Genomic DNA, 56,335 nt, shown 5'->3' with positions numbered 1-56,335 from the left:
GCATCGGCGGGCCAAGCAGGCCGACCGTAAGGCGCAGGGTGCGCAGCAGCGTCGTCGGCAGGCGGAGAAGCAGGCGGACGGGCCCGAGTTGGTGGTGGGTCGTAATCCGGTCGTCGAGTGCCTGCGTGCCGGCGTCCCCGCGACCGCGCTGTTCGTGGCCGTGGGTGCCGAGAACGACGAGCGTCTGACCGAGGCGGTCCGTATCGCCGCGGACAAGGGCATCTCGATCCTCGAGGTCCCCCGCACCGACCTGGACCGGATGACCTCGAACGGCATGCACCAGGGGATCGGTCTGCAGGTCCCGCCGTACGAGTACGCGGACCCGCGTGTCCTGCTCGAGAGCGCGATGAACTCCTCGACTCCGGCGTTGCTGGTCGCGCTGGACAACATCACCGATCCCCGCAATCTCGGCGCCGTGATCCGCTCGGTCGCGGCGTTCGGTGGGCACGGTGTGCTGATCCCGGAGAGGCGCAGCGCCTCGATCACCGCGGTCGCGTGGCGTACCTCGGCGGGTGCCGCGGCGCGTCTGCCTGTCGCCCGTGCCACGAATCTCAACCGGACGCTGTTGGAGTGGGCCAAGTCGGGGGCGCAGCTGGTCGGCCTCGACGCCGGCGGCGACGTCTCGCTCGACGACTACGACGGCACCGGCCCCACCGTCATCGTGGTGGGCTCGGAGGGCAAGGGCCTGTCGCGTCTGGTCCGCGAGAACTGCGATTCGATCCTGTCTATCCCGATCGCCTCGGACGTGGAGAGCCTCAATGCCTCCGTCGCCGCGGGCGTGGTGCTCTCGGAGTTCGCGCGTCAGCGGCGCACGCAGAAGTAGCGCCGACAGCCGCGGCCGATCAAGCAACGCGAGAGGCGCGACTGGTCAAGTACAGTCCATGGCGCACTTGACGATTGAACTCTGATCAAAGGAGATCGGAATGCTCGGTTCGCTGTATAACGGGTCGATGGAGATTGCCAGCGGCATCGCCAACCAGTTCCCCGCGCCGGAGGGCGGCGGCATCAGCCTCGGCTCGCTGATCGTCGGTTCCGCCATGGCGCCGTGGAGCCTCGTCCAGGCTGGTGCGCAGGCGTTGGGGATCCCGATGGAATGGCTGATTCCCGCACCCTGACGCGCCTCTCCGCCGTTCAAGCTCGTGGACGGTGTGGGGAGCGACAGCGGTCGAATGCCGAGCGTGCGTACTCCCAGGTCTCCTCGCCGTAGTACAGGTGACCGGCAAGGACGTATAGGCTAGCCAATCGCTGGTATGTCCAAGCCCGGTCGAGGAACCCGGCGTCCACCCGGCCGACGTAGCGGGCCAGGACGTCCTCGACGAACCGCGGGCCGTACTCGTACAACTCCGCGAAGTCGATCGCCGGGTCGCCGATGCACATATCGGTAAAGTCGATCAGGCCCAGTCGACCGGGGGAGTAGGTGGTCCCGCTCTCCCAGTAGAGGTGCCGCGAGTAGATGTCGTAGTGCAGGAACACCCGCGGCAGCAGCGTGGACTGGAGTGCGGCCACCTCGTCGCAGATCTCGCGGGCGGTACGCATCTCGTCCGGCGCGAGGACGTCGGACATGTTGTTCTCGACGATGCCGCGGACGAAGTCAAGGTTCTCGGGCTGGTACGACGCGGGCACGCGGTCCATCGGCGGTGCGGAGACGTCCTGGATGTGCAGCGCAGACAGCAGAGAACCCAGCTGCGTGGCGATGATCGTCTGCTCGGTGAAGGGCAGGGAGCGCAGTAGCTCCGGGGTGAGACGATCCCCGCGGACCATCGGGTACCCGGCGAACGGGATCGTCCCGTATTCCGCGCGGCTGCCCACTCCGGGCCCGGCATCGACGGGCACGTGCGTATAGCGGGGGAGCGCGGACTCGACCTGCGGCGCCAGGTGCTCGAGTACCGCGATCTCGGTGGGCAGCTGCGCCTCCGCCTGCTCGTCGGTGGGGAAGCGGAACACCAGGTCGCTGTGGCCGAGTGCGTCGTCGCCGGAGCATCCGTGGCAGATCACCACGACGTGGTCCCAGCCCTCCTCGGTGCGGGTGACTGACTCCCACTGCAGCGCCGGGAACGCGGCCCGGATCGCGTCGAGTTCTGTCGGAAGGGCGGGGTCCGTCATCCCGCCAACATTAGACCGGGGACAAGAGCATCCGGCACAGGCGCTCTCGGTCGATACAGGCCCGACACACGTGACGATGGCCCGGCCTTGCCCGTCGGCCCGCCTGTCTCCGTCAGCCGTCACCCCGGTCAGTGTTTCCCCAGGACGCGTTCCGCCAGAACGTACCGGAGTGACGGCTGGTCCGGGCGAGTGGCGGCAGCGGGGGCGTCAGCGACGCAGGGCGGCCACCCCGCGGCAGGCGAGGTAGATCACGAACGAGATCGTGGTGACGAAGACCGAGGCCGGCACGCCGGGCGCGAGCGAGAGCAGCATCCCGCCCACTGCCGCGACCTCGGCGAACAGGATCGTCAGCACGATCGCACGCGCCGGGCTCGCGGTGACGGCGGCCGCGGCGGCGGCCGGGGTGATGAGCAGGGAGAGCACCAGCAGCGCGCCGACGACCTGTACGGCTTGCGCGGCGGCGAGCCCGACGAGCACCGCGAAGATGAGGTTGAGCGCCCGGACCGGCACGCCGCGGGCCTCGGCCACCTCGGGGTCTGCCGAGGAGAAGACCAGCGGCCGGTACAGCGCGATCAGGGCGCCGCAGATGATCGCCGCGACCACCGCCATCTGCACCACGCCGTGCTCGGACACGCCAACGATCTGCCCGGTGAGCAGCGCGAACGAGGTCCCGGATCGCCCGGGGTAGAGGTGGATGAACAGCACTGCCAGGCCGAGGCCGAACGCCATGATCACGCCGATCGACGAGTCGCGCTGGGAGGCCCGCGAACCCATGAGGCCGAACATCAGGGCGGCCACCACCGAGCCGAGGATCGCGCCGAACCCCAGGTTGAGCCCGAACAGCAGCGCGGCGGCCGCACCGGTCAGTGCCAACTCGCTGGCACCGTGCACGGAGAACGACATCTGCCGCATGACGATGAACGGCCCGATCGCCCCGGCGAGCAGCCCGAGCAGCGCGATCGCCGCTAGGCCGAGCAGGACGAAGTCCTGCTGCAGCAGGTAGGCGGTGGTCTCGGTGTCGGCGAGGGACCGGCCGATCTCGAGCAGTCGATCCATCAGTGTGCTCCGTGCTCGGTGTCGTTGTCGTCGTCGTGATGGTGGTGCCCCGCACCGAACGGTTCGGCGACCAGGTGATGAGTGTCGCCCACCACGACGATCTGCCCGCGCACCCGCAGCACCTCGACGGGCGAGGAGTACAGGTCGGACATGACCTCGCTGGTGAACACCTCGTCGGGCGTGCCGATGCGGTGCCGGCCGTCGACGATGTAGAGCACGCGGTCGACCATCGGCAGCACGGGGTTGATCTCGTGGGTGACGAAGACGATCGCGGTGGCGTCCTCGCGGCGCCGACGGTCGAGCACGGAGGCGACAGTGCGTTGACCGGTGAGGTCGAGGCTGAGCAGCGGCTCGTCGCAGAGCATCACGCACGGGTCGCACGCGATCGCCTGGGCCACGCGCACGCGCTGCTGTTCGCCGCCGGACATTCGGCCGAGCGGCTTGTCTGCGAGCTTTCCGGCCTCGAGCCGGGCCAGCGAGTCCTCGACGATCCGGCGCTTCTCGCCACGTCGGCCGGGCCAGCCGGGTCCGAAGCGGGTGCCGTCGATACCCAGGCTGACCAGGTCGCGGCCGCGCAGGGTGATGCCGGGGTCGAACGCGCGCTGCTGCGGCACGTACCCGAGGTGGGTGCCGCGGTCGCCGGGCGCGCGGCCGTCGACGGTCACGGTGCCGGCGTCCGGGGCGATCTCGCCGAGCAGCACCTTGAGGAGGGTGGACTTGCCGGCGCCGTTGGGTCCGAGCACGGCAACGAACTCGCCGGGCTGGATATGCAGGTCGAGATCGCGCACGAGGGTGCGGCCGCCGCGCGAGATGGTCACGCCGTCGAGCGCGATGACGGGGCCGGGCCCGGGGACGCCGCGCGCGTGGTCCCCGGGCATCGGCGTGGGCTCAGTGGTCATCGTCGTCCACCGGGGTGGCGCCGTCGAGGGCGGCGGCGAGGTCCCCCACGATGTCGGTGATCCAGGTGAGATAGTCCGTGTCGTCGGGGAGGGTCTCGGTGAGGTCGACGACGACGACGCCGGCCTCCTCCGCCGCGCCGCGGACACGGGAGGTCACGCCGGTCTCGGTCTGGGAGTTGTACGCGAGGAACGAGACCTCGCGCTCCTGGAGCAGGTCGAGCATCGCGGTGAGGTCGGCGGCCGACGGGTCGGCGTCGTCCTCGACGGAGGACAGGAATCCGCGGGGGGTCTCGTCGACGAGGTGGGCGGCGTCGAAGAGGTGGGCGCCGATGCGTTCGGTCTGGGCGTAGGCGAAGTGCCCGCGGTCGTGGATCTGGTCGACCTGTGCCTCGAGCGGGGTGAGGGCGTCGCCGAAGCTCTCGGCGTTGGCGCGGTACTCGTCGGCGTTCTCGGGATCGAGCTCGGCGAGCTGGTTGGCGACCTGCTCGGCCACGGCGGCGGTGGTGGGCAGGTGGAACCAGACATGCTCGTTGATGCCGGACGCGTGCGCGTGGTCGTCATGCTCCGCGTGGGCGTCTTTGCTCGCGTGATTGCCCTGTCCCGCGTGGTCGTCGTCGCCCGCGTGGTCGTCGTGGCCCGAGTCGTCGTCCTGACCAGCGTGCGCGCCGTGGTCGTGGGTGTGGGCGGGCACAGCCTCGCCGGTGACCCGCGCGAACTCGTCGACCGCACGGACGACGGGTACCTCCCCGGCGTTCTCGAGCGCGAGATCGACGAAGGAGTCGTAGCCGCCGCCGTTGTAGACCACCAGATCGGCGGTGGCGACCCGGGCGGCGTCGGCCGGGCTGGCCTCATACGAGTGCGGGTCGGCGGCGGGGTCGGAGATCACGGACTCGACGGTCGCGTTCTCGCCGGCGACCTGACGCGCGATGTCGGCGTACACGCTGGTGGAGGCCACCACGCTCGGGCCGTCGCCGTCCTGGCCTGCTGACCCCGCACCGGTCGCGCCGTCGGAGCTCCCGCAGGCCGCCAGGACGCCTGCGCCCAGCAGCGCGGTCGCCGCGGCGGCGAGTGCGCGGGTGGCCGAGCGGTGCGCGTCAGCGTGGCGGGACCGTGGCGTGCGCGGGGGAGGAGTGGTCGTCACGTCTGAGCTCCTGGGGTGCGACAGGTCGGTAATGGGAACCGTTGTCGGTAAGTGTACGACTGCGGCCGCCGGAGAGGGCGAACCAGGGGGTGGTGTCGGAGTGCGTTCGCGGGGGCGTCAGGAGCGGAGGTCGGCCAGGGTTCCCAGGAGTCGCACGACGGCCGGGATGTCGGCGACGCGGTGGCCGGCGACGGTCTCGCCCTCGCCGACCTTGATCCCCACGTCCTGTGTGCGGAGGCGGGCGAAGCCGCGCTCATCGGTCACGTCGTCGCCGATGAAGACCGCCACACCGGCGTCGGCCTGCTCGGTCAGTCGCTCGATCGCGGCACCCTTGCTCGCCTCGCGGACGGCGATCTCCACGACGTTCTTGCCCTGGGTGACGAACACTCCGTCGAGCGCGGCGGGCCCGGCCATCGCCTGGGCCGTGGCGCGCTCGCGCGCGGCCGGGTCCTCGACGGGCCGTACATGCAGCACGGCCGCGGTCGGCTTGGATTCCACGTGTGCCCCGGGTGTGCGGGAGGCGATCTCCTCGAGTTCGGTGTGCAGCCGGGACAGCAGCGCGGTGTCGTCGTCGTCGAGCGGAGCGTCGAATCCACCCTCCCACTCGGACCCGTGGCTGCCGACCAGGACCACCGGGGCGGCCGCGCCGGAGACCTCGGCCAGCGCGGCGCGGTTGCGGCCGGACAACAGGGCGACCGTGGTGTGCGGCAGGTCGGCCAGGCGCGCGAGCGTCGCGATGGCCCCGGGGGCGGGGTGTGCGCCCATGGGATCGTCGGCGAAGGGGGCGAGGGTGCCGTCGTAGTCGCAGGCCACGACCAGGTTCGGGGTGGCGGCGGCGCGGCGCAGGGCCTCGGCGAGTTCGGGGGTGAGATCGGGTTCGGTGGCGGGGGAGGGTGTGGAGTCGGCGGAGGGGTCGGTGTCGGTGGAGGGGGCGGAGTGGTCGGCGGCGCTCATGGGATCAGCCTAGAAGCTCCGGCGGAGGCCGTCCGGCGCTGCGGTCTTGACGGGGCGTGCCGCAACTGTACGATTGTCGACAATCCGACGAAAGGTGGCCTGATGACCGCGTCACTTACCGCACTCCAGCTCGCCGAGAAGTTCCGGTCCCGCGAGGTCTCGCCCGTCGACGCGGCCCGCGATGCGCTCGACGCGATCGAGCGGGTCGACGGCCACCTGAACTCGATCTGCCACACCGATCCGGACGCGACGCTGCGCCTTGCCCGCGAGGCCGAGCAGCGCTACCGCGACGGCGCCCCGATCGGCCCCATCGACGGCGTCCCCACCACCATCAAGGACATCTTCTACACCCGTGGAGTGCCCACGCTGCGCGGCTCCCGACTGCTCGCCGACAAGCCCGACGCCGCCGACCCCGCCGCCTGGCCCGACGACGCCCCCGTCACCGCCGCGACCCGCGAGGCCGGCTGCGTGGTGATCGGCAAGACCACCACGCCCGAGTTCGCGTGGAAGGGCGTCACCGACAACACGCTCACCGGGATCACCCGCAACCCGTACGACCCCGCGCTGACATCCGGCGGTTCGAGTGGCGGCGCGGCGGCGGCGGTGGCGGCGGGGATCGGGCACCTCGCGTTGGGCACCGACGGCGGCGGCTCGGTCCGCATCCCCGCCTCGTTCTGCGGGATCGTCGCGCTCAAACCCACCTACGGCGTCATCCCCATGTTCCCCTCCAGCCCCTTCGGCACCCTCGCCCACGCCGGTCCCATGACGCGCACGGTCGGCGACACCGCCGCGTTCATGGACGCCCTCCTGCGCCCCGACCCGCGCGACTGGTCCGCCGTTCCCGCCCGCGCCACGACGCCCGGCCCCGGCGGATACCTCGCCGCCGCGCGCGACGGCGCCAGCGGGGACCGGCCCCTGGAGGGCCTGCGCGTGGCCTACAGCGCGACGTTGGGATTCGGGAGGAACGACGACGACGTCGAGGCCGCCGTCACCCGCGCCGTGGGCGTCCTCTCCGACCTCGGCGCACACGTCGACACGGTGGATCCCGGCATCTCCGATCCGGTGGACGCCTTCCACGTTCTCTGGTTCGCCGGGCTCGCGGCCGTGCTCGCGCCGCACGGGCCGGGCGCGATCGATCGCGTGGACCCCTCGATGCGCGAGGCGCTCGGCCGCTACCACGACTTCTCCGCCGCCGACTACCTCGACGCGGTGGCCGTACGGATGGCGCTCGGGGCACGGATGGCCGACTTCCACGGGGACTACGACCTGCTGGTCACTCCCACCATGCCGATCCCGGCGTTCACCGCCGGCTCAGACGTGCCGCCGGGCTGGCACAGCCCGGACTGGACCTCGTGGACGCCGTACACCTACCCGTTCAACATGACCCAGCAGCCGGCGCTGTCACTGCCGTGTGGCCTCACCGGGTCCGGGCTGCCGGTCGGGATACAGCTGATCGGGGCACGCTTCGAGGACCTGCTCGTGGTCCGCGCCGGGGCCGCGCTCGAGGCGGCGCTCCGGCAGGCCGTGCCCCCGCCGCCGATCCACGCGGACGCCACCGGCGGAGCGGCCTCGTGAGCGAGCTCGATCACCTCGCCGGGATCGACCCGGTGGTGCAGGAGTCGACCCCCGCGATCATCGCGCGGGCGCTGCGGCGGGCGATCTCGGACGGCACCGTCGGCCCCGGTGACCAGTTGGGGGAGGCCGCGCTGGCGCGCTCGCTCGGGGTGAGCCGGGGGCCGCTGCGCGAGGCTATGCAGCGGCTCACCCAGGAGGGGCTGCTGGTCTCGCACCGCAACCGCGGGCTGTTCGTCGCCGAGCTCACGCCCGAGGCGGTCGCCGACATGTATCTGCTCCGGACCACCGTCGAGACGGCCGCGCTGGACCGGGTGCTCGACTCGGGCCGTGGCGCCGAGGCGGCCGCCGCGCTCGACGCCGCGGTGGACGTGATGGCCGGACTGGCCGGAGAGCCCCGGTCCGCGGCGATGGTGGCCGCCGATCTCGACTTCCACCACGCGCTCGTCGAGGCCGCCCGCAGCCCCCGCCTGTCCCGTGTCCACGAGACGGTGTTGGTGGAGACGAGCATGTGTCTGCACGCCATGCGCGGCACGTATACGGATGCGGAGGCCCGGCTTTCCGAGCATCGGGCGATCGCGGACGCCGTCCGCGCGTCGGATTCCGTCACGGCACGGAACCTGCTGGTGGAGCACATGAATGACGGCCACGCGCGGGTCCGGTCCGGCGGCGCGATGTCCTGACCACCCACGGAAATGCCTGGCGGTGCATGCCATTCGGCCACGGGACGGTGACGGGGGTCATACGGTGAACGAGACGTTAACTTCGACGCGACGGAGGGCCCGATGACTACCGACATCTCACGCCGACAACTGTTCCGAGGCGCGCTGGCGCTGGGCGGCGTGGTGGCCGTGGGTGGCTCACTGGCCGCCTGCTCCACCACCGAGCCCGGCGGCCCCGAGGCCGGGGGCGGCGGCGGACTCCTCGACCGCGCCCGCGCACAGGGCCTCCGGATCGCCATCGGCAACGAGCCGCCGTACACCGAACTCGCCGCCGACGGCACCGTGACCGGCGCCGAGCCGGACGTGGTCAAGGCCGTCTGTGCGCGCCTGGGCATCGACAAGGTCGAGGGCATCGTCTCCGGCTACGACGCGATGATCCCCGGTCTCAAGGCCAACCGCTGGGACGCGATCGCCGCCGGATTGTTCATGAAGAAATCACGGTGTGCCGAGGTTAACTACGCCGCGCCGGTCATCGTCTCGACGGAGTCGTTCGGCGTGAAGCCGGGCAATCCGAAGAACGTCCTCACGATCGCCGACGTCACCGACCGCGCCGAACTGCGCGTGGGTGTGGTCCCAGGCGGCTTCGAACAGGGCATCCTCGAGGGGGCCGGGGTCCCGGCGCAGCAGATCGTCAACGTCACCGACGCCCGCGGCGGCCAGGACGCCCTGGCGGCGGACCGGATCGACGCGTTCCTGCTGCCGACCCTGTCACTCCGCGAACTGGAGGGCGTAGAGGTCACCGATCCGATCCCCGATGCGCCGAAGACCGGCTCGTCGGCGGCGTTCCGCCCCGATGACGCGGACTTCCTCGAGGCCTACAACACCGAACTCGAGGCGTTCAAGGCCACGCCGGAGTTCGATGAGATTCTCGAGAAATGGGGCTTCGACCCGACGGTCGTCGACGGTGTGACCACCGAGGAACTCTGCAGCGTCGACGGCTGATCCGGCCCCTATGGATGCAATCGTCGAATACCTCCCCCTGATCAGGCAGGGCTTCGTCACGACCGTCCTCGTGACGGTTCTGGGCGCGCTACTCGCGCTGGTCGTGGCCTTCACTCTGGGACTGGCCCGGCTGTCCGAGCATCGCTGGGTGCGCTGGCCGGCGGCGTGCATCGTGGAGTTCTTTCGCGGCACGTCGCTGGTCGTGCAGTTGTTCTGGCTGTTCTTCGCGCTGCCGTTCTTCGGGATCCAACTCACGGCCCTCTTCGCGGGCATCCTGGCGCTGGGGCTCAACGAGGGGGCCTACGCGTCCGAGGTGGTCCGCGGTTCCATCGCGGCCCGGCCCAAGGGGCAGACCGAGGCCGCCATCGCCCTCAACATGACCCCGGCCCAGCGAATGCGCCGGATCCTGCTGCCCCAGTCGATCCCGGCCATGCTCCCGCCCATGGGCAACGTCATGGTGGACCTGCTCAAGAACAGTTCGCTGGTCTCGATGGTCACCGTGGCGGACCTGACCTTCAACGCCGGGCTCATCCGGTCCTCCACGGGTGAGACCGCGCTGATCTACGCGATCATCCTCGTCCTGTACTTCGTCCTCTCGCTCGTGATCTCGGGGATCGTGGCGGTGCTCGAGCGCACGTTCTCGCCCACCGCGACACGGCGGTCACTGTTGACCGCCCTCACCGGCCGGATGCAGGGGGTGAGCTGATGATCTGGGACAACGCGTTCGCGATCAGCATCATCCCCCAGCTCCTCGAGGGACTTCTCACCACGATCCAGCTCACCTTCGCCGGCATGGCCATCGCCGTGGTCCTTGGCCTCGCGGTGGCGGTCCTGCGCTATCTGAGGATCCCGGTCGTGTCGCAGGTGCTCGGGTTCTGCGTCTACTTCATCCGAGGTACCCCGCTGCTCGTGCAGGCCTTTTTCGTGTTCTACGTGCTCCCCGAGTACGGCATCACGATGAGTGCGCTGATCACAGGCATCCTGGTGATCGGCGTCAACTACAGTGCCTACACCGCCGAGGTGTACCGATCCGGGATCGAGGGCGTCCCCACGGGGCAGTGGGAGGCGTCCACGGCGCTCAACCTGCCCAGGGCGCGCACCTGGGTGCGGATCGTCCTGCCGCAGGCCGTCCGCCGGGTGGTCCCGCTCCTGGGCAACTACCTCATCCAGATGTTCAAGGACTCGGCGATCCTGTCCGCCATCACCGTCTTCGAGCTCATGTCGGTGGCCAAGGCGATCGGCCAGTCCGAGTTCCGCTACATCGAACCGTTCACGCTCGCGGCACTGCTCTTCCTCATCGTGAGCGTTCCGTGCACGCTTGTCCTCCGTCGATTGGAGATCCGTTATGGCACCGTCCACTGAACCCGGACACACCGGGGAACCGATGGTCCGGTTCGAGAAGGTGAGCAAGAACTGGGGAGACAACCACGTCCTCCGCGAGCTCGACTTCTCCGTGGACAAGGGCGACAAGATCTCGATCATCGGCCCCTCTGGCTCGGGCAAGACCACGATCCTGCGCGTGATCATGACGCTGGAGTTTCCCACCAGCGGCCGCGTGCTCATCGAGGGACAGGAGCTGTGGAACACCGACGGGGCCCGGAAGCGGCCCCGCGAGACCAAGCAGTTGCGCGAGATCCGCAGCCGGATCGGCATGGTGTTCCAGCAGTTCAACCTGTTCCCGCACATGACGGCGATCGAGAACGTCATGGAGGCGCCGGTCCACGTCCTCGGGAAGGACAAGGCCACCGCACGGAAGGAGGCGGAGGAACTCCTCGGCCTGGTGGGGCTGGCGGATCACTTCACCAAGAAGCCACCCCAGCTCTCGGGCGGTCAGCAGCAGCGCGTGGCGATCGCCCGTGCCATGGCCACCAAGCCGGACATCATGCTCTTCGACGAGCCCACCTCCGCGCTGGACCCCGAGTTGGTGGGGGAGGTGCTCAAAGTGATCCGCGACTTGGCCAACGACTCGTCCATGACGATGCTCATGGTGACCCACGAGATGAACTTCGCCCGGGAGATCTCCGACCGCGTGGTGATGTTCGACGAGGGCGTCGCCGTGGAGGTCGCACCGCCAGATCAGTTCTTCGACTCCCCGGAGCACGAGCGCACCAAGCGTTTCCTCGGAGCGGTACTGGGTCGCTGAGCCGCCCCGCCCCGCCCGCGCCGGCCTCGCCTCGAATCCGCTACTCCGCCTGCGGATCCGCTACCCCTATTCGGGTAGCGAATCCGGCCGCACGGTAGCGGATGTGAGCGGAGACGTCAGGCCGGCAGGACACCCGCGGCGCGCAACCCGTCCGCCTGCTCCTCGGTGATGCCGAGCTCGGCGAGCACCTCTGCGGTGTCGGCGCCGCGGTCGCGGGGCCCAAACCGGACGGCGCCCGGGGTGTGCTCGAGTTTCACCGGGATGCCCACGCTGCGGTAGCCGTCGCGCTCGACCACCATCTCGCGGTGGAGGACCTGGGGCAGCGACATCGCCTCTCCGACGGTGTTGACCGCCCCTGCCGGCACCCCGGCGGAGCGACACAGATCCGACAGCTTGTCGCGGTCCCACTCACCGACGATCGCGCTGAGCAGCTCGCGAAGCTCCGCCGAATGGGCGAGCCGCTCGGCATTGGTCGTGAACCGCGGGTCCTCGATGAGGTGACCGACGCCCAGGGCGGAAACGAGTGAGCGGAACTGCGAGTCATTGCCTACACCGAGGAAGAACGGGCCGTCCGCGCACTGGAAGGTCTCGTACGGGCAGATCGTCGGGTGCGCCACGCCGGTGCGTGGCGGCGTCTCGCCGGTGGCAAACCATTTGCCGACATGCGGGTGGAGAATCGAGACGGCGCTGTCCAGCAGCGCGAGATCGACCAGCTGGCCCCGGCCGGACTTCTCCCGGGCATGCACGGCCATGAGGATGCCCGACATCGCGTTGAGGCTGGTGACGATGTCGACCAGGGGGATGCCGACCCGCATCTCGGGGCCGTCGGCCTCACCGTTGATGCTCATCAGGCCGGACAGCGCCTGGAGGACGGCGTCGTACCCGGGCGCGCCACCGAGAGGGCCGTCGACGCCGTACCCGGTGATCCGGCAGTGGATCAGCCGGGGGAACTCCTTCGCGAGTACCTCGTCGGACAGTCCCCATCGGTCGAGGGTGCCGGCCTTGAAGTTCTCGATCACGACGTCGGCCTCGGCCAGCATTCGGCGCAGGAGCGCCTGTCCGTCGTCGGTGCGCAGGTCCACGCTGATGTTGCGCTTGTTGCGATTGAGTCCGTCGAAGTAGGCGCTGTGGCCCGGTTTGACGAAGGGCGGGCCCCACCACCGGGTGTCGTCGCCGGCGGGGGGTTCGACCTTGATCACGTCCGCGCCGTGGTCGGCGAGCATCTGCCCGCAGAGCGGCCCCGCCAGGACGCGGGAGAGGTCCACTACCCGCAGGTCGGTGAGGGCGCCGGTGCGTTTCGTGATGTCGGTGTGGTCGGTCATCTGTCACTCCTGGTGTGGTTCGGTGTTGTTCGGTGTGGCGTGGCCACGGGGATCGGGTGGGCGTCGGGTCGGCTTAGCGCCGACCCGGCCGAGCTCGTCGAACGGGTGTCGACGGAGGGAGACGCTCGTGCTGACCGCCGAGGCGGCGGTGAGCGCGCCGGAGAGGAGGAAGACGCTGCCCGGTCCGGCGACCCCGGCGATCGCGCCGGCGGCGAGGGGGACGAGTACCTGGGCGGCCCGGTTGCCGGTCAGTCGCAACGACAGCGCCGCGGCGCGTTCTCCGGGCGGCGCGGCCGCGGTCACCCAGTACATGGTGACCGGTTGGTTCATGCCCCAGAAGAACCCGATCACGGCGAGGCAGGCGAACATCGTCGCTGCGGTGTCGGCGAGGCCGAGCACGACCACGGCCGGGGTCGTCACGACGGGGGAGGCGATGAGGATCGCGCGCTGGGACCACCGTCGCAGTGCCCACGGTGTGGCCGCGCGGGAGATCATGGAGAACACCGAGCGCGTCGCCACGAGCAGCGGTACCACGAGCGGTGTCAGTCCGACGGACCCACCCAGCACGGGCATGTACGCCGTGATGAGGTCGAAGCCCGTCACCACGATCAGTGCGGCGTAGATCGACGGTGCCATGCCCTTCCGACGCAGCAGCGCGATCGACGTGGCCCGGGGTCGCTCCGTGGTGGACGCCGTGGGCGTGAACCGCGGGAGGGTGAGCGCGAACGGCAGCGAGATGACGATCGCCGTCGCCATGACCCACAGCGCCGGGCCGGTCTCCGCGTGCTCGCCGGTGCGGCCGGCCTGGAGCAGGACGCCCATGACCGGTGTGCCCACCGCCTGGCCGACCGAGACGGCGAGAGTGAACATCGCGAAGCCGTTGACGTGCCGGTCGCGGGTGGTGAGCTCCATGACGAACCCCTGCGCGGCGATGAGGGTCATGACCTGACCCAGCCCGATCCCCGCGTTGGCGGCGGCCAACACGGGGATGGAGGGCGACACCGCGGTCAGGGCAACAGCCGTCGCGGACACCGTCGTACCGACGGCGAGGACGCCCCAGCTGCCGCGCCGGTCGACGAGCCGCCCGAACTGTAGGGCGACGAGCATCGGAAGCGCCGCGAATGTGGCGGCGACCAGGCCCACCTGGGCGGCGTCGCCGCCGAGTGCGAGCACCCGGTACGAGACCGCCACGCGCACGGCGTCGTACGCGCCGTTGATCAGAACGACGGCGACGAACAGTCGGGTGAGCGGAGCGGTCACGGATCGGCCTAGGCGCCGGTCACAGCGTCGAGCCATGCCGAGCCGGTCCCGTCGACGGGGGCGCCCTCGACGATCATCGGCCAGGCTCCGTCCATCCCACCTGCGACGGCGGCACGGCTGAGGAACCCCTCCCAGAACGCGGCCGAACCGAACTCCGACCGCCACTGGAGCGCGGGGAGGGTGAGCCGGTGCAGGGTGTGTTCGTGCGTCGTGCCGATCGCGCCGTGGACCTGGTGCGCGTTGCGCACGGCGACGCCCAGCGCCTGTGAGACGACGCTCCGGGCCACGGCCACGCGGAATCCGGACTGCTCGCCGGCGAGGTCCTCGGTCAGGGCGTCGACGAGCGCGGTATCCACGGCGGCGCGGGACAGGACGGACTCGGCGGCGATGTCCACGACCATGTTCTGCACGGACTGGAACTTCGCCAGGGCCCGACCGAACTGGTTCCGCTCGGTGGTGTGGGCGATCGACGAGGCGAGCATCCCGTCCATCGCGCCGACGCACTGGAGGGCGCGGGCGAGGGCACCGCGCAGGACGTGGGTCTGGACCGCCGAGGCGGGGATCGGAACCCACTGGTGGTCGCCGTCGGCGGTCACGGTGCCGGTGGGGACTGCGGAGATGCCCTCGGTTGTGACGACGACGAGGTGGTCGGTCGCCACGTCGGCGACCTCGTAGCCGTCAGCTGCCCGCCGGACGCACAGGACGGTCGCGGTGGCGCCGGCCCAGGGCACGCGGTGCGCCGTGCCGTCGGACCCGAGGACGGCGACTGTCGCGGTCTGCCCGGACGAGTCGTCCAGGCCGGCAGCGCGGCGGAGGGGGCCGGCGAGCAGGTCGGTCTCGGCGAATGGGACGGCCACACCGGCGGCCGCGAGCGTCCGCAGGAGGGCCGCGGCCGCGGTCCAGCCCGCGCCGCTGCCTCCGGATTCCTCCGGCGCGGTGAGTCGGGCGAGGCCGACCTCGGTCAGCGTGGCCCACACCGTATCCGGGTCGGGCTCGACGTCGGGGCCGGAGAACCCGGAGACGAGGTCGTCCATGAGGCTCTGCAGGTCGGGGTCGACTCCGAGGTTGATCCCGGTGGTGTTCGACGTGGTCATCAGCGCATCCCCAGTCCCCGCGCGATCACGCCGCGCAGGATCTCGTTGGTTCCGCCCCGGAGCGTGAAGCCCGGGCGTTGGTGTAGTCCTGCACGCAGGAGGGCATCGAATTCTCCGGGCGCCGAGGGCGTCTCGTCGCCGAGCCCGGCGGAGACCGCGTCGACGAGGTCCCCCTCGGTCGCGGTGCCGAGCAGTTTGACCAGGGCCGCCGCGGTGTCGGCCTGCTCGCCCCGCTGCAGGGCTCCCGCGATGTTCTGGCTCAGGGCGTGGAGGCCGGCCATCCGCGCGACGGATCGGCCGAGGTCGGTCCGTTCAGGGACCCTGCCGGTGTTGATCGCACCGATCTCCGCGGCGAGGAGTCGGAACGAGGACAGGAACCGCTCGGGTCCGCTGCGTTCGAAGGCGAGCTCGCCGTTGACCTGCTCCCAGCCGTTGCCCGGGGTCCCGAACACGCGGGAATCGGGGACAAAGACCTCGTCGAGGATGACCTCGTTGAAGTGATGGTCTCCGGACAGCGAGACGATGGGGCGGATGGTGACGCCCTCGGCGCGGAGGTCGACGATGAACTGGCTCAGGCCGGCGTGCCGGTTGCTCGTGTCGAGGGGTTCGGTGCGGGCCAGTGCGATGAACGCCTCCGCGTGCTGGGCGCCGGACGTCCACACCTTGGTCCCGGTGATGGTCCAGCCGCCGTCGACGCGCACGCCCCGGGTGCGCACGCTCGCGAGGTCGGAGCCGGAGTCGGGCTCGCTCATGCCGATCCCGAAGCAGCAGTCTCCGGCCGCGATGCGCGGCAGGAACTCCTGCTTCTGCTCCTCGGTGCCGTACCGCAGGAGAGACGGAGCGATCTGACGGTCGGCCACCCACTGGGCCGCGACCGGGGCGCCCACGGCGAGGAGCTCTTCGGTGATGACGAAGCGCTCGAGGTGTGTGCGGCCACGTCCGCCGTACTCCTCGGGGATCGTCATTCCGACCCACCCGCGATCGGCCAGGCGCCGGGTGAACGCCTCGTCCCATCGGGTGAGCCACGTGTCGATCCACGGGGTGAAAGCGCCCGCGGCGATCTCGCTGGCGAGGAACTCCCGCACCTGACCGCGGAGTTCCCGCGTCTGCGGGGTCTCCACGGTCGTGGGCGGAGCAAAGGTGGTACTCATCGGTTCTCCTGCTGGTGAGGGCTGCTGTGGCCGCGTGATGTCACTATGGCACCATTCACACTATTACGCAATACAGCATGTTATTACGGATTTAAGTAACTACGGGTTCCGGCTTGGTAGGCTCGCACCCATGACCACCACTGCTGGGCTCGATGCCCAGATCCCGGAACGGCCACGACATCGGATGGTCGACAGGGTGGCGTCGATCCTCGAGGCGGTCGCCCGGTCCGGATCCGGAATGACGCTCACGGCGATCGCCAAGGCGCTCGGCGCGCCGGTCAGTTCCACACAGGGACTCGTCAACGGTCTGGTGGCCACCGGGTACCTGGATGAGCGGGACCGGGTCTACACCCTCGGGATGGCGCCGTACCTGCTCAACGTGATCGCGGGTCGCCCTCCCGTAACGCAGGTGCCCCATGAGGCGCTCGAGGCGATCAACAAGGAGACCGGGATGGTCACCGTGCTCTCCGCCGCGGTGGGCGACGACCTCTTCTATGTCGATCACGTCTCGTCCGACCCCGCGTTCGCCTACCTCGCCGAGAACCGCCTGCGGCGCTCGTTGCTCCGGACGTCGGCCGGGTGGGTTCTGCTCGCGGCGCGGGAGAACCGGGACCTCTGGGCCTACCTCAATGCCCGCCCGGAGGGGGATTCCAGCCGTGTCGAGGCTTTTCTCGAGGCGCTCTCGGAGATCCGAGAGACCGGGATCTGCGCCGCACCGCACGCCGCCGAGAAGGGCGCTGACGGCGTGTCGGTCGCGGTGACCGAGCGGGGCTGCACGATCGCCGCGGTGGGCGTCATCGGTTCCCGTGCCGAGATCGATGAGCGACGTGACGACCTGGTGGAGATCCTCGGCCGCCACGTCGCCACCTGGCAGCTCGACTGACCGCGCGCGGTCAGCGCCCCTCGTAGTTCCCCGGTCGCTTTTCGCCGAACGCGGCGAGCGCCTCGCGGTGGTCCGCAGTGTGGTGGGCCAGAGCCTGCATGGCCGCGGAGAGCTCGAGGAGGGACTCCAGGGATTGGTGCTGGGATTCGCGGAGGAGTTTCTTGGCCATCCGGACCGAGTGCGGCGGGTTCTTGGCCACTCGCGCGGCCAGCTCACGGGCCGCGCCCATCAGTTCCTCGGGCTCGACGACCCGGGAGACCAGCCCCCAGTCGAGCGCGGTCGCGGCGTCCACGCGGTCGCCGGTCAGTGCCATCTCGGCCGCGCGGGCAGGGCCCACGGCCTTGGTCAGCAGCCACGCGCCGCCGTCGCCGGGGATGATGCCCAGCTGGACGAAGCTCTCGGCGAACCACGCCCTGCTCGACGCCACCCGGAGGTCACACATGAGGGTGAGATCGCAGCCCGCGCCGACGGCCGGGCCGTTCACTGCGGCGATCACGGGTACCTCACAGTGGTAGAGCGCGCGCGGGATTCGCTGGATGCCGTCGCGGTAGCCGCCGCGCACCTCGTAGGGGCTCCCCCCGAACATTCCGCTGCGGTCGACCATGTGCTTGACGTTGCCGCCCGCGGAGAATGCGGAACCGGCGCCGGTGAGGATGACGGCACGCACGTCGGGGTCGGCGTTGACGACGAACACCCGGTGGACGAGCGCCTCGATCACACGGTCGTCAGAGATGGGATTGCGAGCGTCCGGCAGGTTGATGGTCCAGGTCTCGATGTGATCGGCGCGGTCGATCAGCAGCGCATCATCGGAGGTGTTCTCTGTCATCGTCATTCCTTTGCAGGGGAGGGTTGGAGTGGGTGTCGGAGTGGGTCGGTCGGGTCGGCTCAGGTCACATTGTCTCCGGGATCCAGAGCACGATGCCGGGGAATATGAGGAACAGCAGGGCGACCGCCAGCATGGCGATCACGTACGGGAACGCGCCGCGGAAGACCTGCTCGGCCCGGCGACCGTCGACGCCGCGCGACGGGCTGTGGTCCGCCGGGCTGTACCGCGGATCGGACGAGGGGGCGTCTCATGAGAATCCTTAACTAGGGAACCCACTACGCATATACGTAGCAAACGGGACGTGGAAAGACTATGTCGTGACGCGAGTCACTGTCAATCCCGCTGGGCGGGATTGCTCGATACGACGACGTGGGCACTACGCGCGAGGAGCGCGTTCGCCACCGGAGGAATTTCGACAGGCCAATGCCCCGGCTCGGGGCGTGCGGGCGGGGACTGCCAGCCGGGCTCCTGCCCGGGGTCAGTGCGAGGGCTCGAGCCCGTTCCGCATCCCCCACGCCACGGCCTGTGCCCGCGTGGTGACCCCGATTTTCCGGTAGGCCTCACGGATGTACGACTTTACGGTGTTGGGCGAGAGGTAGCGCGACCGGGCGATCTCCTCGTTGGAGTAGCCCCGCACGATGAGTGAGAGCATCTCGGCCTCGCGGGGGCTCAGGCCCACGCCTTCGGCGGGCCAGTGATCGCCGGCGACGCCACCGTCCCGCGCGCCGAGGTCCACCACGCGATGCCCGCCGGCGATCGCCTCGATCCCCTCGACGAGCGCCTCGGCGGGAAGTGACTTGGCCAGGAAGCCGCCGGCGCCCGCGGCAAGTGAGTCCTCCACGGCCCTCGGGTCGGTCATGAACGAGTAGACGGCCACGGCGCCTACCCGTGAGTCCGCAGCCAGTTCTGTCAGCTGCGCCTGCCAGTCCAGGGGAGCGGCGAACGTGTCGAACAACGCCACGTCAACGGCGAGGTCGGGATTCGTCCGCAGTTGTGTCTCCACGACCAGCACCCGTTCGGCGAACGGGGCCAACAGCGCGCGCACGCCGGCCACCACGATGTCGTAGTCGTCGATAACGCACACGCTGACCGGCATGGGGCAAAGGTAGCAGCGCACGGCATGCGCATTTCCGGGGGCGTGCCGTGGCCTGCCCGGCCGGCCGTCGATCACACCCCTGGGGGTGTGCCGGGGGCCCGCCACTCTGGCAGAAGGTTGATCTCGCAACGGAGGAGATGGCCTGGATGACACCGCCGACGGGGATCCGCCGGATCGACGAACGATGGGAATGGACAGATCACGGGCATTGTCAGGAGTTGCCGGATCTGTTCTACAACTCCGAGGACGAGCCCAAGCGGGTGCGCCGCCGGAAGGAGGCAGTCGCCAAGAAGATCTGTGCCGGCTGCCCTGTCCTGGCCGAGTGTCGCGAGCATGCCGTGGCCAACGGTGAGTTATATGGCGTCTGGGGCGGCCTGACCGAGATCGAACGTCACCGTCTGGCTGGCCGGGTCCGCACCGGCTGACCCCGCGGCCGACGCGGCGGGCGCCGGCCCCGCGTCAGCGCACCGGGATCGCGACGAGCTTGGTCTCGAGGAACTCCTCGATCCCGGTCGTCCCGCCCTCGCGACCCAACCCCGACTGCTTGATGCCGCCGAACGGCGCCGCCGGGTTGGAGACCACGCCGACGTTGACGCCGACCATCCCCGCCTGCAGCCGCTCGGACATCGTCATCGCGCGGTCGAGATTCTCGGTCATGACGTACGAGACCAGCCCGAACTCGGTGTCGTTGGCCAGCTCGACGGCCTCATCGTCGGTGTCGAAGGGGATCAGTGCGGCGACGGGGCCGAAGATCTCGGTCGTCATCAGTTCGGACTCGGGCGAGACCCCGGTGATCACGGTGGGCGGGTAGAAAAACCCCGGCCCGTCTCCGCGATTGCCGCCGGTCAGAACCTCGGCGCCCCGCGAGACGGCGTCGTCGACCAGACCCGCGACCTTGGCGACGGCCTTCTCCTCGACCAGCGGACCGACGTCCACGCCGTCCTCGACACCGTTGCCGACGGTGAGCGCGCCCATCTTCTCGGTGAGGCGCCGCCCGAACTCGTCGATCACCGAGCGGTGCACCAGAATCCGGTTGGCGGACGTGCACGCCTCACCCATGTTGCGCATCTTGGCGGCCATGGCGGCGGCGACAGCGGTGTCCATATCCGCGTCCTCGCACACGACGAACGGAGCGTTGCCGCCCAGCTCCATGGACGTGCGCAGCACCCCGCGTGCGCACTGCTCGAGCAGGGTTCTGCCGACGGGGGTGGAGCCGGTGAAGGAGAGCTTGCGGGCGATGCCGGAGTCGATCCACGGCTCCACCACGTCGCCGGGGGAGGTGGTGCACACGACGTTGAGAACGCCGTCGGGCAGCCCGGCCTCGCGCAGCAGATCGATCACGTACAGCGAGGTCAGTGGTGTGAGGTTGGCGGGCTTGAACACCATGGTGCAGCCGGCGGCGATCGCCGGCCCGATCTTGCGGGTGGCCATGGCCAGCGGGAAGTTCCACGGGGTGATGAGGATGCACGGCCCCACGGGCTCGGAGGTGACCATCAGCCGGGTGCTGCCGTCGGGGGATCGGCGGGCGTCGCCGGAGATGCGGCAGGCCTCCTCGGAGAACCAGCGGAAGAACTCGGCGCCGTAGGTCACCTCGCCGCGCGCCTCGGCCAGGGGCTTGCCCATCTCGGTGGTCATGAGCAGCGCCAGCTCGTCGGCGCGGTCGATGAGCAGCTCGTAGGCCCGCCGCAGGATCTCGGCGCGGTCGCGGGCGGGCACCGCGGCCCACGAGGCCTGGGTCCGGCCGGCGACCCGGATCGCCTCGTCGGCATCGGCGGCGGCGCCGTCGGCGAGGGTGGCCACGCGCTCGCCGGTGGCCGGGTTGAGCACGTCGAAGGTCGCGCCGGAGGCGGCGTCGCGCCACTGGCCGTCGATGTGGATACCGGTGCCGAGCGCGGCGACGAGGTCGGTGACGGAGCGGGTCATGGCTTCCTCCTGGGGGCGGGATCGGGAGCGGGGTCGGGATCGAGCAGTTCGAACAGGTGGCGCCCGGCGCGACGGCCGACGTCCGGGTCGCGCGCGGCGAGGTGGTCGACCTGGGCGGTGCACGAGAACCCGTCGGTGAGCACGGGCGCGTCGGGGTCGGCGCGCAGGGCGGGGGCCAGGGCCTGCTCGGCGACGGCGTCGGCGACGTCCTCGTGCCCGGCGGTGAACCCGAAGTCCCCGGCGACGCCGCAGCAGCCGGTGGCCTCGCGCACCGAGCCCACGCCCAGCGAGGTGAGGGTGGCGCGCTGGATCCGGTTGCCGAAGGTGGCGTACTCGTGGCAGTGGGTCTGGACCGTGACGCGGTCGGGGGCGCCGCCGGGCCAGTCGGGGGCGCGACCCTCGGCGGCGAGGTGGCCCAGGTGCTCGGCGGCGGAGCGCACGCGCGCGGCCACGCGCCGGGCGGCCGCCGCGTCGGGGTCGTCGGGATCGTCGGTGTCGCCGAGGAGTGTCGGGAGGTCGCCACGGAGGGTGGCGGCGCAGGAGGGTTCGACGACGACGACGGGGATCTCCTCCCCGCCCGGTCCGCGGATGCCGTCGAGGTGCTGCACGGTCCGGCGCAGGGTGCGGCGGGCGGCGTCGAGGCGGCCGGTGGTGACGTGGGTCAGTCCGCAGCAGTGGCGGGCGCTGCACGCGACGGAGGTGTGCGATCCGCCGAGGACGCGGGCGGCGGCGCCGGCGACGGCGGGCCGCAGTCCCCGGGTGAAGGAGTCGAGGAACAGCACTACCTCGGCGGAGGTCCGCGTCGAGGGGCCCACGCCGGCGGTGTCGACCGACCAGACGCTGTCCGGGGTGCGGTCGAGTTCGGCGCGCAGGGCGGCGGCGGAGGCGAAGCGGGGCAGCTCGCGGCCGGCGGCGATCCCGCCCAGCCTCGTGGCGGCGGCGCGGCCGGCGCGGGTGGACAGGACGGCGTTGAGCGGCCCGGCGATCCGACCGGTCACGCGCAGCCACACCGGCAGCAGGCCGAGGGAGTAATGCACGCGGGGGCGGAGCCGGCCCCGGTACCGGCGGTGCAGGGCCTCGTACTTGAAGGCGGCCATGTCCACGCCGGTGGGGCAGTCCGTGGAGCAGGCCTTGCAGGCCAGGCAGAGATCGAGCGATTCCTCCACGGCCGGGTGGGTGACGGGCAGGGTGCCGCGCACGACCTCCTGCAGCACGCGGGAGCGTCCGCGGGTGGAGTCCTTCTCGTCGCCGGTGGCGCGGTACGACGGGCACATGACGCCGCCGGTGGAGGTGCGGCAGCGGCCGACCCCGATGCAGGCCTGGACCGGGTGGGCGCCGTCGGCGGAGGTCAGCAGTCCCAGATCGCGGGGCGGCCTCCGGTCAAGCACGCCGTCCAGGGCGAGGTCGGAGTCCATGGGCCGGGTGCCGCTGAGGCCGCCCGGCGCGAGGATGCCGGCGGGGTCCCAGATCCGGGCGAAGCGGTCGAAGGCGCCCAGTATCTCGGGCGAGTACATGAGGGGCAGCAGCTCGGAGCGGGCGCGCCCGTCGCCGTGCTCGCCGGACAGGGACCCGCCGTGACGGACCGCGAGGTGGGCGGCGTCGGTGCAGAAGGCCCGGAAGACGGCCCGGCCGGCCTCGGTGCGCAGGTCGAAAGTGATGCGGATGTGCATGCACCCGGCGCCGAAGTGCCCGTACATCACCCCGGTGAGCCCGTGCCGGTCGAGCAGCTCGCGGAACTCGGCGAGGTAGTCGGCCAGGCGCTCGGGCGGCACGGCGGCGTCCTCCCAGCCGGGCCAGGACTCGATGGTCCGGCCGGTCGCCGGGTCGGCCAGCCGGGAGCTGAGCCCGGCGCCGTCCTCGCGGACGCGCCACAGGTCGGCGCGGGCCACCGGGTCGGTCACCTGCAGCACCCGGGTCGCGTGCCCGGACCGGGTGAGCTGCTCGGCGAGCCGGGCGATGCGGTCCTCGAGGGCCTCCGCGCCCGCGCCTGCACTGGCCGCCCCGGTGTCGTCGTCGAGCTCGACGAACAGCCACGCCCGCCCATCTGGAAGCTCGGCCACCGAGTCGGCGCCGCGCCGCAGGCGCATGGTCTCCACGATCACCTCGTCCACACCCTCTACGGCCGTGGGGCGGTGGGGGAGGATGAGCGGGACGTCGCGCGCGGCATCCACCACGTCGGCGTAGCCCACCACGAGCAGGCCGGTCCGCGCGGCTCGGGGCACGACCCGCAGCGTCGCCGAGGTGACGACCGCGCACGTGCCCTCCGAGCCCACGAGCGCACGGGCCACGTCGAAGCCCTCCTCGGGTAGTAGGTGCCGCAGGTGGTAGCCCGAGACCTGCCGCGGGAAGCGCCCGAGCTCGGTGCGGATCGCGCCCAGGTGGTCGGCGGCGAGGTCGCGCAGCTCGGTGGTCAGGTGATCGGCGCGGGCGGTGGCCGCGGCGTCGCCGGGGTCGGTGGCCTCGACCCCGCGGCGGGTCGCGGTGAGGCGCAGCCCGTCGGCGGTGACCAGGCGTAGGGCCTCCACGTGGTCGGCGGTGCGGCCGTGGCGGACCGAGTGGTTGCCACAGGCGTCGTTGCCGATCGCGCCGCCGACGCAGGCCCGTGACTGGCTGGAGGGGTCGGGGGCGAAGGTCAGGCGTTCATCGGTGGCGGCGTGGACGGCCGCGCGCAGGTCGGTGAGCACGACCCCGGCCTCGGCGGTCACGGTGGGCACGGCCGCGTCGTCGTCGACGGCGAGCACCCTGCGCATGTGCCGAGACAGGTCCAGCACGAGCCCGCCGCCGATCGCGTTCCCGGCCATCGACGTCCCCCCGCCGCGGGCGGTGGCCGGCACGCCGAGCCGGTGGCACACGGCCAGCGCGGCGGCGACCTCGGCCTCGGTGCGCGGGAACAGCACGGCCGCGGGGACGACGCGGTAGTTGGAGGCGTCGTAGGAGTACTCGGCCAGGCGGCGGGCGTCGGACTCGGGCGCAAGGCCCGCGGCGGCGAGGGCGCTGATCAGTTCCTCGCGGGTGGCGCCGGGCGCGGCGGACCCCGCCGGGGACGTGCCCGCCGTGATGGCCCCCGCCGCGCCCGTCACGACCGGCCCACGACCCGGTGGACGGCGCGGGCCAGGCGCTCGACGCCCGTGTCGACCTCGTCGGCGGTCACCACCAGCGCGGGGATGATCCGCACGACCGAGCCGGTGGGGCCGCAGGTCAGGGTGAGCAGGTCCTCGTCGATGCAGGCCTGCTGGACGGCGGCGGCCAAGCGCGCGCCCTCGGCCGAGGCGGGGCTGCCGGCGGGCGCGGTCGCGTCGCCGAACTCGACGCCGAGCATGAGCCCGGTGCCCCGGATGTCGCAGATCTCACCCACGTCGCCGAGACTACGCCGCAGCCCGTCCAGCAGTTGCGCACCGCGCTCGGCCGCGTTGGCGACCAGGCCCTCGCGCTCGATCACCCCGAGTGTGGCGACGGCCGCCGCAGCCGCCACGGCGTTGCCGCCGTAGGTGCCGCCCTGGGACCCCGGCCACGCCTTGGCCATGATCTCCTCGGGCGCGGCGATGGCGGAGATGGGAAAGCCCGAGGCGATGCCCTTGGCGGTGATGAGGACGTCCGGCACCAGCCCCTCGGTGTGCTGATGGCCCCAGAACTTCCCGGTCCGTCCCACGCCCGCCTGCACCTCGTCGAGCACCAGGAGCGCCCCGTGCGCCGTGGCGCGCTCGCGCAGTCCCTGCAGGTAGCGCGGCGGGACGGCCATGTAGCCGCCGTCGCCGAGCACGGGCTCGATCACGATCCCCGCCAGTTCGCGCGGGTCGATGCGGGTGGCGAGCAGGAAGTCGAGCTCGGCGAGGGCGTAGTCCACGGCCTCGTCCTCGCTCATCTTCAGCCGCAGCGCGTCGGGGTAGGGGGTCTGCGCCACCCCGGCCATGAGCGGGCCGAACCCGGCGGAGAACTTGGTGCCGGCGGTGGTCAGGCTCGCGGCGGCGACGGTGCGCCCGTGAAAACCGCGCTGCACGGTGACGATGTACTGCCGGCCGGTGGCCATGCGCGCCAGGCGCACCGCGGCCTCGACCGCCTCCGAACCGGAGTTGGCGTAGAACACCGAGTCGATACCCGCCGGCAGGTGCTCACCCAGCTTCTCGGTGAGCTCGAGCAGCGGCTGGTGCATGACGGTCGTGTACTGCGCGTGGATGATCGTGGCGCACTGTGCCTGGGCGGCGGCCACCACGTCGGGGTGGCAGTGACCGGTCGAGGTCACGCCGATGCCGGTGGTGAAGTCGAGGTAGTCGCGACCGTCGGTGCCGTGGATCCACGAGCCGGAGGCGTGGTCCACCACGACGGGCGTGGCCTGCTTGAGGACGGGGGACAGGTTCGCGGGCATGCGGCTAGTCTGTGACCGCCGGGCAGGATTGTCAACAATCCGACAACATCTGATTCCGGCGGGTTACGGTGGTCCTATGTCCTCCAGGCCGACTCTCGTGATCCTCACCGCCGACCAGGTGCCCGACCCCGCCGATCTCGCCGCGATCCGCGAGCTCGCCGACGTCCGGATCGCTACCGCCGACACGCTCGCCGCGGCGCTCCCAGGCGCCGAGATCCTCCTGATGTGGGACTTCTTCTCCGGCGCGCTGGCCCCTGCCTGGCCCGCCGCCGACTCCCTGCGCTGGATCCACGCGGCCTCGGCGGGCGTCGACAAGCTGCTCTTCGACGAGCTGCGCACCGCCGACGTGCTCCTGACCAACGCGCGCGGGGTGTACGACGGGCCGATCGCCGAGTACGTGCTGGCGTGCGTGCTGGCCCACGACAAGCGCCTCCACGAGAGCGCCGAGCTGCAGCGCGCAGGCATCTGGCGCCACCGCGAGACCACCCGGGTCGCCGGCCGCCGCGCCCTGGTGGTGGGCACCGGGGGGATCGGCCGGGCCACCGCGCGGCTCCTGCGGGCGGTCGGGGTCCAGGTCACCGGTGCGGGGCGACGACCGCGCGACGACGACGAGGACTTCGGCACCGTCGTGGACTCCGCTCGGCTGGCCGACCATCTCGGGGCCGTGGACCACCTGGTAATGGTGGCGCCGCTGACCGAGGCCACCGAGGGGATGCTCGGGCGGGACGAGTTGGCGGCGCTGCAGGAGGGAGCCCACGTGATCAGCGTGGGCCGCGGGAAGCTGATCGACCAGGACGCCCTGACCAAGGAGATCGCGTCCGGGAGACTGAGCGCTCATCTCGACGTCGTCGTCGTCGAACCCCTACCCCAGGGTGACCCGCTGTGGACCCTGGACGGCGCGCACATCAGCGCCCACATGTGCGGCGACGTGGTGGGCTGGCGCGACACCCTCTCCGAGCAGTTCCTCAGCCACCTGCGCACGTGGTGTGACGGCGGCACGCCCGGCCCGGCGGTCGACAAAACCCGGGGATACGTCAGTAACTGAGCGGTTGTCCGGTCTCCCGGTCGCTCCTACAGTCGGGCCCGAGGGCCCGTGTCACGAGACGGGCCACCGACCGAGAGGAGAGACATGACCCTGGCAGTCGATGCCTACAACACCCGCGTCAGCGGGACACCGGAGATCGTCGACCGACCGGATCCGGTGGTGTGGACCGACGCGCAGGACCCGGAGCTGCACGACTTCGCCGAGCGCGGCTACGTCCAGCGCGAGGCCGCCCTCGACGAGGCGCGCGTAAACGCCTGCCTCGAGGAGCTGCGGCGGATCGGCGACGACCCCGCGATGGCCGACGACCCGCGGGTCATCCGTGAGCGCGGCAGCGAGGCGGTGCGGTCGATCTTCGACGTGCACCTGCTCAGTGACGTGGTGGCCGAGGCCGTCGAGCGCTCCGGCGCCGTGGACCTGGCCCGCGAAATCCTCGGCTCCGAGGTATACGTGCACCAGAGCCGCATGAACTACAAGCCCGGGTTCGCCGGTGGCGCCTTCTACTGGCACTCCGATTTCGAGACCTGGCACGCCGAGGACGGCATGCCGCGCCCGCGCGCCTGCAGCGCCTCGATCGCGCTCACGCCCAACCGCACCTACAACGGGCCGCTCATGATCATGCCCGGCACCCAGAAGTACTTCGTGCAGTGCGCGGGCGAGACGCCGGAGGACTACTACAAGGAGTCGCTGGTGAGCACGGCGCCGCGGATCGGGGTGCCCTCGGAGGAGCACATCGCCGAGCTGTACCGCTCGCACGGCCTCGACGTCCTGACCGGCCCGACCGGGTCCATGACGATGTTCGACTGCAACGCGCTGCACGCCTCCGGCGGCAACATCACGCCGATGCCGCGGGCCAACGTGTTCATCGTGTTCAACAGCGTGGACAACGCGCTGGCCGAGCCGTACGCGGGCACCCCACGCCGGCCGGACTTCCTCGCGCGCCGGCCCTGAGTAGCGCGGGCCGGTCTGAACCGCCCGGCTCAGCCGGCGGGGGGCAGTCCCACGTGCCGGGCGCCCTCGCGGAAGGCCTCGACGAACGCCTGCAGTGACCGCCGGCGGGTGTCGCGCTCGCGGAAGGTGACCGACACGGTGCGCGTGGGCGACTCCACCAGCGGCAACGCCTCCACCCCCTCGGGCGCCGTGACCAGGCCCAGGTCCGAGGCCACGGTCACGCCCAGCCCGGCGGCGACCAGCGCCAGCGCGGTGGACTGCTCACCCGCCTCGTGCCGCACCTGCGGGTCGAAGCCGTGCTCGCGGCACGCGATCCGGACCGCGCGGCCGAAGTGCGAGCGCGGGCTGGCGATGATCCACGGCGCGTCCTCGAGGTCGGTCAGCGAGACCTGCGCTGCCCGGATCGTCCCGCGCGGCACCACCGCGTGGAGGGCCTCCACGGCGATCGGCACGCGGACGAGCTCGGGCACCCGGGCCATGGGGTAGCTGGAGTAGTCCAGCACGAACGACAGGTCCAGCGAGCCGTCGCGGACCGCGCCGGTGGTGTCCTCCGGGGCCAGCTCGCGGGTCCGCACGCCGATCTCCGGATGCTCGCGGCCCAGCACCACCAGGCCCGCGGGCAGCAGGGTGGTGGCCACCGACGCCCACACCCCGGCCTTCAGCGTGGTGGTCCCGCCGTCCCGGGCCGAGGCCATGGCGTGGGTGGCATCCTCGACCGCGCCCATAATGGTTCGGGCGTGACCGGCCAGCAGCAGCCCGGCCTCGGTCAGCACCAGGCCCCGCCCGCGGCGCTCGAACAGCGACGTCCCCGCCTCCCGCTCCAGCAGCGCGAGCTGCTGGGAAACCGCCGACACCGTGTAGTTCAGGGCATCCGCCACCGCAGTGACGGTACCCCGGCGCTCCAGTTCGTGGAGCAACCTCAGACGGTGCAGCGACAGCTCCATGACCCGAGGGTAGGAGGAACCGCACGGACCGTGTAGGAAAACTGAACGATGGCCTCCAGCAATCCTCGCTGGACCCCCGCAAATACCCGCCGCATGCTGGAGGAACGACCCCCGGAGAAGCCGCGGGGACGGCAGTCGCCGGGCAGGCGACGACCACCGCGAGGAGGCGAGCACCATGACGTCGATCGAGATACCGTGCACGGCAGGGACCCCGGCCACGAACCCGGGCACCGGCGGGGCGACGGCGGCGCCCGTCGCGTCACCGGCCGCCTCCACGCGGGAGCCGTACCTGCGGCTGCACTGGGAGGACGACCGCACCGACGCGCGCGGCTACCTGGTGGTGGACACCCTCGTCGGCGGCCTGGCCACCGGCGGCACCCGCATGCGCGCCGGCTGCACCCTGCGCGAGGTGGAGGACCTGGCCCGCGGCATGACCCGCAAGACCGCCGCGTTCGACCTGCCTGTGGGCGGCGCCAAGGGCGGCATCGACTTCGACCCCAAGGACTCCCGGGCCGTGGACGTGCTGGCCCGTTTCTGCGAGGCCATGCACCCCTTCCTCGACCGGCACTGGGTGACCGCCGAGGACCTGGGCGTGACGCAGCAGCTCATCGACGAGGTGTTCGCGCGACTCGGGATGCGCCAGTCTTACCACGCGGCCATCGAGCGTTCGGCCGACTGCGCGGCCACCACCGAGCGCATCTACCGCGGCCTGAACGCCGAGGTCCCGGGCGGCCTGCTCGGCGACGTGATCGGCGGGTACGGCGTGGCCCAGGCCTGTCTGGCCGCCGCGAGCGTGCGCGACTGGGACATCGAGCGCACCACCGTGGCGATCCAGGGCGTGGGCACCATGGGCGGCGGCGCCGCCTGGTACCTGCACGAGGCCGGGATGCGGGTCGTGGCACTGGCGGATGCGGCCGGCACCCTCTATGACCCGGCGGGCCTGGACGTGCCCGCCCTGCTGGCGACCCGCGACCGCTACGGCGAGATCGACCGCGCCGCGGTGCCCGCCCGGGTACAGGTCCTGGACCGGGAGCGGATCCTGGAGACGGACGTCGACGTGCTGGTCCCCGCGGCCGTCTCGTACGCGATCACCGCCGAGAACTGCGCCCGGATCACGGCGCCGGTCATCGTAGAGGCCGCCAACGCCGCGACCACCGCCGACGCCGAGCTCGACCTCACGGCCCGCGGGATCGCCGTGGTGCCCGACTTCGTGGCCAACGCCGGCGCCGTGGCGTGGGCCTGGTGGCTCATTCTCGGCGAGGTCGACGAGCGCGCCGAGACCTCGTTCCTTCGGCTCGGACGGGCGATGACCACCAAAGTCTCTGACCTGATGACCGGGTGGAGCCCAGCCGACGGCCCGCTGCGGTGGACCGCCGACGTCTCGGGCGTGGTGCGGGACGTGCCGCCGGTGGTGGTCCCGTAGCGGGTCAGGCCAGCGCGGTGGCCGGCGGCGAGTCCTCGTCGCCGGCCACGTCGCGTTCGGCGCCGTTGCCGTTGCCGTTGCCGTTCCCGAGCGCCGAGTGCAGGCTCGCCCGGCGCGGGGTGTCGTCGGTGCCCAGCAGTAGGTCGATGGTCAGGCCGAGGCGGTAGTTCACGTCGGCGGCGGTCGAGCGGCGGGTGAGCCACGAGACCAGGTTGGACATCCACACGTCCGAGACCACGCGGGCGATCGACAGCTGCATCTCGCCGGGGGTGCCGTCGGCCATGGCGCGGGCGATGATCCGGTCCATGTGGAAGCCCACCTCCTCGACCTCGTTGGCCACGGAGGCGTCGGCGAACATGAAGGCGCGCGTCATGGCCTCGGTGAGTCTGGGGTCGCGCTGCATGGACTTGGTGATCATGTCCACCACGACCTTCATCCGCTCCTGGGCGCTGTCCCCGGGCGGTGCGGAGCGCTCGGTGCGCTGGTCCAGGCGGCGGAACTCGCGGGCGAGTGCCGAGACGAGCAGGTGCACCTTGGACGGGAAATAGCGGTAGAGGGTGCCCACCGCGACTTCGGCCTTCTCGGCGACAGCACGCATCTGGACCGCCTCGTAGCCACCCTTGGAGGCCAGTGCGAGGGTGGCGTCGAGGATGCGGCGCCGGCGTTCCCGCTGTGAGGAGGTGGTGGGCTCTTCGGGGCGTGCGGCGTTCTTGTCGGACGCGCCACCGCCGGATGCGGTGTCGGTCGAGCTCTTGGTCATGGATTGAACACCTTTGTGCGCTGGGCTGATCGGGGCCCGGTTGTGCGTTTCGGGCCGTGCTGATGCATTCTAGAACACGTTTCCTAGAACAGGTTCTATTATGTCGGGCGAGGGCGCGATCCGACGAGCGCGTGCCGCCACCCGAAACCCGCAAACCGCAACCCGTCGTGCCGAGGAGCAATACGTGAGCATCGCCACCACCCCGGATCAGACCGAGATCCAGAGTTCGATCAAGGCCTGGGCGAAGACCGCAGAACCGGTGACCACGGTACGCGCCCAGGAGACCGATCCCGACGCGTGGAAGGCGCTGTGGCCCCAGCTCACCGAGCTCGGGCTGTTCGGAGTGGCGGTCGCCGAGGAGCACGGTGGCGCCGGCGCGGAGATCGTGGACCTGGCCTGCATGCTCGAGACCGCCTCCGCGACCATGGCCCCGGGACCGGTCCTCTCGACAGCCCTGGCGGGCGTCCTCGTCTCCCGTGCCGGTGGTCCGATCGCCTCCGCGCTCGGTGAGCAGATCGCCGAGGGTGCCCTGCCCGTGGGCGTCTGCCTGGGCTTCGGCGTGGACACCCTGGACGCCTCCGGAGCGGTGACCGGCGACCCCGGCATCGCCTATGGCGGGACCGTGGACGGCGGCCTGCTGCTGCCCGTCGAGGTCTCCGGACACACCCGCTGGGCCCTGCTGGAGCCCGGCACCGCGGGAGTGACCATCACCCCGTCGACCCCCTACGACATCTCCGCGTCGATCGCGCGGGTCTCGCTGGAGGACGTGACCGTCCCGGCGGACCGCATCCTCGACGGCATCACGACCGCGCACGTCCACCACCTGTTCGTCACCCTCGCCGCGGCCGAGGCCGCCGGCGTCGCGGACTACACGCTGACCACGGCCGTCGAGTACGCCAAGATCCGCGAGCAGTTCGGCCGCACCATCGGCTCGTTCCAGTCCATCAAGCACATGGCCGCCGACATGCTGTGCCGCACCGAGCAGGTCCGCGCCCTGGCGTGGGACGCCGCCGTGGCCGCCGAGGAGCTCACGAGCGACGACTCCGAGCTCCCCGTGGCCGCCTCGGTCGCCGGTGCGCTCGCGTTCGACAACGCGGTGACCAACTCGCAGGACTGCATCCAGATCCTCGGCGGCATCGGCTTCACCTTCGAGCACGAGGCCCACTTCTACATGCGTCGAGCGGGCGCCCTGCGCCAGGCAATCGGCGGCGCCGCCCGCTGGCGCCGCTCGCTGGCCGACCTCACTCTGGCCGGACAGCGTCGCCACCTGGACATCGACCTGTCGGAGATCGACGGGATCGACGCCAAGCGCGCGGAGATCAAGGCACTCGTGGAGAAGGTCGCGGCCGTCGAGGGCGACGACCGCAAGCAGGCCCTGGCCGACACCGGCCTGTTCATGCCACACCTGCCCGAGCCGTGGGGCCTGGGCGCCACCCCGGCGGTGCAGCTCCTCATCGACGAGGAGCTCGAGGCCGCGGGCGTGACCCGCCACGACATCACCATCGGCGGCTGGGCCGTGCCGACCGTCCTGCAGGCCGCGCCGGAGCACGCCGAGCTGCTGGTGCGCGACACCATGGCCGGCAAAATCAAGTGGTGCCAGCTGTTCTCCGAGCCCGGCGCCGGCTCCGACCTGGCCGCCCTGCGCACGACCGCCGAGAAGGTCGACGGTGGCTGGAAGCTCAACGGTCAGAAGGTGTGGACCTCTCTGGCCCGCGAGGCCGACTGGGCGATGTGCCTGGCCCGCACGGACAAGGACGCGCCCAAGCACAAGGGCATCACCTACTTCCTGGTGGACATGCGCTCCGAGGGCATCCGCACCTCGCCGCTGCGCGAGATCACCGGCGAGGCCCTGTTCAACGAGGTGTTCCTCGAGGACCTGTTCGTGCCCGACGAGTTCCAGATCGGCACCGCGGGCGACGGGTGGAAGATCGCCCGCACCACCCTGGCCAACGAGCGCGTGGCCATGGGCGGTGGTTCCTCACTCGGTGACGCCGCCGAGGAGATCATCGGCCTCATCGAGGCCGCCGGTGTCGCAGGTGACGCCCTGGTCCTGGACGAGCTCGGTAAGCACATCGCCGACGGCGTCGTGGGCAGCCTCCTCGACCTGCGCACCGCGCTGCGGAGCCTGGCGGGATCCGGCCCGGGCGCCGAGTCGAGCGTCCGCAAGATCGTCGGTGTCCGCCACCGCCAGGACATCGCCGAGTTCGGCCTCGAGCTCACCGGCACCGGCGGCGTGGAGTTCACCGAGCAGGGCCGGAAGTTCCTCATGGTCCGCTGCCTGTCGATCGCCGGCGGCACCGAGCAGGTCCTCCTCAACGTCGTGGGCGAGCGCATTCTCGGCCTGCCCCGCGACTGACTCACTTCCCCTCCCACTCCCGAACAGGACTGATCCCCCGTGGACTTCACCCGTACCGAGACCCAGGCCGCCGTCGCCGAGGCGGTGGCCGGCGCCCTGACCACCGCGGCCCCTGCCGAGGAGCTGCTCACCGCGCTGCCCAGTAGAAGCGTGGAGGACGCCGGCTACGACGAGCGCCTGTGGGCCTCCTTCGCCTCCTCCGGTCTGCTGTCCCTCGGCCTGCCCGAGGACCTGGGCGGCGACGGCCTGACGGTCGCCGACGTGGCCGTGGTGCTCGAGGAGGTCGGCCGGGCGGGCGTGGTGATCCCGGCCCTGGAGACCCTGGGCTTCGGCGTGCTGCCGATCGTCGCGCTCGGCACGCCGGCGCAGCAGGAGCGACTGCTGTCCGGGATCGAGGACGGCCGGATCCTCACCGCTGCCGTGGCCGAGCCCGGCAGCCCGCTGCCCGCGGCGCCCACCGTGCGACTGGACGGCGGGACGATCAGCGGCACCGTCACCTGTGTCCGTTACGCGGCCCAGGCGCGGTCCGTCCTGGTGCCGGTGACCACCGCCGAGGGTGCGGCCCTCGTCGTCGTCGCCCCCGACGCCCCGGGGGTCACCCTGACCCCCACCCTCGGCTCCCTGGGGGTGCCGGAGTACGCGATGCGGTTCGAGTCCACGCCGGTTGACGACGACGACGTGCTCCGCGGCGGCGGTGACGAGGGCGCCCTCGAGGTGTTCCACCGACTCGTCATCGCGGCGTGCGTCGCGCACGGCGACGGCCTCATCGCCGGTGCGCTGGACATGACCGCCGACTATCTCAAGGGACGTGAGCAGTTCGGCAAGCCCCTGGGCTCGTTCCAGGCGGTGCAGCAGGAACTCGCCGACGTCTACATCGTCTCGCGCACCCTGCACGTGATCGCGCAGTCCGTGGCGTGGCGGATCACCGAGGGGCTGACCGGTGAGTCCGACCGCTACGAGACCGACCCGACCATCGGCGCGTACTGGCTCGCCGCCGAGGGGCCGCGCGCGGTGCAGGTCCTGCACCACCTGCACGGTGGCGTCGGCGTGGACATCACCTACCCGATGTTCCGGTACTCCTCGGCGGTCAAGGACCTGGCCCGCTTCGTCGGCGGCCCGCGCCTGCAGCTCACCGGACTCGGCGAGGCCGTGGCGGCCGATCCCGTGGACAGCGTCGGTACCGGCGGCGAGTCGGTAGCCGACCACGGCGAGGCGTTCATCGACCTGACCCCCGCCCAGCGCGCGCTCCAGGCGGAGCTGCGCGAGTACTTCTCCACGCTCATCTCGCCCGAGGAGGCCGCCGACATCGGCACCACCCGCCACGGGAAGACGTACGAGGAGATCATCAAGCGGATGGGCCGCGACGGCTGGCTCGGCGTGGGCTGGCCCACCGAGTACGGCGGCAAGGGCTTCGGCCACATCGAGCAGCAGATCTTCACCAACGAGGCCACGCGCGCCGACGTGCCGCTGCCCTCGGTGACCCTGCAGACCGTCGGGCCGACCCTGCAGAAGTACGGCACGGACGTCCAGAAGAAGAAGTTCCTGCCCGGCATCCTCGAGGGCACCGTGCACTTCGCGATCGGCTACTCCGAGCCCGACGCCGGCACCGACCTCGCGTCGCTGCGCACCACCGCAAAGAAGGACGAGGCCACCGGCGACTGGATCATCAACGGTCAGAAGATGTGGACCACCGGCGGCCATCACGCCGACTACATCTGGCTCGCGGCCCGCACCGGCACCCCGGACTCCCGCCACCGCGGTCTGACGATCTTCATCGTCGACACCTCCGACCCGGGCTTCTCGTTCACGCCGATCATCACCTGCGACGGCGCGCACCACGTCAACGCCACCTACTACTCAGACGTGCGCGTGCCCGCCGACATGGTGGTCGGCGAGGTCGACGGCGGTTGGAAGATGCTCACCACGCAGCTCAACCACGAGCGCGTCATGCTCGCCCCCTCCGGGCGGTCCGGTGGCTACTACGACGAGCTGGTTGAGTGGGCCCGCGGCACCGGTCCCGACGGGGTGCGCCACCTGGACCGTCCCGAGGTTCGCGACGGCCTGGCCGAGATCTTCGCGATCGTCCGCCTCAACGAGCTGCTCAACTGGCAGGTCTCCGCGATGGGCGACAACCCGTCGATGGGCGACTCCGCCGCCTCCAAGGTCTTCTCCACCGAGAAGATCCAGCACGTCGGCCGGATCGCCGAGGAACTGCTCGGACGCTTCGGCGATCCGACCGATCCCGCCACCGCGAAGCTGCAGCGCTGGTTCGACATGATGAACAAGCGCAACGTCGTGATCACGTTCGGCGGCGGCGTCAACGAGGTCATGCGAGAGCTGACCTGCATGGGCGGCCTCGGCATGCCCCGCACCGCCCGCTGATCCGACCCCCGTACGAAAGGCACCCATGAGTGACGACACGGCTACCGACGCCCGTGCTTCCGACCCGCAGGCCGGCCGGATCCTCGCCGCGGCCGAAGAGATCCGGGCCGCCGGCGGCAGCGCCCGCCGCGCCGGCCGCGATCCCATCAATACCCCGATGATCCGCAACTGGACTGAGGCGATCGGCGACGAGAACCCGATCTACTCCTCAGAGGAGGCGGCCGTTGCGGCCGGCCACGGCGGACTCGTCGCGCCTCCTGCGATGGCGCAGGTGTGGACCATGCGCGGACTCGGCAAGGCCCGCGAGTCCGACGACCCGCTCGGCAACATGACCGACCTGCTCGACGCCGAGGGCTTCACCTCCGTCGTGGCCACCAACTGCGACTCCACCTATCACCGCTACACCCGTCCCGGCGAGGAGGTGACCATCTCGTCGGTGCTGGTGGACGTGGTGGGTCCCAAGACCACCGGGCTCGGCGAGGGCTGGTTCTTCACCACCCGCAACTACTGGCGGGTCGGCGACGAGGTGGTCGCCGAGATGGACTTCCGGATCCTCAAGTTCCGCCCGCCCGCGAAGAAGGCCGAGGCTGCGCCCGCTGAGCCCGCCGCTGCCGCCGCCGACCGGATCGTCGCGAGCTCCGGCTCGGCCACCGACGACCTGGTCGTGGGCAAGGTGCTGCGCCCCTCGGTCTCCCAGGACACCCGCTTCTTCTGGGACGGCGTCGCCGCCCACGAGCTGCGCATCCAGAAGCGCGAGGACGGCTCACTGCAGCACCCGCCCGTGCCGGCGCTGTGGAAGGACAAGACCGAGCAGACCGACTACGTGGTGGCCTCCGGCCGCGGCACCGTGTTCAGCTTCGTCACCCACCACGCCCCGCGCGTGCCGGGCCGTACCCGCTTCCCGTTCGTGATCGCACTGGTGGAACTGGAAGAGGGCGTGCGCATGCTCGGCGAGCTGCGCGACGTCGACCCGGCCGAGGTCCGGATCGGCATGGACGTCGAGGTGGAGTTCCTCGACATGCCCGGCGACGCGAGCGAGGACGCGGCGTTCGGCACCGAGCCGTGGACGCTGTACGCGTGGCGTCCCGCCGGTGCGGCGCCTGTCGACCGGCAGATGCCTGAAATAACGGAAGGTGGCGTCAAGTGAGCGAGAACAGTGCAGTGACCGACGTGGTCTGTCCCGCCGAGCCGCCCGCCGTCCAGGTGGGGGACACCCTGCCCGAACTGGCCATCGAGGGGACGCCCACGTTCATCGTGGCCTCGGCCCTGGCGACCCGCGACTTCCAGGACGTCCACCACGACCGGGATCTGGCCCATCAGAAGGGCTCGAAGGACATCTTCGTCAACATCCTCACCGACACCGGCCTCGTGCAGCGGTTCATCACCGACTGGGCCGGGCAACGAGCGCGGATCACCTCCATCAAGTTGCGTCTCGGTGTGCCCTGGTACGCCTACGACACGCTCACCCTGACCGGCGAGGTCACGGAGATCGCCGCCGACGGACTGGTGTCGCTGAAGATCGTCGGCACCGATTCGTTGGGCGCGCACGTCACCTCGACCGCGACCCTCTACATGAACGGAGACCCGCAGTGAGTTCCCCCGCGACCGAGTCACTGTCAAGCCGGGCGGCGATCGTCGGGATCGGCGCCACCGACTTCTCCAAGGATTCCGGCCGCTCCGAGCTGCGCCTGGCTGCCGAGGCCGTGCAGGCCGCCGTGGCCGATGCCGGGCTCGAGCCCTCGGATGTGGACGGACTGGTGTCGTTCACCATGGACACCAACACCGAGATCGCCGTCGCCCGCGCCGCCGGTATCGGTCACCTCAACTTCTTCTCCCGTATCCACTACGGCGGCGGCGCGGCGTGTGCCACCGTGCAGCAGGCCGCCATGGCCGTCGCCACCGGCGTCGCCGAGGTCGTGGTCTGCTACCGCGCCTTCAACGAACGCTCCGGGATGCGGTTCGGCCAGGTCAACTCGGCGCTGGTGCAGCAGGTCAACTCCTCGGGCACGGACAACGCCTTCTCCTACCCGCACGGCCTGTCCACGCCCGCCGGGTTCGTGGCGATGGTCGCCCAGCGCTACATGCACGAGTACGGCGCCACGAGTGAGGACCTCGGCCGCATCGCCGTGGTGGACCGCAAGCACGCCGCCGTGAATCCCGCCGCGTTCTTCTACGACAAGCCCATTACGCTCGACGACCACCAGAACTCGCGCTACATCGCCGAGCCGCTACACCTGCTGGACTGCTGTCAGGAGTCCGACGGCGGTCAGGCGATCGTCGTGACCACGCCCGAGCGTGCCAAGGACCTTCCGCACACGCCGGTCTCGATCGCAGCCGCGGCGTCGGGCGCCGGGCCGGATCAGTACATCATGACCTCGTACTACCGTCCCGAGCTGGCGGGCCTGCCCGAGATGGGCATCGTAGGCGACCAGCTGTGGAACCAGTCCGGGCTGCGCCCCGGGGACATGGACATGGCCGTGCTGTACGACCACTTCACCCCGTACGTCCTCATGCAGCTCGAGGAACTGGGCTTCTGCGGTCGCGGCGAGGCCAAGGACTTCGTCCGCGAGCCGGGCGCGCTCGAGGTAGGCGGCACGCTGCCGCTCAACACGCACGGTGGCCAGCTGGGAGAGGCCTACATCCACGGCATGAACGGCATCGCCGAGGGCGTGCGCCAGCTGCGGGGCGACTCAGTGAACCAGGTCGCGGGGGCGGAGAAGCTCGTCGTGACCGCCGGCACCGGCGTTCCCACCTCGGGGCTCGTTCTCACCGTCTGAGCCGGTCGGGCGCCGCCTGCCCGCCCCACGTCGTCAAGAGGGTTCGGCGCACGTCTCTCGAGTGGCGGTGTGCCGAACCCACTTCTCGATGGTGGGTGCGAAGTGGGCGGGCCGGTGGGTGCGAGGTGGGCGGGCCGCCGCACGCGAGGTGAGCGGGCAGCCGCGTGCGAGGTGGGCGGCCCGGGCTATCCGCGCAGGCAGCCCCGCACGAACGAGCCGATGTCGCGGAGGGCGATCTTCGCCTCGGGGACCAGCGGGTGGAACACCTGGAACACGTGGAACTGGTCCGGCCAGCGCTGGAACTCGTGGGTCACCCCGTGCTCGGCGAACTTCTCGGCCAGCTTCGCGACACTGCCGGCGAAGTTCTCCGCGCCGCCGCACTGGATGAGGAAGGGCGGCCAGTCGGGTGACGGCGTGTAGTTGAGGGGTGAGATCCGAGGATCGTCCTCGCTGATGTCGGGGGCGTACTGGACGCGGCACAGTTCGGCCATCCCCAGGGCGAGGAACGGGTCCTTCTTGGCCTTGTCGCGCGCGGACATGTCGGAGAAGTCCAGGTCGACCCAGGGGGACATGAGGACGACTCCCGCGGGCATCGTCTCGCCCGCCTCCTCGAGGTGTGCGATCAGCTGCAGAGCCAGATTGCCGCCCGCCGAGTCGCCGGAGACGACGATGTTCTCGGCGGGGAATCCGCTGTCGAGCAGCCACCGGAACCCGGCGACGGTGTCGTCGATCGCGGCGGGGAACGGATGCTCGGGCGCGAGTCGGTAGTCGGGGAGGAAGACGGGCGTTCCGGTCTCGGACGCCATCCGTGAGGCCAGGGCCTTGTGCGACCAGGGCGAACCGAACGTGAACCCGCCGCCGTGGACGTGGTAGATCACCTTGTCCGAGTCGAAGAACCGTTTGCGTCCGACCCACAGGCCGGGCACGGGGCCGTCCGAGGACCAGTCGTTGGTGGTCTCCAGTGCGGCGGCCCGTCCGGCGCCGGAGGTCAGCGCCCGGAGTCTGCTGAGCGAGGACTCGGTGGGCGGCATCCGGTCCAGCGCGGGCCGGACGAACAGTCGCAGGCTGCTGGCGAGGCCGCGGGCACGCAGGGTGCCCTGGACTCCGGGGCCGGCGAGTTCCGGTGCGCGCTGGGACGGGCGCTCCGCCTCGATGTCCGCGGAGCGGTGGCCGTCCTCCGGGACGTCCCCGGTGCCCGTCGTCTGGGGGAGCCTGGGTCCGCCGTCAGGCGTGCTGGTCCGTGGGGAACGTGATCCGTTCATGTTCGCAATGTATGTGTTGAAGTGACATGACGGGTGTCGAATCGCCGCTGCTACGATGAAGCGCAGCTAGAACTTGTTCCTGTTATCGGAAGATGGTGCAGGCCAGAGTCGGCTCTGGACATTGGAACAAGTTCAGGCCACACTGTGACAGTAGCCACATCTACCCTCAGTTCGAAGGATTTCTTCACGCGATGAGCGACGCAGTAGCCGATCCCACGACCGACCCTCTCGCCGGGACCAATCCCGATATGAACGAGGCTGCGGTGTTCGAGGCGGTGGTCGACAAGACGCCGGACAACCTGCTTCTCACCATGGACGGCGAGGACCACACGTACCGCCAGATCGACGAGCTCGCCAACCAGCTGGGTCACCTGCTGCAGGCGAACGGCGTCGCTCCTCGTGATCACGTCGCGCTCTACATGAAGAACGGCACGATCCACATGGCCACCATCATGGCCGCCATGAAGATCCGGATCGCCGGGATCAACGTCAACTACCGCTACACGCCGGCCGAGCTGGTCTACCTGTTCAACGACTCGCAGTCCGTGGCCGTGATGGTGGACTCGGAGTTCGCCGAGACGATGGCCGAGGTGGTGCCCCAGCTGGAGACGGTCCGCACCGTTCTCGTGTCCGGGGGCGTGGCGCCGGTGTTGGCGGCGGCGTGCGAGGAGAAGGGCATCGCCGTCGTCGACATCGACGCGGAGCTGCCCGCCCAGTCCACGGCGCGCGATTTCGAGCCCGCCCGTGGTGACGACCGCTGGATCGTCTACACCGGCGGTACCACCGGCTTCCCCAAGGGCGTCGAGTGGGAGATGTCGGACTACTACTACGCCTGTCTGTCCGGCGGTAACCCGTACGGCGACAAGCGCCACAGCCCGGCCGAGGTCGCCGAGCACGTCAACCCGGACGGCGGGTTCAAGGTCGTGGTCTCGGCGCCGCTCATGCACGGCGCCGGCCTGTTCACCCTGCTGACCTTCGTCAACATGGGTGGCCACCTGATCATGTTCCGCGATTTCGACCCGGAGACGGTCGTGCGCACGACCGCCGAGCGCCAGGCCCACATGCTCGTGTTCGTGGGAGACGGCATGGGCGTGCCGATCACCGACCAGATCGTCGCGCTCAAGGAGGAGATCGACCTCAGTACCCTGTTCATGGTCTCCTCGGGCGGCGGCATCTGGTCCAAGGCCTCGCGCGACCGCCTGGTCGAGGCGCTGCCGAACATCATGACGCGCGACAACTTCGGAGCGTCGGAGTCGGGCAACGACGGCGAGCTGGCCATCACCGAGAAGGCCGAGCTGACGATCCCGTCCGGCCCCAAGATCGGCCTGATCGACGAGTCCAACAACCCGATCAAGCCGGGCTCGGACGAGATCGGCTACATCGTGCGCCGCGGGCACATCCCGCTGGGCTACTGGAACGATCCGGAGAAGACCGCCAAGACCTTCCCCGTGGTCGAGGGTCGTCGCGTCTCGATCCTGGGTGACATGGGCCAGATCCGTGAGGACGGCACACTCGTGTTCCTCGGCCGCGGTTCCGGCTGCATCAACACCGGTGGCGAGAAGGTCTTCCCGGAGGAGGTCGAGCAGGCGCTCAAGGCGCACCCGACCGTGCACGACGCGCTGGTCGCCGGCGCCCCGGACGAGCGGTACGGCCAAAAGGTCGCCGCAGTGGTGTCGTTCCGCGAGGGGCAGTCGGCCACCACCGAGGAGCTGACCGAGTTCCTGCGCCAGTCGCTGGCCAACTACAAGGTACCCAAAACGATCGTGGACGTGCCCGAGATCCGTCGGTCGCCGGCGGGCAAGGCCGACTACAAGTGGGCCAAGGCCCAGGTGGGTGGCAACTGATCGGTGCCGACGTGTGATCGAGCCGGGTGCCTGATCGATCACGCCGGTAGGGGCCGGATCCGCGCGACGCGGGTCCGGCCCCTCCTCGCGTGCGGGGGACGTACGATCCGAACCATGGGAGAACGTGCGGCGGGGCGACCCGGATCGGTGGAGCGCCTCGGACCGGTGGAGCGCCTCGGGTCGGTGGGGCGCGGCGTCGCCGAGCGGGTCCGCGGCGTGTCGCAGGCGTATCGGGACCGGTACGGCCGTCGCGCCCGGGAGTTGGCGTTGGTGCTCGACGGTGACAACAGTGGTGACGACGGCGAGGTGACCGTCTCCCCGTGGCGGCTGCGACTCCCGCGGACCGTTGTGGTGGCTGCCGCCCGGAGCAGGGGCCTGGAACCGGTGGGTGGCGTCCCGGCGCTCGTGCAGCGGGGTCCGTGGCTCGAGCCGATGCGGTTCGCGCCGGATCGGAACGCGGGTGCGCGATGACCGTGGCCTGGACCATCGTGGCGCTGACCCTGCTGCCGCTCGCCGGGTGGCTCCTGGCGATCGCCGTGGTGGCGGGTCGCAGGGCGTGGCGCCGCCGGGGAGACGAGAGTGCCCGCCGGCTGAGACTCGCCCGCATGCTCGGCCGGCGGGAGCTCGTCATGATCCCCACGGCGGACGTCGACCTCCCCGAGAGCGCGGTGCTGGAGGTCGCGGACGCGGCGGGATTCCGGTTCCTCGGCTACGAGCGCCCGGACACCCTGCTGTCGCGGCGGGTGGGGGTGTTCGTCCGCGCCGGCGGATCGGTCGACGTGGCAATCCGGAGACCTGCACGCCTGTCCAGGTGATCTCGGCCGTCCCGGTAATGTCGCGACCATGCGCATCGGAATGGCACTGAACTACAGCGGCGGTTTCGCCGAGACCGCGGCCGAGGCCGCCGACCTCGAGCGGGCGGGCCTGGACATCGCCTTTGTCCCCGAGGCCTACTCGTTCGACGCCGTAAGCCAGCTCGGCTTTCTCGCGGCCAAGACGTCGACGATGGAACTCGCGTCGGGGATCCTGCAGCTCTACACCCGTACGCCCACGCTCACCGCCATGACCGCCGCCGGCCTCGACTTTGTGTCCGACGGCCGGTTCACCCTCGGCCTGGGCGCCTCCGGTCCGCAGGTCGTCGAGGGTTTCCACGGCGTGAAGTACGACGCGCCGCTGGCCCGCACCCGCGAGATCATCGAGATATGCCGCAAGGTGTGGCGCCGCGAGAAGCTCGTCCACGAGGGCAGGAAGTACCAGATCCCGCTGCCCGCCGACCAGGGCACCGGGCTGGGTAAGCCGCTCAAGCTCATCAACCACCCCGTGCGGGAGAACATCCCGATCATGCTGGCGGCGCTCGGCCCCAAGAACGTGGAGCTGGCCGCCGAGATCGCCGACGGCTGGCAGCCGATCTTCTTCCACCCGGAGAAGGCGCACCTCGCGTGGGGTGAGCCGCTCGCCGCCGGCCGGGCCAAGCGTGATCCGTCGCTCGGTGACCTGGACGTCCTGGCCAGCCCCGCGCTGGCGATCTGCGAGGAGTCCGAGGTGCCCGGCTACCTGGAGTTCGTCAAGCCGCACCTGGCCCTGTACATCGGCGGCATGGGCGCCCGCGGCAAGAACTTCTACAACGAGCTCGCCTGCCGCTACGGCTATGAGGCCGAGGCGAAGATCATCCAGGACCTGTACCTGGACGGGAAGAAGGACGAGGCCACCGCGGCGGTGCCCGACGAACTGGCGCGGTCCATCTCGCTCATCGGCCCGGAATCCTACGTCGCCGAGCGCGTCGAGGCGTTCCGGGAGGCCGGCGCCACCACGCTCACCGTCATCCCCATGGCCATGGACGCGCCGGGCCGCGTCGCGCTCGTGGAGAAGTTCCGCGAGCTCTGCTGAGCGGCCACTCCGCCGAGCTGCCCAGTACTCCCAGAACACATGGCCGCCCATCCGTCTGCCCGTTCGTCCGTCCGTCTGCATCCGACCCTTGGACTCGCGAAAAACCCATCCGACCCCACGACGCCTATCGGAATGTTCTACGCCTACCGAATTCTATGGGCGTAGACGAATCTGATGGGCGGCGTGGGGTCGGATAGGTGTTCGTGCCGCGTCCGGGTTGTCAGCGGTCGCGCGGATGCTCGCTGGCGGACACGCTGGAGTGTTCCGGAGGTGAACGGGTTGTCAGCGGTCGCGCGGATGCTCGCTGGTCCGGAGTTTCGCAGGCGGCGCGCTCGCCGGAGCGGCGGGAGACCGGCGCCCCCAGCAGCAGCATCCGCATCGACCGCTCGGTCGCCTCGACCAGCAGACGCCGGCACGGGCCATCCGCGGTGTAGGCAGGGACAGCGCAGTGAGTCGGGGCAGCGGTGTGCGGGACCACCCGGCGCCGGCGACCTGGCCGGCGCTGGCGACCTGGCCGGGGGTACGGCCGGGGCTCCGGTCGGGCACGGGCGTCCGGTGGTGGACGGGCGCGCTCATGACAGCTTGTAGCCGGCACCCCGGACGGTGACCAGCCGGTCGGCGCCGATCTTGCGGCGCAGGGTGCGCACGTACACGTCCACCACGTTGGAGGCGGGGTCGAAGTCGTATCCCCAGGCGTGGGCCAGGATCTGCTCGCGGGAGAGGACCTGGCCGGGGTGCTTGAGGAAAACCTTGAGCATGGCGAACTCGCGGCTGGTCAGTTCCACCGGCGTCCCGCCCACGTCGGCGATGCGGGTGAGCAGGTCCAGTGAGAGGTCCCCGTGGTGCAGGGCCGGGGCGCCGGCCCCGCCACTCGGGGCGCCGCCGACTCCACCGCCAGAGACCTCGCCGCCCTCGCCGAGCCGCACTCGCACGCGGGCGAGGAGCTCGGCGAAGTGGAACGGTTTGGCCAGGTAGTCGTTGGCGCCGGACTCCAGGCCCAGCACCGTGTCGTCGACCGAGTCCCGCGCGGTGAGTACGACCACGGGCGTGGTGATGCCGGAGCCGCGGGCGGTGGAGAGCACCTCGAAGCCGTCCATCATCGGCAGGCCGATGTCGAGCACCACCAGATCGTGGTCGCCGGCCCGCATGGCCTCGAGCGCGGACCTGCCGTCACTCACGTGCGAGGTGACGAACCCGGCGGCCTTCAGGCCCTTCTCGAGGAAGGACACGATCCGGGGATCGTCCTCGGCGATGAGGATGCGGTTCATGACTGGCTCTCCTGAGGGCTGGCGGACGGGTGGCGCTCGGACTGCTGACGTTCTGCAGCCGGGATGTCCACGGCGAAGGTCGCCCCCTCGCCGGGCGTGGAGTCGAGGGTGACGGTGCCGCCGTGCGCGGCAGCGATGGCGGTGACGATGGACAGTCCGAGCCCGGCCCCGCTGGCGGCGGGGACCCCGTCGGTGCCGCGGTCGAAGCGGCGGAAGATCCGCTGGGCGTCCTCGGCGCGCACGCCCGGGCCGTCGTCGGCGACCGAGACGACCAGGCGGTCCTCGACCCACCGCGACCCGATCCGGATCCGTCCGCCCGGCTCGGTGTGGGTGACGGCGTTGGTTGCCAGCTGGAGGACGGCCTGGGTGATGCGCTGCGGGTCGAGCGTGGCCTCGCCCTCGGCGATCTCCACCAGCTCCCACTGCCGGTCGCCCAGCTGTTGTGCCTGCGACTCGATGTCCAGTAGCAGTTCGGCGGCGTCCACGGCGCGCGGCTTGACGAAGTCGGGGCGCTCGGACTTGGCGATGGTGAGCAGGTCGGTGACGATCCGGCTCATCCGGTCGAGTTCGGAGTCCACGAGCCGCATGGTCTCGGCGCGGGCGGCCGGTTCCTCGTCGGGGCTCATGGTCTCGAGGTGTCCGCGGATCACGGTGATGGGCGTGCGCAGCTCGTGTCCGGCGTCGTCGACGAACCGGCGTTGCGTGTCGTAGGCGGCGCTGATGCGGTCGAGCATGGCGTTGAACGTCTCGGCGAGCTGCGAGATGTCGTCCCGACCGTGGACGGGTACGCGGCCGTCCAGGTCGTTCTCCTGGATCCGCTCGGCCACGGTCCGCACCTCGCGGACGGGCGCGAGGATCTGCCCGGCCACCACGTACCCGAACAGGGCGGTCAGTGCGAGGCCGGCGACCGACCCCCACGCGAACACGCGGATCATGGCGTCGACCTCGGCCCGGTCCGGTCCGGTGAACACGGCGATCACGAACGTCGAGTCGCTGTCGTTGATGCTGACCTTGCCCCACCGCACCGGACCGACGGGGGACTCGGCGATCCCCGACGGCGCAGTGGAGGTGCGGATCTCCTCGATCAGCTGCCCGTCCTCGGCGAGGTTGTAGGGCTCACCGTCGACCGGGCTCGAGGCGTCGGCGGAACGGTCCACGGCGAACACGCGCGCGGAGTCCATGCCGAGGTGCACCTCGTTTGCGGCGGGGATCTGCCGGCCGAGGTAGAGCCTCAGCAGACGCTCGGGGGAGTCGAACGGCTCCGCCGTGGTGGGGTCGACGCCCTCGCTCGCGAACGTCCGGAACTCGTCGAGCTCCTGCACCACGTCGTCGTTGGCCGTGCGGTCGACCTCGGTCATGAGCAGCGCGCGCAGCGTCAACCCCAGCCCGAGTAGGACCAGCGCGGTGGTGAGCACGATCCAGCCGACGATCCGCCAGCGCGCCGGGATCGAGGTCGCGGTGGGACGGTCGCCGGGGGAGCGGCTCGCCCCGGCCGCCTCAGTCGTCCCAGTCATCGTCCCAGTCGTCCTCATCGTCGTCGAGGTCATCGTCCCAGTCGTCGTCACCGTAGTAGGGGACGACGGGCTGAACCGGCTGGACCGGGATCGGGTTGGCCGCGGGTGGCGCGGGCGCCGGAGCCGGAGCCGGAGCAGGTCCGTTCGGGGCGGGAGACGGCGACGACGACGGATCGCCCTCGCTCGAATCGGGGTCGTCCTCCCCGGCGGGCGTCTCACGCTCGTCCCGGTCGGCCCCGCCATCGGTGCTCTGGTCGGCGCCGTGTCCGCCCGGGGAGTGCATCTCGACGGTGGCGTCCTCGACGCGAACCGGGGGAGCGCCGGTGTCCGAGCCGATCGCGAGAGCCCCCAGAGCGAGACCGGTCGGGACCAGGACTGCGGCGGCGATGATCGCGAACTTGCGGCTGAACTCGGTCATGGCGGGCCTGCTCAGTCGTCCGTGTCGTCGTGGTCGTCGTCATCCAGGTCGTCATCGCGGTCATCGTCCGCGTCGTCACGGTCGTCGTCATCGTCCCGGTCGTCTCGATCATCGTCTCGATCATCGTCGTCGTCATCGCGGTCATCGTCGTCGTCCCGGTCGTCATCCGCGTCGCCGGCATTCGGAGTCTCGGCGATCTCGGTGGCGGTGACGGTCGGAGCCGGATCGGCCTCGGCGGGGGAGTCGTCCCCACAACCGGTGAGGACCAGCAGGGCGGTGGCGGCAACGGCGATGAGGCCGTTTCGGGTGGCGTTGGTGGTGATCATGTCTTCGATAGTGCGGGGCGTCCGTGACTCCAACATGAAACCCTCATGACGGAGTCTTCATCTTCGCGGTCATCCGCACCGACCGGTTCGCCCCCGCGCACAGAAATGCCCACACCCCGCGGCCGTTCAGACCGCGGGGTGTGGGCAGGACCGGGTGGACTACTCCGGTGAGGTGATCAGGCTTGGTCGTCAGGCCAGGTCAACCACGACGTTCTTGAGGACGGGGGCGTCGTCACGCTCGACGACCGTGGCCGCCACGAGCAGCTGCGTGCCCTCCTCCCACACGCGGATGCGCATGGTCTCGCCGGGGAAGAAGATCCCGCCGAAGGTCACGCCGTAGCCGTGGACGCGGGTGACGTCGCCGCCCAGGACCTCGTCGATCACGGCGCGCAGGACCAGGCCGTACGAGCACAGTCCGTGCAGGATCGGACGCGGGAAGCCCGCCGCCTCGGCGAACGCCGGGTCCGAGTGCAGCGGGTTGCGGTCGCCGCACAGGCGGTAGAACAGCGCCTGCTGCGGCAGGGACGCGAACTCGATCGTGTGGTCGGCCTCCCGCTCCGGGTAGGTGACCTTCTCTGAGGTGCCGCGCTCGCCGCCGAAGCCGCCTTCGTCGCGGGCGAAGATGCCGGACCGGGCGGTCCACAGCTTCTCCCCGTCCGCCGACACGGTCTCCGACTCCTGGATGATCACCGCGGCAGAACCCTTGTCCTGGATCTCGGCGATTCTCGTCGTCGTTGTCGCCGTTCCCGCCGCCGGGATCGGACGGTGCAGGCGCACCGACTGGCTGCCGTGCACGACCTTGGCCAGATCGATCTCCACGCCGGGGAACGACACCTTCGGTGCCTCGGTCACATTCATCGTGGCCGCGACCGTCGCGAACGACGGCAGCACCTTCGGCGCGGAATCGTGGATGTACTCCAGGCCCGAGGTCTCCATCGGGTCGCCCGCCGCACCGACGGACAGCGCGTACAACGCCGCGTCCGAGGCGGTCCAGGAGAAGGTCTGCGACGGAAGCTCTGCCCCGAGGGCGGTATCGAGGTCGATCGGCACTTGTCAGACTCCAGTCTTCTGCGTGATGTCGGTGTTCGCCAGCATATGCTCGACCGCGAGGTAGCCGAAGACCAGCGCGGGGCCGATCGTCGCGCCGGGGCCGGCGTAGGTGTGGCCCATGACCGGCGACGAGGCGTTGCCGGCGGCGTACAGTCCGTCGATCACGGAACCGTCCTCGCGCAGCACCCGACCGTGGACGTCCGTGTTCGCCCCGCCCTTGGTGCCCAGGTCGCCCGGGACCATCTTGACCGCGTAGAACGGGCCCTTCGCGACCGGGCCGAGGCTCGGGTTGGGCTTGTTGGTGGGGTCACCGTAGTAGTGGTCGTAGCCCGACTTGCCGCGGCCGAAGTCCTCGTCCACGCCGCTCGCGGCGAAGCCGTTGAAGCGCGCGGTCGTGTTCTTCAGCGCGTCGGCCGGGACGTCGATGAGGCCGGCGAGCTCGTCGAGGGTCTCCGCCTTGTGGAAGTTCTCGCTCGCGAGCCACTTCTTGGGCAGCGGCTGCTTGGCCTGCAGTCCGGCGAAGAGGTACCGGTTCTTGTACTCCTGGTCGAAGATGATCCAGGCCGGGACGTTCTCGCCCGGGGTGTTCTCGTGGCCCTCGGGCGCCTGGCCGTACTCGCCGCCGTACATCTTGTGACCGGCCTCGACGTAGGGCAGCGACTCGTTCATGAACCGCTCGCCCTTCTGGTTGACCATGAAAGAGCAGGGCAGCGACCGCTCGGCCAGCGCGAACCACGGGCCGCGCGGCAGGAGGATCGTCGGACCCCACCAGGAGTCCTCCATGAAGGACAGCGCGGCGCCGGCCTTCTCCATGTACTCGATGCCCTCACCGGTGTTGGCGGCCGCGCCGACCGTCCACGAGGTGGGGATGGGCTGGCGCTGGTACTTGTCGCGCATCTCCTGGTTGTGCTCGAAGCCGCCCGACCCCATCACCACGCCGCGCCGGGCGCGGAGGGTGAGTTCCTCGCCGCCGCGGGTGACGGTGATGCCGACGACGCGCTCGTCCTGCCCGGAGCCCTCCGTGACGAAGCCCGTCATGGGGGTCTCGAGCCAGACCGGCACGCCCGCGTCGAGCAGGCCCTTGCGCATGGCGGCGATGAGCGCGCGGCCCATGCCCACCGAGTTCTGCTTGCGCGCCTTGGCGATGAACATGCGCGCGGCGACCCGCATCGAGCGGCGGATGCCCTTGGTGTGCGGACGCTGCAGGAGGTTGAGCCAGCGGTAGTCGGACTGCATCACGACCATGTTCGCCGGCGCCTTGGTGTACGGCGGCTCGAGCTTGTCGGCCTCGGAACCGAGCTGGTTGAGGTCGAACGGCTTGGGCTCGACGGACCGCCCGCCGAGACGGCCGCCGGGGGCCTCCGGGTAGTAGTCCGAGTAGTCCTTGACCCACTCGAGCTGCAGCGGGCTGTTGGCGAGGATGAAGTCGAGGACCTCGGGGCCGCGGTCGATGTAGGTGTCGATGCGCTCGGGGGCCACGACGTCGCCGATGATGGACCGCAGGTACGTCCTGGCGGCCTCCGGGGTGTCCAGCACGCCGTCGCGCTTGAGAACGGAATTGCCCGGGATCCACACGCCGCCGCCGGAGCGGGCGGTGGAACCACCGTAGTGCGGGGCCTTCTCGACGAGGACCACGCTGAGGCCCTTCTTTGCTGCCGCGAGGGCGGCGGTCATGCCTGCTCCACCGCTGCCGACGACGACGACGTCAAATTCCTGGTCTGCCATGTAGAACACGTTATAGAACTGATGGCCGTCGCGCCAGACGCCCCAGGTAGCATCCACGTCATGCTCAACGATGAGACCCGCGCCACCCTTGCCCAGCGTCTGTGGACCGCCGAGTCCGACGTCGCGCCCATCGCCCCGTTGACGGCCGACTATCCCGAGATGGACCCGGACGACGCCTTCGAGATCCAGCTCGTCAACATCCGCCGCAAGCTGGATGCCGGCGCCGTGGTGACAGGCCACAAGGTCGGCCTCGCCTCCAAGGCCATGCAGGAGATGATGGGCGTCGACGAGCCTGACTACGGCCACCTCCTCGACACCATGGTGTACTTCGAGGACCAGCCGGTCGAGGCCGCGCGGTTCTGCTTCCCGCGCGTCGAGGTGGAGGTCGGCTTCATCCTGGGCGCCGACATCCCGCCGGAGGGCTGCACCCAGGAAGAGGCCGCCGAGGCGATCGAGTGGGTCGTGCCGTCGATCGAGCTCATCGACTCGCGGATCAAGGACTGGAAGATCTCGCTCCCGGACACCATCGCCGACAACGCCTCGTCGTGCGGCTATGTGGTGGGGCAGGGGCGCGTGCGGCTGTCCGACATCGACGTGGCCGCCATCGACGCCACCCTCTACAAGAACGGCGAGTTCCTCGCCTCAGGCCGCTCCGACGCCGTGCTCGGCAACCCGCTCAACTCCGTGGGGTGGCTCGCCTCGACCGTCGCGAAGTTCGGTGTGCGGCTGCGCAAGGGCGACGTGATCCTGCCGGGCACGGCCATCCGCGCCATGGACGCGACCCCCGGCGACTCCTTCCGCGCTGAGTTCGCCGGCCTCGGGTCGGTCTCGATGGAGTTCAGCTGAGGCGTCCCCTCACTGCGCGGGTCTGGTCGGCGACGATCTCGATCGATTCGCTGATCCGCCTCACCCGGTGGCCGCCCGCGGCTCGTGACGATCCTCTGAGAGCGCGCGACTCGCTGCCACCGCGACCCGTGTGACCAGCGGTTCCAGTCGTGCCAGCGCACCCGGATCCGCCGCGCTGGCCGACAGGGCGGCAACCGCCCTGGTGCCGGGGAGGCCGGAGCCCGTGTCGTCGTCGTCAAACACCGGCGCCGCCACGCAGTACAGACCCGGTGTGAGCTCGGCGTGGTCCAACGCGCGCCGTTTCCGCCGGATCCCGGCGAGCTCCACCGCCAGCGCATCCGGCGAGGTCACCGTGGTGTCGGTCCACGCGACCATCGGTTCCCGGGCGACCCGCTCCGTCGCCTCCTCGTCGAAGGCGAGCATGGCCTTGCCCACCCCGGTGCAGTATGCGGGGAGGCCGCCGCCGATCCGCGACGGCGACGGGATGGGCCGAGGTCCGTGCAATTTGTTGAGATACACCACCTCGTCGCGGTGCATTGTGGCCAGGTGCACCGTTGCGCGCGTCGACTCGAACAGGTGTGCGAGAAATGGCGTGAGCACGCGCCGGATTCGCTCGAATTCCGGCGAGACCGGGATCGGGTCCAGTTCGTTGACGAGCGGCCCGAGTCGGTAGAGCTGCCCGATGCGTGCCACCGCGTCGTTGCGTTCCAATGCGGTGAGAAGTCGCAGCGCTGTGGACTTGGCGAGCCCGGTTCGCCGTGCGATCTCGCTCAGTGTTAGCCCGTTGCTTGCTGAGGTTACGCGGAGTACGTCGAAGGCCCGGTCGATGGGTGAGGCGGGGGGCTCGGTCATGCAGCGAGTGTAGCGCGACGGTATGACATTCGAAGGAATGTTATTCGAACTATTGCGCGAAGGCTGGATGGTGGTTACTGTGGTACGTGAGTTCGAATCTTGTGGGGGTGAGAGGAATGATGACGACGACACCTCGGTTATCGGCTGTTCCCGAAGCTGGTGGAGACGGGGCGCTCAGGGCGGTCAGTGAGGCTGCGCGGTCCGCGACGCTGGCGCAGAATCTCACGGGCGCCAGGCGCCTGGAGGCGGCAGATCGGATCGTGATCGAGTTCGCCGGGCGCGCGGAATGCGACGAGACCCGGCGGCGCGGCTTTGCACGGTTGGCGCCGGAGGCCCGGGCTCGCGATCATCTGGCGGCGGCGTGTCAGTTGACCACGTGGCACGCCGGGCGGCTGGTGACGGCGGGGATGCAGGTACATCGGCGGTTACCGAAGGTGCGGGCGATGGTCGAGGAGGGGCTGCTTCCCGAGCAGCTGGCCATCGATCTCGCGTGCCGGCTGGCAGAAGTGCCGGATGACATCGTCGGTGCCGTGGAGGCGTACATCACCGCGAAGCTCCGGGGCGATCTCGAGGGCGGTGACCGGCCCTCGAGATCGCGGATGGACAAGATGTTCGAGAGTGCGATCGAGGACGCCGATCCCAAGGCGGCGCAGGATGCCGTCGACGCCGCGACCGAGGAGCGCAAGGTGAGCATGCGTCCTGGCAGCAACGGCACGGCGACACTGTGGGCGAAGCTCCCGATCGCGGATGCGGAACTGCTGTGGCGCCGGATCCAGAACGATGCTGAAGTAGCCGCGATCAACGGTTCCCCGCGGCCGATCGACCAGCTTCGGGCTGACGCGCTGTCCGCCCTGGCGGTGTACCGCCCCACCATGACGACCGGTTGCGACTGTGGCGGCGAGAAGTCGGGCACCGACGACAACCATGGCTTCGATATCGCCGAGGTGGGACTCGGGCCGGATCTACCCCGCCCGACGGTGGGCAACGCCGCCGCAGCGGCGGGTCAGCCGATCCGGATCTCCGTGATCGCCTCCGCAGCGCACGGGCGGCCGAACCGGGTCGAGTTCGTCAACGGCGCCTACTCCAGCTTCGACTGGCTGTGCCAGGAACTGCTCGAGGGCGACGACGCGAAGGTGCGGTTCGAGATCATCGACCCGACACCCGGCGCGATGGACGACCCCGCCCAGAGGCTCCGCTACGTGGTCTCGCCGGCGCTGGCCGAGCGGATCCGGCTCCGGGACGGCACATGCCGTCATCCCGGGTGCTCAGTGGAGGCGCGAAACTGCGACATCGATCATGTGATCGCCTTCAATCGGGACGAGCCGGCGCTGGGCGGGCCCACCGTGGAGTGGAATCTCATGTGTCTGTGCCGATCGCATCACCGCGAGAAGACCTTCGGTGGGGCCACCTACCAGCTCGGCGCGCTGGGGGAGCTGGTGATCACGACCGAGACAGGGCACCGACACCGGACCCGGCCGACCGGGCCGTTGGCGATGGCCAGGGACTCGATCCAGGAACGGGACATGATCGAGCGGATCTCCCGATTGATCTCCAGGGACGGCTATATCGCGAGTCCGCCGGGGACGGAGCGAGGGGACTGGTCGGGGGACTGGTCGGCCTGACCGGAATCATCGGCTCAATCGACGCAACGTGACCCGCGTGCCACTGAGCGGCACAGCCGGTTGTCGGTCCGATGCCGTGCGCGCGAGACTGCCGGGTATGACGGAGAAGAAGAAGCTCACCGCCGCAATCGTGGGGTCCGGCAACATCGGCACCGACCTCATGTACAAGCTCGAGCGCAGCGAGTACATCGAACCCAAGTGGATGATCGGCATCGACGCGGAGTCCGAGGGGATGAAGCGGGCCGGCGACCATGGTCTGACCTGCATGTCCGGTGGCGCCGACGAGCTGCTCGCCTCGATCGAGGCCGGCGGCGAGAAGCCCGACCTGCTGTTCGAGGCCACCAGTGCCTACGTGCACAAGGCCTACGCGCCCAAGTACGAGGAGGCCGGCATCGTCGCGATCGACCTCACGCCGGCCGCGGTCGGCCCCATGGTCATCCCGCCGGCCAACCTCCACGAGCACGCTGACGCGCCCAACCACAACATGGTCACGTGTGGCGGCCAGGCCACCATCCCGATGGTCCACGCTGTCTCCTCGGTGGTGCCCGTCGAGTACGCCGAGATCGTCGCGTCCGTCTCCTCCGAGTCGGCCGGTCCCGGCACCCGTGCCAACATCGACGAGTTCACCGAGACCACCAAGATGGCCATCGAGCAGGTCGGCGGCGCCAAGCGCGGCAAGGCCATCATCATCCTCAACCCGGCCGAGCCGCCGATGATCATGCGCGACACGATCTTCTGCGCGATCCCCGAGGACGCGGACCAGGACCTCATCACCACCGCCATCCGCAAGCGGGAGAAGGAGATCCAGGAGTACGTGCCCGGCTATCGGCTACTCCAGGAGCCGCAGTTCGACCCGCCGACCGAGATCACCGGCGGGATGGCCCGTGTCGCAATCTTCGTCGAGGTCGAGGGCGCCGGAGACTTCCTCCCGCCGTACGCGGGCAATCTCGACATCATGACCGCCGCAGCCACCAAGGTCGGCGAGGACATCGCCAAGACCAAGCTCGCCACCACCACCGTCGGAGCGTGAGACAGACATGGACATGACCAACCCGCACAACGCGAACGCGCGCGCGTACAGCTCCGATCTCGACATCCGGATCACCGACTCCTCGCTGCGTGACGGCTCGCACCACAAGCGCCACCAGTTCTCGGTCGAGGACGTGCGCAACGTCGTCGGCGCCCTCGACGGTGCCGGTGTGCCCGTCATCGAGGTCACCCACGGCGACGGTCTCGGCGGCGCTTCCTTCAACTACGGCTTCGCCAAGTCCTACGACCAGGACCTCATCAAGGTGGCGGCCGAGACGGCGAAGCAGGCCAAGATCGCGTTCCTCACCCTCCCCGGCCTGGGGATCAAGGACGACATCCTCGCCGCCCGCGACAACGGTGGCTCCATCTGCCGCGTCGCCACCCACTGCACCGAGGCGGACGTCTCGATCCAGCACTTCGGCTACGCCCGCGAGCTCGGCCTCGAGACGGTCGGCTTCCTCATGATGAGCCACACCCAGCCGCCGGAGGTGCTCGCCAAGCAGGCCCGCATCATGGCCGATGCCGGTTGCCAGTGCGTTTACATCGTCGACTCCGCCGGCGCGCTCGTCATGGACCAGGTCTCCGACCGCGTGTCGGCGCTCGTCGCCGAGCTCGGCAACGACGCGCAGGTCGGCTTCCACGGTCACGAGAACCTCGACGTGGGCGTGGGCAACTCGATCATGGCCATCCGCGCAGGTGCCCAGCAGATCGATGGCTCGACCCGCCGCTTCGGTGCCGGCGCCGGCAATACGCCTGTCGAGGCGCTGGTCGGCGTGTGCGACAAACTCGGCATCTCTACCGGCGTCGATTTCTTCAAGATCGCCGATGCAGCCGAGGACGTCGTGCGCCCGCTCATGCCGACCGAGTGCGTCGTGGACCGCCAGGCCATGATGCTCGGCTACGCCGGCTGCTACTCGTCGTTCATGAAGCACGCGGAGGGCCACGCCGAGCGCTACGACGTCCCCGCCTCGGAGATCCTCATCCGGGCCGGCGAGCGACGGCTCGTGGGCGGCCAGGAGGACCAGCTCATCGACATCGCGCTCGAGATCCAGAAGGAGCGGGCGAACGCCTGATCCGCACCGGTGCTCGACCCGCCCCGGGGCCTTCTGGCCTCGGGGCGTCGTCGTCTCCGCCTTGACTTCTCACTTCACCTCACCCTCGACTTCTCACCCGGCTGCCCAGGCCACGACCGGGTCGAGCGTGGCCACATCGACCTGACTGACCCGCGTGCGCGGCAGGAGGAGCTTCGCCGCGGCCTCGTCGGGCGTCCGGCGGAGGGCCCGCCGCAGTGCGGACATGAGGACGCGGTCGGGCCAGGTGAGCCGCCCGGGATCGAGGTCACCGCGGAGCCCGAACGTGGTGACGACCCGGCCGCTGGCGGCGACGAGCCGTGCGGCGAGGTCGCCGCGTCCGGGATCGTCGGCGGGGGAGAGGGCGACGACGACGAGAGCCGCTCGCCCCGGAGCCGAACGCAGCACCCGGAGGATCCGTCTCCTGCCGCGTATCCGGGTCGCGTAGACGGGAGCCAGCACGATCACCGGGTCGGCCGGGGAGGCGGGCTGATACGAGGAAAGCTCCACCGCCGGCACTCCCAGTCGCTCGGCCAGAGCGTGGGCGTACCGGCGGGTGGAGCCGTACTTGGAGGTGTAGACGACGGCGGGGCTGCTCACACAGATGAGTCTGTCAGAACCCGCTGCTGGGTCAGTCGGAGTAAGAGACCTCGACGTGGTCCGTCTTCGGCAGGAGTTGGCAGCTGAGGACGTAGCCCTCCTCGACCTCCTCGGGGTCGAGGATCCCGTTGTGGATCATCTCGACCTCGCCGGACTTGAGGACGCAGGCGCAGGCCGAGCATTCGCCCTTGCGGCACGAGAAGGGGGCCTTGATGCCCTTGGCGAGCAGCACGTCGAGCAGGGGGGTGCTGCGGGGCCAGTCGACCTCGTGGGTCTCGCCGTCCAGTTCGACGGTGGCCTTGGCCGGGCCCTCGCCGCCCTCGGACGGGCTGTCGTCGATCACGATCTCGGCGAACGGGTCGCCGTCGATCGACGAGAACACCTCGGTGTGGATCTGGTGCATGTCGGCGCCGGAGCGACGGAGCCCGCTCTTGGCGGTCTCCATGAACGGTGTCGGCCCGCAGATGTACGAGTGACGCTTGGCGGCGACCGGCTGGAGGAGGTTGCCGATGATCTCGGCGGTGGGCAGGCCGGAGACGGACTCGAGCCAGTGGATCACCGTGAGGCGGTCCGGGTGCGCCTCCTGCAGTTCGCGCAGCTCGGTCTTGAAGATCACCGAGTCCTCGTCGCGGTTGGCGTAGACCATGACGATGTGGCCGGTGCCCTGCGTGAGCGCCGACCGCAGGATGGACATGACCGGCGTGATGCCCGACCCGGCGGCCAGGAGGATGAAGTCCTGGTCCAGGTTCTTGGGCGTGAAGATCCCGGACGGCGCCAGGACGTGCATCGACATGCCCGGCTCGGCGTTGTCGCAGACCCAGTTCGAGCCGTACCCGCCGACCGTGCGCTTGATCGTCACCTTGAGCTGGGAATCCTCGGTGGGGGAGCTCGACAGTGAGTAGCAGCGGGCGACGGAGCCGGTCTGATCGCTCGGGAT

The 56,335-nt window shown here is 70.5% G+C and carries 52 protein-coding genes and 1 pseudogene (2 of these 53 only partly in view); 27 read left to right on the top strand and 26 right to left on the bottom strand.

What is annotated here, in order from left to right:
- Both rlmB and OPF83_RS07885 read left to right on the top strand, forming a co-directional pair.
- A protein-coding gene (gene rlmB / locus OPF83_RS07890; RefSeq protein ID WP_264886804.1) for a 23S rRNA (guanosine(2251)-2'-O)-methyltransferase RlmB crosses the window boundary here: on the top strand, positions 1-823 show its 3' portion. 146 nt of this gene lie to the left of the window's left edge; the window shows 823 of its 969 coding nt (coding positions 147-969); its start codon lies off the left edge, out of view; it ends in the stop codon at positions 821-823.
- Positions 824-923: 100 nt separating this feature from the next.
- Complete coding sequence (locus OPF83_RS07885; RefSeq protein WP_264886803.1) at positions 924-1,115, top strand: hypothetical protein; 192 nt, start codon at positions 924-926, stop codon at positions 1,113-1,115.
- 16 nt (positions 1,116-1,131) lie between these two features.
- Here OPF83_RS07885 and OPF83_RS07880 read toward each other — a convergent pair whose 3' ends face one another.
- The 5 genes from OPF83_RS07880 to otsB form a co-directional block, all read right to left on the bottom strand.
- Positions 1,132-2,103, bottom strand: a complete 972-nt coding sequence (locus OPF83_RS07880; RefSeq protein ID WP_264886802.1) for an aminoglycoside phosphotransferase family protein — start codon at positions 2,101-2,103, stop codon at positions 1,132-1,134.
- A 207-nt stretch (positions 2,104-2,310) separates the two neighbouring features.
- Entirely contained in the window at positions 2,311-3,159 is an 849-nt protein-coding gene (locus tag OPF83_RS07875; RefSeq protein ID WP_264886801.1) for a metal ABC transporter permease, read from the bottom strand.
- Positions 3,159-4,058 carry a metal ABC transporter ATP-binding protein gene (locus OPF83_RS07870; RefSeq protein ID WP_264886800.1) on the bottom strand — a complete coding sequence of 300 codons (900 nt, stop codon included), beginning with the start codon at positions 4,056-4,058 and terminating at the stop codon, positions 3,159-3,161. Before OPF83_RS07870 ends, OPF83_RS07875 begins: the two co-directional genes overlap by 1 nt.
- The gene (locus OPF83_RS07865) at positions 4,048-5,199 is read right to left on the bottom strand and encodes a metal ABC transporter solute-binding protein, Zn/Mn family (RefSeq protein WP_264886799.1); all 1,152 of its coding nucleotides are present in this window, start codon (positions 5,197-5,199) and stop codon (positions 4,048-4,050) included. Before OPF83_RS07865 ends, OPF83_RS07870 begins: the two co-directional genes overlap by 11 nt.
- Before the next feature lie 117 nt (positions 5,200-5,316).
- The gene (otsB, locus tag OPF83_RS07860; RefSeq protein ID WP_264886798.1) at positions 5,317-6,153 is read right to left on the bottom strand and encodes a trehalose-phosphatase; all 837 of its coding nucleotides are present in this window, start codon (positions 6,151-6,153) and stop codon (positions 5,317-5,319) included.
- Positions 6,154-6,255: 102 nt separating this feature from the next.
- Here otsB and OPF83_RS07855 point away from each other — a divergent pair, with 102 nt between their 5' ends.
- From OPF83_RS07855 to OPF83_RS07830, 6 genes are all read left to right on the top strand, one after another.
- Positions 6,256-7,728 (top strand): amidase, encoded by a 1,473-nt coding sequence (locus tag OPF83_RS07855; protein WP_264886797.1) that lies wholly within the window; start codon positions 6,256-6,258, stop codon positions 7,726-7,728.
- Positions 7,725-8,408, top strand: a complete 684-nt coding sequence (locus OPF83_RS07850; protein WP_264886796.1) for a GntR family transcriptional regulator — start codon at positions 7,725-7,727, stop codon at positions 8,406-8,408. Before OPF83_RS07855 ends, OPF83_RS07850 begins: the two co-directional genes overlap by 4 nt.
- A gap of 102 nt (positions 8,409-8,510) precedes the next feature.
- On the top strand, positions 8,511-9,389 hold the full coding sequence (ehuB, locus tag OPF83_RS07845; RefSeq protein ID WP_264886795.1) for an ectoine/hydroxyectoine ABC transporter substrate-binding protein EhuB: 879 nt from the start codon (positions 8,511-8,513) through the stop codon (positions 9,387-9,389).
- A 10-nt stretch (positions 9,390-9,399) separates the two neighbouring features.
- Positions 9,400-10,095: an ectoine/hydroxyectoine ABC transporter permease subunit EhuC gene (gene ehuC, locus OPF83_RS07840; protein WP_264886793.1), complete on the top strand. Its 696-nt coding sequence runs from the start codon at positions 9,400-9,402 to the stop codon at positions 10,093-10,095.
- On the top strand, positions 10,095-10,751 hold the full coding sequence (gene ehuD / locus OPF83_RS07835; protein WP_264886792.1) for an ectoine/hydroxyectoine ABC transporter permease subunit EhuD: 657 nt from the start codon (positions 10,095-10,097) through the stop codon (positions 10,749-10,751). Before ehuC ends, ehuD begins: the two co-directional genes overlap by 1 nt.
- Before the next feature lie 22 nt (positions 10,752-10,773).
- A complete protein-coding gene (locus OPF83_RS07830) occupies positions 10,774-11,532 on the top strand; it encodes an amino acid ABC transporter ATP-binding protein (protein ID WP_264886866.1) in 759 nt (252 codons plus the stop codon).
- A gap of 116 nt (positions 11,533-11,648) precedes the next feature.
- On the opposite strand, the gene OPF83_RS07825 is transcribed toward OPF83_RS07830, so the two are convergent.
- Genes OPF83_RS07825 through OPF83_RS07810 form a run of 4 tightly spaced genes read right to left on the bottom strand, consistent with a single transcriptional unit; the run spans position 11,649 to position 16,359 of the window.
- On the bottom strand, positions 11,649-12,854 hold the full coding sequence (locus OPF83_RS07825) for a CaiB/BaiF CoA-transferase family protein (protein ID WP_264886791.1): 1,206 nt from the start codon (positions 12,852-12,854) through the stop codon (positions 11,649-11,651).
- Between the two features lie 3 nt (positions 12,855-12,857).
- A complete protein-coding gene (locus tag OPF83_RS07820) occupies positions 12,858-14,114 on the bottom strand; it encodes an MFS transporter (RefSeq protein ID WP_264886789.1) in 1,257 nt (418 codons plus the stop codon).
- 8 nt (positions 14,115-14,122) lie between these two features.
- Complete coding sequence (locus OPF83_RS07815; protein WP_264886788.1) at positions 14,123-15,208, bottom strand: acyl-CoA dehydrogenase family protein; 1,086 nt, start codon at positions 15,206-15,208, stop codon at positions 14,123-14,125.
- The gene (locus OPF83_RS07810) at positions 15,208-16,359 is read right to left on the bottom strand and encodes an acyl-CoA dehydrogenase family protein (protein ID WP_264886786.1); all 1,152 of its coding nucleotides are present in this window, start codon (positions 16,357-16,359) and stop codon (positions 15,208-15,210) included. The genes OPF83_RS07815 and OPF83_RS07810 overlap by 1 nt, the downstream gene beginning before the upstream one ends.
- 130 nt (positions 16,360-16,489) lie before the next feature.
- Between OPF83_RS07810 and OPF83_RS07805 the strand changes: the two genes are divergently transcribed.
- The gene (locus tag OPF83_RS07805) at positions 16,490-17,242 is read left to right on the top strand and encodes an IclR family transcriptional regulator (RefSeq protein ID WP_264886785.1); all 753 of its coding nucleotides are present in this window, start codon (positions 16,490-16,492) and stop codon (positions 17,240-17,242) included.
- 10 nt (positions 17,243-17,252) lie between these two features.
- Here OPF83_RS07805 and OPF83_RS07800 read toward each other — a convergent pair whose 3' ends face one another.
- Positions 17,253-18,068, bottom strand: coding sequence for a crotonase/enoyl-CoA hydratase family protein (locus OPF83_RS07800; RefSeq protein WP_264886784.1), 816 nt, complete (start codon positions 18,066-18,068; stop codon positions 17,253-17,255).
- A 478-nt stretch (positions 18,069-18,546) separates the two neighbouring features.
- A complete protein-coding gene (locus OPF83_RS07795) occupies positions 18,547-19,164 on the bottom strand; it encodes a response regulator transcription factor (RefSeq protein ID WP_264886782.1) in 618 nt (205 codons plus the stop codon).
- 146 nt (positions 19,165-19,310) lie between these two features.
- Between OPF83_RS07795 and OPF83_RS07790 the strand changes: the two genes are divergently transcribed.
- Positions 19,311-19,589: a WhiB family transcriptional regulator gene (locus tag OPF83_RS07790; RefSeq protein WP_264886780.1), complete on the top strand. Its 279-nt coding sequence runs from the start codon at positions 19,311-19,313 to the stop codon at positions 19,587-19,589.
- A 34-nt stretch (positions 19,590-19,623) separates the two neighbouring features.
- On the opposite strand, the gene OPF83_RS07785 is transcribed toward OPF83_RS07790, so the two are convergent.
- The 3 genes from OPF83_RS07785 to OPF83_RS07775 are packed head-to-tail and all read right to left on the bottom strand — an operon-like array spanning position 19,624 to position 25,450.
- Positions 19,624-21,087, bottom strand: coding sequence for an NAD-dependent succinate-semialdehyde dehydrogenase (locus OPF83_RS07785; RefSeq protein WP_264886779.1), 1,464 nt, complete (start codon positions 21,085-21,087; stop codon positions 19,624-19,626).
- Positions 21,084-24,146, bottom strand: a complete 3,063-nt coding sequence (locus tag OPF83_RS07780) for an FAD-binding and (Fe-S)-binding domain-containing protein (protein WP_375546232.1) — start codon at positions 24,144-24,146, stop codon at positions 21,084-21,086. The genes OPF83_RS07785 and OPF83_RS07780 overlap by 4 nt, the downstream gene beginning before the upstream one ends.
- Positions 24,147-24,163: 17 nt before the next feature.
- Positions 24,164-25,450 (bottom strand): aspartate aminotransferase family protein, encoded by a 1,287-nt coding sequence (locus tag OPF83_RS07775; RefSeq protein ID WP_264886778.1) that lies wholly within the window; start codon positions 25,448-25,450, stop codon positions 24,164-24,166.
- A gap of 76 nt (positions 25,451-25,526) precedes the next feature.
- Between OPF83_RS07775 and OPF83_RS07770 the strand changes: the two genes are divergently transcribed.
- The gene (locus tag OPF83_RS07770) at positions 25,527-26,495 is read left to right on the top strand and encodes a D-2-hydroxyacid dehydrogenase (protein WP_264886776.1); all 969 of its coding nucleotides are present in this window, start codon (positions 25,527-25,529) and stop codon (positions 26,493-26,495) included.
- A gap of 84 nt (positions 26,496-26,579) precedes the next feature.
- Complete coding sequence (gene thpD, locus OPF83_RS07765) at positions 26,580-27,443, top strand: ectoine hydroxylase (protein ID WP_264886775.1); 864 nt, start codon at positions 26,580-26,582, stop codon at positions 27,441-27,443.
- 29 nt (positions 27,444-27,472) lie between these two features.
- On the opposite strand, the gene OPF83_RS07760 is transcribed toward thpD, so the two are convergent.
- Positions 27,473-28,387, bottom strand: coding sequence for a LysR family transcriptional regulator (locus OPF83_RS07760; protein WP_264886774.1), 915 nt, complete (start codon positions 28,385-28,387; stop codon positions 27,473-27,475).
- Positions 28,388-28,562: 175 nt separating this feature from the next.
- Between OPF83_RS07760 and OPF83_RS07755 the strand changes: the two genes are divergently transcribed.
- Entirely contained in the window at positions 28,563-29,810 is a 1,248-nt protein-coding gene (locus tag OPF83_RS07755) for a Glu/Leu/Phe/Val dehydrogenase dimerization domain-containing protein (RefSeq protein WP_264886773.1), read from the top strand.
- 4 nt (positions 29,811-29,814) lie between these two features.
- Here the strand turns inward: OPF83_RS07755 and kstR are convergent, their stop codons facing one another.
- Positions 29,815-30,570 carry a cholesterol catabolism transcriptional regulator KstR gene (gene kstR / locus OPF83_RS07750; RefSeq protein WP_264886772.1) on the bottom strand — a complete coding sequence of 252 codons (756 nt, stop codon included), beginning with the start codon at positions 30,568-30,570 and terminating at the stop codon, positions 29,815-29,817.
- 184 nt (positions 30,571-30,754) lie between these two features.
- On the opposite strand from kstR, the gene OPF83_RS07745 reads away from it, so the two are divergent.
- From OPF83_RS07745 to OPF83_RS07725, 6 genes and pseudogenes are all read left to right on the top strand, one after another.
- On the top strand, positions 30,755-32,926 hold the full coding sequence (locus tag OPF83_RS07745; RefSeq protein ID WP_264886771.1) for an acyl-CoA dehydrogenase: 2,172 nt from the start codon (positions 30,755-30,757) through the stop codon (positions 32,924-32,926).
- A gap of 39 nt (positions 32,927-32,965) precedes the next feature.
- Positions 32,966-33,988: pseudogene (locus OPF83_RS17400) on the top strand (acyl-CoA dehydrogenase family protein); the annotation flags it as partial.
- A gap of 102 nt (positions 33,989-34,090) precedes the next feature.
- Positions 34,091-35,308, top strand: coding sequence for an acyl-CoA dehydrogenase family protein (locus tag OPF83_RS17395; protein ID WP_309297758.1), 1,218 nt, complete (start codon positions 34,091-34,093; stop codon positions 35,306-35,308).
- Positions 35,309-35,333: 25 nt separating this feature from the next.
- A complete protein-coding gene (locus OPF83_RS07735; protein ID WP_264886769.1) occupies positions 35,334-36,455 on the top strand; it encodes a bifunctional MaoC family dehydratase N-terminal/OB-fold nucleic acid binding domain-containing protein in 1,122 nt (373 codons plus the stop codon).
- The gene (locus tag OPF83_RS07730) at positions 36,452-36,901 is read left to right on the top strand and encodes a MaoC family dehydratase (RefSeq protein ID WP_375546229.1); all 450 of its coding nucleotides are present in this window, start codon (positions 36,452-36,454) and stop codon (positions 36,899-36,901) included. Before OPF83_RS07735 ends, OPF83_RS07730 begins: the two co-directional genes overlap by 4 nt.
- Entirely contained in the window at positions 36,898-38,085 is a 1,188-nt protein-coding gene (locus OPF83_RS07725) for a lipid-transfer protein (RefSeq protein WP_264886768.1), read from the top strand. The genes OPF83_RS07730 and OPF83_RS07725 overlap by 4 nt, the downstream gene beginning before the upstream one ends.
- A 185-nt stretch (positions 38,086-38,270) precedes the next feature.
- On the opposite strand, the gene OPF83_RS07720 is transcribed toward OPF83_RS07725, so the two are convergent.
- Entirely contained in the window at positions 38,271-39,347 is a 1,077-nt protein-coding gene (locus tag OPF83_RS07720) for an alpha/beta hydrolase (protein ID WP_264886767.1), read from the bottom strand.
- Between the two features lie 191 nt (positions 39,348-39,538).
- Between OPF83_RS07720 and OPF83_RS07715 the strand changes: the two genes are divergently transcribed.
- The 4 genes from OPF83_RS07715 (at position 39,539) to OPF83_RS07700 (ending at position 43,078) form a co-directional block, all read left to right on the top strand.
- Positions 39,539-41,191 carry an AMP-binding protein gene (locus tag OPF83_RS07715; RefSeq protein WP_264886765.1) on the top strand — a complete coding sequence of 551 codons (1,653 nt, stop codon included), beginning with the start codon at positions 39,539-39,541 and terminating at the stop codon, positions 41,189-41,191.
- Positions 41,192-41,305: 114 nt separating this feature from the next.
- On the top strand, positions 41,306-41,662 hold the full coding sequence (locus tag OPF83_RS07710; RefSeq protein WP_264886763.1) for a hypothetical protein: 357 nt from the start codon (positions 41,306-41,308) through the stop codon (positions 41,660-41,662).
- The gene (locus tag OPF83_RS07705) at positions 41,659-42,006 is read left to right on the top strand and encodes a hypothetical protein (RefSeq protein WP_264886762.1); all 348 of its coding nucleotides are present in this window, start codon (positions 41,659-41,661) and stop codon (positions 42,004-42,006) included. Before OPF83_RS07710 ends, OPF83_RS07705 begins: the two co-directional genes overlap by 4 nt.
- A gap of 28 nt (positions 42,007-42,034) precedes the next feature.
- Positions 42,035-43,078: an LLM class F420-dependent oxidoreductase gene (locus OPF83_RS07700; protein ID WP_264886761.1), complete on the top strand. Its 1,044-nt coding sequence runs from the start codon at positions 42,035-42,037 to the stop codon at positions 43,076-43,078.
- Between the two features lie 572 nt (positions 43,079-43,650).
- Here OPF83_RS07700 and OPF83_RS07695 read toward each other — a convergent pair.
- From OPF83_RS07695 to kstD, 6 genes are all read right to left on the bottom strand, one after another.
- Positions 43,651-44,346 carry a response regulator transcription factor gene (locus tag OPF83_RS07695; RefSeq protein WP_264886760.1) on the bottom strand — a complete coding sequence of 232 codons (696 nt, stop codon included), beginning with the start codon at positions 44,344-44,346 and terminating at the stop codon, positions 43,651-43,653.
- A complete protein-coding gene (locus tag OPF83_RS07690) occupies positions 44,343-45,860 on the bottom strand; it encodes a cell wall metabolism sensor histidine kinase WalK (protein WP_264886759.1) in 1,518 nt (505 codons plus the stop codon). The genes OPF83_RS07695 and OPF83_RS07690 overlap by 4 nt, the downstream gene beginning before the upstream one ends.
- Positions 45,844-46,278, bottom strand: a complete 435-nt coding sequence (locus tag OPF83_RS07685) for a hypothetical protein (protein ID WP_264886758.1) — start codon at positions 46,276-46,278, stop codon at positions 45,844-45,846. Before OPF83_RS07685 ends, OPF83_RS07690 begins: the two co-directional genes overlap by 17 nt.
- Before the next feature lie 11 nt (positions 46,279-46,289).
- Positions 46,290-46,604 (bottom strand): hypothetical protein, encoded by a 315-nt coding sequence (locus tag OPF83_RS07680; protein WP_264886757.1) that lies wholly within the window; start codon positions 46,602-46,604, stop codon positions 46,290-46,292.
- A 189-nt stretch (positions 46,605-46,793) separates the two neighbouring features.
- Positions 46,794-47,654, bottom strand: coding sequence for a MaoC/PaaZ C-terminal domain-containing protein (locus OPF83_RS07675; RefSeq protein ID WP_264886756.1), 861 nt, complete (start codon positions 47,652-47,654; stop codon positions 46,794-46,796).
- Between the two features lie 3 nt (positions 47,655-47,657).
- Positions 47,658-49,388, bottom strand: a complete 1,731-nt coding sequence (gene kstD, locus OPF83_RS07670) for a 3-oxosteroid 1-dehydrogenase (RefSeq protein WP_264886863.1) — start codon at positions 49,386-49,388, stop codon at positions 47,658-47,660.
- A gap of 51 nt (positions 49,389-49,439) precedes the next feature.
- Here kstD and OPF83_RS07665 point away from each other — a divergent pair, with 51 nt between their 5' ends.
- Entirely contained in the window at positions 49,440-50,225 is a 786-nt protein-coding gene (locus OPF83_RS07665; protein WP_264886755.1) for a 2-keto-4-pentenoate hydratase, read from the top strand.
- A 60-nt stretch (positions 50,226-50,285) separates the two neighbouring features.
- On the opposite strand, the gene OPF83_RS07660 is transcribed toward OPF83_RS07665, so the two are convergent.
- Positions 50,286-51,077: an IclR family transcriptional regulator gene (locus tag OPF83_RS07660; RefSeq protein ID WP_264886753.1), complete on the bottom strand. Its 792-nt coding sequence runs from the start codon at positions 51,075-51,077 to the stop codon at positions 50,286-50,288.
- Between the two features lie 119 nt (positions 51,078-51,196).
- On the opposite strand from OPF83_RS07660, the gene OPF83_RS07655 reads away from it, so the two are divergent.
- From OPF83_RS07655 to dmpG, 3 genes are all read left to right on the top strand, one after another.
- On the top strand, positions 51,197-52,699 hold the full coding sequence (locus tag OPF83_RS07655) for an HNH endonuclease signature motif containing protein (protein ID WP_264886752.1): 1,503 nt from the start codon (positions 51,197-51,199) through the stop codon (positions 52,697-52,699).
- A gap of 97 nt (positions 52,700-52,796) precedes the next feature.
- Positions 52,797-53,729, top strand: a complete 933-nt coding sequence (locus OPF83_RS07650; protein WP_264886751.1) for an acetaldehyde dehydrogenase (acetylating) — start codon at positions 52,797-52,799, stop codon at positions 53,727-53,729.
- A gap of 7 nt (positions 53,730-53,736) precedes the next feature.
- A complete protein-coding gene (dmpG, locus tag OPF83_RS07645) occupies positions 53,737-54,801 on the top strand; it encodes a 4-hydroxy-2-oxovalerate aldolase (protein ID WP_264886750.1) in 1,065 nt (354 codons plus the stop codon).
- 93 nt (positions 54,802-54,894) lie between these two features.
- Here the strand turns inward: dmpG and OPF83_RS07640 are convergent, their stop codons facing one another.
- Together OPF83_RS07640 and OPF83_RS07635 are read right to left on the bottom strand one after the other, a co-directional pair.
- Positions 54,895-55,398: a flavodoxin domain-containing protein gene (locus OPF83_RS07640; RefSeq protein ID WP_264886749.1), complete on the bottom strand. Its 504-nt coding sequence runs from the start codon at positions 55,396-55,398 to the stop codon at positions 54,895-54,897.
- A 31-nt stretch (positions 55,399-55,429) separates the two neighbouring features.
- Positions 55,430-56,335, bottom strand: partial view of a ferredoxin--NADP reductase gene (locus OPF83_RS07635; protein WP_264886747.1) — the 3' portion only. It continues 156 nt past the right edge of the window; 906 of the gene's 1,062 nt are visible here — the last part of the coding sequence; the start codon falls outside the window, past its right edge — the gene reads right to left on this strand; the stop codon is at positions 55,430-55,432.

Origin of the sequence: Dietzia sp. NCCP-2495 (genome assembly GCF_026011735.1) — a bacterium.
Classification (GTDB): domain Bacteria; phylum Actinomycetota; class Actinomycetes; order Mycobacteriales; family Mycobacteriaceae; genus Dietzia.
This window is presented reverse-complemented; position numbering and strand designations above follow the sequence as displayed.

What these genes read in the sequence shown, in the direction of transcription:
- OPF83_RS07665 (WP_264886755.1), top strand. Translation starts at nt 49,440, where the DNA reads ATGCTCAACGATGAGACCCGCGCCACCCTTGCCCAGCGTCTGTGGACC.
- OPF83_RS07795 (WP_264886782.1), bottom strand. Translation starts at nt 19,164, where the DNA reads ATGCCGGTCAGCGTGTGCGTTATCGACGACTACGACATCGTGGTGGCC.
- OPF83_RS07720 (WP_264886767.1), bottom strand. Translation starts at nt 39,347, where the DNA reads ATGAACGGATCACGTTCCCCACGGACCAGCACGCCTGACGGCGGACCC.
- OPF83_RS07760 (WP_264886774.1), bottom strand. Translation starts at nt 28,387, where the DNA reads ATGGAGCTGTCGCTGCACCGTCTGAGGTTGCTCCACGAACTGGAGCGC.
- OPF83_RS07700 (WP_264886761.1), top strand. Translation starts at nt 42,035, where the DNA reads ATGCGCATCGGAATGGCACTGAACTACAGCGGCGGTTTCGCCGAGACC.
- OPF83_RS07825 (WP_264886791.1), bottom strand. Translation starts at nt 12,854, where the DNA reads ATGACCGACCACACCGACATCACGAAACGCACCGGCGCCCTCACCGAC.
- OPF83_RS07785 (WP_264886779.1), bottom strand. Translation starts at nt 21,087, where the DNA reads ATGACCCGCTCCGTCACCGACCTCGTCGCCGCGCTCGGCACCGGTATC.
- OPF83_RS07715 (WP_264886765.1), top strand. Translation starts at nt 39,539, where the DNA reads ATGAGCGACGCAGTAGCCGATCCCACGACCGACCCTCTCGCCGGGACC.
- OPF83_RS07870 (WP_264886800.1), bottom strand. Translation starts at nt 4,058, where the DNA reads ATGACCACTGAGCCCACGCCGATGCCCGGGGACCACGCGCGCGGCGTC.
- thpD (WP_264886775.1), top strand. Translation starts at nt 26,580, where the DNA reads ATGACCCTGGCAGTCGATGCCTACAACACCCGCGTCAGCGGGACACCG.
- OPF83_RS07710 (WP_264886763.1), top strand. Translation starts at nt 41,306, where the DNA reads ATGGGAGAACGTGCGGCGGGGCGACCCGGATCGGTGGAGCGCCTCGGA.
- OPF83_RS07735 (WP_264886769.1), top strand. Translation starts at nt 35,334, where the DNA reads ATGAGTGACGACACGGCTACCGACGCCCGTGCTTCCGACCCGCAGGCC.
- OPF83_RS07790 (WP_264886780.1), top strand. Translation starts at nt 19,311, where the DNA reads ATGACACCGCCGACGGGGATCCGCCGGATCGACGAACGATGGGAATGG.
- OPF83_RS07805 (WP_264886785.1), top strand. Translation starts at nt 16,490, where the DNA reads ATGACCACCACTGCTGGGCTCGATGCCCAGATCCCGGAACGGCCACGA.
- OPF83_RS07650 (WP_264886751.1), top strand. Translation starts at nt 52,797, where the DNA reads ATGACGGAGAAGAAGAAGCTCACCGCCGCAATCGTGGGGTCCGGCAAC.
- OPF83_RS07800 (WP_264886784.1), bottom strand. Translation starts at nt 18,068, where the DNA reads ATGACAGAGAACACCTCCGATGATGCGCTGCTGATCGACCGCGCCGAT.
- OPF83_RS07815 (WP_264886788.1), bottom strand. Translation starts at nt 15,208, where the DNA reads ATGACCACGTCGAACACCACCGGGATCAACCTCGGAGTCGACCCCGAC.
- OPF83_RS07770 (WP_264886776.1), top strand. Translation starts at nt 25,527, where the DNA reads ATGTCCTCCAGGCCGACTCTCGTGATCCTCACCGCCGACCAGGTGCCC.
- OPF83_RS07810 (WP_264886786.1), bottom strand. Translation starts at nt 16,359, where the DNA reads ATGAGTACCACCTTTGCTCCGCCCACGACCGTGGAGACCCCGCAGACG.
- ehuD (WP_264886792.1), top strand. Translation starts at nt 10,095, where the DNA reads ATGATCTGGGACAACGCGTTCGCGATCAGCATCATCCCCCAGCTCCTC.
- otsB (WP_264886798.1), bottom strand. Translation starts at nt 6,153, where the DNA reads ATGAGCGCCGCCGACCACTCCGCCCCCTCCACCGACACCGACCCCTCC.
- OPF83_RS07680 (WP_264886757.1), bottom strand. Translation starts at nt 46,604, where the DNA reads ATGATCACCACCAACGCCACCCGAAACGGCCTCATCGCCGTTGCCGCC.
- dmpG (WP_264886750.1), top strand. Translation starts at nt 53,737, where the DNA reads ATGGACATGACCAACCCGCACAACGCGAACGCGCGCGCGTACAGCTCC.
- OPF83_RS07690 (WP_264886759.1), bottom strand. Translation starts at nt 45,860, where the DNA reads ATGACTGGGACGACTGAGGCGGCCGGGGCGAGCCGCTCCCCCGGCGAC.
- ehuB (WP_264886795.1), top strand. Translation starts at nt 8,511, where the DNA reads ATGACTACCGACATCTCACGCCGACAACTGTTCCGAGGCGCGCTGGCG.
- OPF83_RS07880 (WP_264886802.1), bottom strand. Translation starts at nt 2,103, where the DNA reads ATGACGGACCCCGCCCTTCCGACAGAACTCGACGCGATCCGGGCCGCG.
- OPF83_RS07660 (WP_264886753.1), bottom strand. Translation starts at nt 51,077, where the DNA reads ATGACCGAGCCCCCCGCCTCACCCATCGACCGGGCCTTCGACGTACTC.
- OPF83_RS07705 (WP_264886762.1), top strand. Translation starts at nt 41,659, where the DNA reads ATGACCGTGGCCTGGACCATCGTGGCGCTGACCCTGCTGCCGCTCGCC.
- OPF83_RS07830 (WP_264886866.1), top strand. Translation starts at nt 10,774, where the DNA reads ATGGTCCGGTTCGAGAAGGTGAGCAAGAACTGGGGAGACAACCACGTC.
- OPF83_RS07855 (WP_264886797.1), top strand. Translation starts at nt 6,256, where the DNA reads ATGACCGCGTCACTTACCGCACTCCAGCTCGCCGAGAAGTTCCGGTCC.
- OPF83_RS07695 (WP_264886760.1), bottom strand. Translation starts at nt 44,346, where the DNA reads ATGAACCGCATCCTCATCGCCGAGGACGATCCCCGGATCGTGTCCTTC.
- ehuC (WP_264886793.1), top strand. Translation starts at nt 9,400, where the DNA reads ATGGATGCAATCGTCGAATACCTCCCCCTGATCAGGCAGGGCTTCGTC.
- kstR (WP_264886772.1), bottom strand. Translation starts at nt 30,570, where the DNA reads ATGACCAAGAGCTCGACCGACACCGCATCCGGCGGTGGCGCGTCCGAC.
- OPF83_RS07755 (WP_264886773.1), top strand. Translation starts at nt 28,563, where the DNA reads ATGACGTCGATCGAGATACCGTGCACGGCAGGGACCCCGGCCACGAAC.
- OPF83_RS07775 (WP_264886778.1), bottom strand. Translation starts at nt 25,450, where the DNA reads ATGCCCGCGAACCTGTCCCCCGTCCTCAAGCAGGCCACGCCCGTCGTG.
- OPF83_RS07875 (WP_264886801.1), bottom strand. Translation starts at nt 3,159, where the DNA reads ATGGATCGACTGCTCGAGATCGGCCGGTCCCTCGCCGACACCGAGACC.
- OPF83_RS07655 (WP_264886752.1), top strand. Translation starts at nt 51,197, where the DNA reads ATGACGACGACACCTCGGTTATCGGCTGTTCCCGAAGCTGGTGGAGAC.
- OPF83_RS07685 (WP_264886758.1), bottom strand. Translation starts at nt 46,278, where the DNA reads ATGACCGAGTTCAGCCGCAAGTTCGCGATCATCGCCGCCGCAGTCCTG.
- OPF83_RS07885 (WP_264886803.1), top strand. Translation starts at nt 924, where the DNA reads ATGCTCGGTTCGCTGTATAACGGGTCGATGGAGATTGCCAGCGGCATC.